Origin of the sequence: Levilactobacillus namurensis DSM 19117 (assembly GCF_001434785.1) — a bacterium.
GTDB lineage: Bacteria > Bacillota > Bacilli > Lactobacillales > Lactobacillaceae > Levilactobacillus > Levilactobacillus namurensis.
Map to the genome: position 1 here is coordinate 1 of NZ_AZDT01000036.1, position 41,860 is coordinate 41,860.

The 41,860-nt window shown below is 56.0% G+C and carries 13 protein-coding genes; 6 read left to right on the top strand and 7 right to left on the bottom strand.

The window, feature by feature from the left end; genetic code table 11:
- Nucleotides 1-127 precede the first annotated feature (127 nt).
- The 3 genes from FD30_RS06245 (at nt 128) to FD30_RS06255 (ending at nt 24,604) form a co-directional block, all read left to right on the top strand.
- Nucleotides 128-23,797 (top strand): DUF5776 domain-containing protein, encoded by a 23,670-nt coding sequence (locus FD30_RS06245; protein ID WP_056944319.1) that lies wholly within the window; start codon nt 128-130, stop codon nt 23,795-23,797.
- A gap of 208 nt (nt 23,798-24,005) precedes the next feature.
- Complete coding sequence (locus tag FD30_RS06250; protein WP_056944320.1) at nt 24,006-24,269, top strand: AbrB/MazE/SpoVT family DNA-binding domain-containing protein; 264 nt, start codon at nt 24,006-24,008, stop codon at nt 24,267-24,269.
- Nucleotides 24,263-24,604 carry a type II toxin-antitoxin system PemK/MazF family toxin gene (locus FD30_RS06255; RefSeq protein WP_056944321.1) on the top strand — a complete coding sequence of 114 codons (342 nt, stop codon included), beginning with the start codon at nt 24,263-24,265 and terminating at the stop codon, nt 24,602-24,604. The genes FD30_RS06250 and FD30_RS06255 overlap by 7 nt, the downstream gene beginning before the upstream one ends.
- 949 nt (nt 24,605-25,553) lie before the next feature.
- Here the strand turns inward: FD30_RS06255 and FD30_RS06260 are convergent.
- The 7 genes from FD30_RS06260 to secA2 are packed head-to-tail and all read right to left on the bottom strand — an operon-like array spanning nt 25,554 to nt 35,365.
- Complete coding sequence (locus FD30_RS06260) at nt 25,554-26,417, bottom strand: hypothetical protein (RefSeq protein ID WP_024747058.1); 864 nt, start codon at nt 26,415-26,417, stop codon at nt 25,554-25,556.
- Nucleotides 26,407-27,855 carry a glycosyltransferase gene (locus FD30_RS06265; RefSeq protein ID WP_056944322.1) on the bottom strand — a complete coding sequence of 483 codons (1,449 nt, stop codon included), beginning with the start codon at nt 27,853-27,855 and terminating at the stop codon, nt 26,407-26,409. Before FD30_RS06265 ends, FD30_RS06260 begins: the two co-directional genes overlap by 11 nt.
- Complete coding sequence (gene asp3, locus FD30_RS06270; RefSeq protein ID WP_056944323.1) at nt 27,852-28,604, bottom strand: accessory Sec system protein Asp3; 753 nt, start codon at nt 28,602-28,604, stop codon at nt 27,852-27,854. Before asp3 ends, FD30_RS06265 begins: the two co-directional genes overlap by 4 nt.
- Nucleotides 28,601-30,184 carry an accessory Sec system protein Asp2 gene (gene asp2, locus FD30_RS06275; RefSeq protein ID WP_056944324.1) on the bottom strand — a complete coding sequence of 528 codons (1,584 nt, stop codon included), beginning with the start codon at nt 30,182-30,184 and terminating at the stop codon, nt 28,601-28,603. The genes asp3 and asp2 overlap by 4 nt, the downstream gene beginning before the upstream one ends.
- Nucleotides 30,174-31,712, bottom strand: coding sequence for an accessory Sec system protein Asp1 (asp1, locus tag FD30_RS06280; RefSeq protein ID WP_056944325.1), 1,539 nt, complete (start codon nt 31,710-31,712; stop codon nt 30,174-30,176). Before asp1 ends, asp2 begins: the two co-directional genes overlap by 11 nt.
- A gap of 12 nt (nt 31,713-31,724) precedes the next feature.
- Nucleotides 31,725-32,960 (bottom strand): hypothetical protein, encoded by a 1,236-nt coding sequence (locus tag FD30_RS06285; RefSeq protein ID WP_056944326.1) that lies wholly within the window; start codon nt 32,958-32,960, stop codon nt 31,725-31,727.
- Between the two features lie 14 nt (nt 32,961-32,974).
- Complete coding sequence (gene secA2, locus FD30_RS06290; protein WP_056944327.1) at nt 32,975-35,365, bottom strand: accessory Sec system translocase SecA2; 2,391 nt, start codon at nt 35,363-35,365, stop codon at nt 32,975-32,977.
- A gap of 125 nt (nt 35,366-35,490) precedes the next feature.
- On the opposite strand from secA2, the gene FD30_RS11775 reads away from it, so the two are divergent.
- The 3 genes from FD30_RS11775 to FD30_RS06300 all read left to right on the top strand — a co-directional run.
- A complete protein-coding gene (locus FD30_RS11775; protein WP_158422972.1) occupies nt 35,491-35,631 on the top strand; it encodes a hypothetical protein in 141 nt (46 codons plus the stop codon).
- A gap of 393 nt (nt 35,632-36,024) precedes the next feature.
- Entirely contained in the window at nt 36,025-37,083 is a 1,059-nt protein-coding gene (locus FD30_RS06295; RefSeq protein WP_056944328.1) for a glycosyltransferase, read from the top strand.
- 239 nt (nt 37,084-37,322) lie between these two features.
- A partial coding sequence (locus tag FD30_RS06300) for a KxYKxGKxW signal peptide domain-containing protein (protein WP_170206915.1) occupies nt 37,323-41,860 on the top strand: 4,538 nt, incomplete at its 3' end.

The window sequence follows — 41,860 nt, forward strand, 5'->3', positions numbered from 1 at the left end:
AAATTGATAGATGAATTATAGTTTTTCATCTGTCAACCTTAAGGGGACTATAGCAAAGTTATCAGAGCTATTTACAGATTATGATGAAAATCAATCGCTACAAGAAAGTACAAGTGCAGCTGCCCCAGTGTGGACTGATTCGAACTATAAGTCTGACCAGAGTAAAGACTACAATCAGGGCTATTCCGATTACACACGAGATTTCACTTCTGGCGTTTATCAGTGGTTGGATGGTGTTGCTGATCAGGCTAAGAATGCCTCAACCGCTAATTCATTGTTAGATAATCAAAAATATGATTCATCAGCTTTATCCGGTGATGGGAATGCCAGTGCTGGTGCGGTAGCTGGGTCAACAGTATTAACGGTTTTGAATAATTTAGTCGGGACGACTTATGCTAGTGATGTTCTAAAATACAATAACATTTCGGATAATATTGCAAATTCCAGTATTAGTTCAGCTGCTAATGCTTTAAACATGTACATTGGGGTTATTGCCCCGAACTTAATTAATGGGATTGCTAAGCAGGCGTTATCTGATGTCCGGTCCATTGGCGGGACTATGGCGGATGACGACTATGCGCCAGCTACTTTGGTACAAGCCGTGGGACTAAATAGTGCCACGGAATCTTTGGTCAATACGTTAGGCATGACCAGTTTACTGAAGACTAGTTTGTTCCAGCACGTCTATGAAGCTTTGGTAGCTAACGCGACAGCGGCTATTGAAAACAGTTGGGCTATTGGAGAAGATCAGGCTTTGAAGGGTTTTCTTCAAAATGGTTATGTTTATGGTGACTCAGGTACGAATAAATCACCGTACAGTTCAATAAATGGCTACTCGGAAACTGACCCAGCTAGTATTTTAAATGCGACGCATACCACCAATAATGATGGTGATTCTGATAAATTATCATCACTTGCGGAAGCCGCTGGCTATGCCTGGACGCAAAAAGTTATTGGTAACGTGATGACGGTTGCCAACGTTGATGCGTTAGGTGGTCAAGAGAAAACTAATATTACGGAAATTGTGGATCAATTGGTCACCAATGGAAAATTATCTGAAGATGAAGCCGATGAAATTCTGAACCGGAGTTCTGCTACGGGAACTACCAATGAAGTTGAGAATGGTGTGGCACATACCTTTGATGCCAATAATTCCGCGTTGGACTATGTCCGGAGTGGAGAAGGCGCGCAAGCGGTTATTAAGCAACTTTACGACGTTGAATATTCTGCGGCCAAAGCGGCGCTGAATGACTATGTAAACTACCCGAATATGACCACGGACCAATTGGCAGAAAATCAAGCCAAGTACATGTACACGAACCCAGCGTACGAAGGTTTAGCAACTTCCCACGCTGCCATCGAAGTCGGGGTTTACTCCCAAATCATGCGTGCTCTTCGGCTAAACGATACGCCGTACCGGGCCATGGTATACGCCAATGATATCGTGCACGCGACAGCTATCGGGGATACGGAAGGTGTCGGTAACACCAACATTGTTGCGGCTGTTTCGTCTAGTACGGGACAAACGATTGATAAAGCTGACGCTGGCACCCTCACGGCAGAAAATTCAGAATTAAAGGATATTAATGGTAAGTACATTCGTGACCGGGTAGGGATTGGTGCTTCTACGGCCTATGATCAATTACCTGTGTTTGTGCGAGCATCAGATCCGCTATACGCGACAACACCTGCTAATATGCCTACTCAGGCCCAAGCCGATGCCATGGCGGATTACATGGATCAATTTGTTTACGAAGTCTTTGACAAGGCGTATGCACAAGAGCTGGCTGCAGCGACCCGAGCTTTTAACGCTGGCCAATCTTTGGCAGAGCAGAAATATGAAGAATCGACTAATGGTCAAATTCCTTCAGTTGAAGAAGCGGGTTCTTATAACGGCTTTAATTATCAAGATGATGGGAGTACTAGTGATTATGTCACGGCGTCGAAGGGACTATACAACGAAAAGGGACTGGCCGGTCGGCTGTTTACCGATGGTTATAACCAGAACTTAGTTACCATTACCGTTACAAATTCTTCAGGTTCAGCTCAACAATCTGCTAATTTCTTAAAGACCAGTATGGGTAAGAACCAAACAACAACGGTTAACACGTTAGCTGGTAAATCCGTAACAATCACGGCACAGACGCCTGATTCTGGGTGGAGTGTCGGTTCAACCAACCCAGTAACGTTAAACAATGTCACCGGTGATACGGCGACCATGTACAGTGCTGCTGAAGAATCTCCAGATGTTGCGTTAACTGGAAGTACCGCGACGACGGCCGTCAAATTTGCCTACGTCAGATCTGCTGGCTACAATTACGACTTCTTAAAGACCATTGAGGGTTATTACAATACCCAAAACGCCAGCACGATGCTTCCCGACACGCAGACCGTCTATCCTTCATGGAATAACGGTGTGAATGAGGAAGGTTCCGCGGGTGCCCAAGGGTATCAAATCAGTAAAGATGACTTAGTGGTCACGAATGATGGCGCTAAGGTCGGCGACTACGCCTACCACTTAACCGATGCTGGTGCCCAGAAGCTGTTGGATTACATCAATGGGACGGTTCTGGCCAGTCAGTCGGCAACGACTAAAGCCAGTGTGGCCGTACCAACCGCTGCGTCCCTAGCAGCTTACTCGGGGACTTTGACCATTCAAAAGGCCATCGATGAACAATACTTACCAACCATCATTGCCCATAACGTCACCAACGTCCTGGCGGATCCAACGCCTATCATTTCGTTCGTGGATAAGGCCACGTCGGCCGATGGTAAGACGGATCTGACGGGGAAGGCCGTTACCAACACACTAAACGTTGACTGGAATAAGGTTGGGTATTATCCGGTTACCATTACCGTAACGGACCCAACCAGTAACCAGACTGTTTCGAAAGTGGTTTACGCTATCGTGGTTTCGCAAGAAGCCTCGACTTCCGCGGCAACGTCCGAAGCCCAAGCCTCGACCAGTATGGTGACCAGTCAATCGGTCGCTACTTCGGTCAGCGCCATTGTCAGTCAATCACAATCGGCTTCTACCAGTACGGCCGATGCCAGCGATGCGTCTATTAGTGATGCTTCGTTGAGCCTCTCCGCCGAAGTTTCAGGCAGTGAAGCCTCCTTAAGCGACGTCGAAGCCAGCGTTTCGGCTAGTGACGCGAGTGTGAGTGCCCAGTCTGAAGCCGAAGCCAGCACCTTAGCTTCCGTTTCCGCGTCCGAAGCCAGCATGAGCCAGCGGACCAGTGCGGACCAGAGTCAGTTATCCGTACAGTCGCAGTCCATGGCCTCCATGTCTGAACAGAGTCAAAAATCATTAGATAGTGTTAATTCTGAAGTTTCCCAGTCCCTGAAGAGTGTCAACGAGGCCTCCACGTCGGATGCCAGCATCTCGGCCTCTCTGAAGAGTCTGAGTGAAGCCTCCAAGGAACTGGCCAGCGACAACTCCGAACGGAGTCAAAGTGACGCCTCGGCCAGCGCGGCAGCCTCTGCGTCCACCTCTGAAGCGGCTGAAAGCGCGGCTTCTCAGAGTGCGGTAGCGTCGACTTCAACCAAGACGTCGCAATCCGTTCAGGATTCTCAAGAGGCGTCTGCTAGCACGTCGATTCAAGAATCTAAATCGATTGCCTCTCAGAGTGAACGGAATTCCGTTCAGGAGTCGCAAACCAACGCCAGTCAAAGTCAGGCCATTGCGTCGACTTCGGCCGTGGTTTCGCAAGTGACCTCCCGGAACACCAGTCTGAGCTTGGCCTCCGCATCACAGGAGAGTGAAGTTTCGGACATTTCCGCTTCCATTACTAGTCAGAGTCTAGAATCAGAAGACTTCGATCAATCCGCAGCATCCGAAGCCATCAAGTCCGTCAGTGATCTGTCTACGTCGATTGCGAACGATAATTCAGTCATGTCCGCGTCGGTCGACAGCCTGATTAGTGCATCGAACTCGTTGGCCAGTCAGTCGTTAGCCAACTCACTGTCACAGATGTCCGCTTCAATGGCCAGTCAATCGCAAGCCATCTCCTTATCGGATGAAAGTGTCAGCGCGGCTTCCGTTTCGGCTTCCGTGGCCCAATCCGTCGCGCAAGCCTCCGAAGCCAGCGTGAGTGACCGGTTAGTCTCAGACCAAGCTTCTGAGTCGGCCATCATTTCCGTTGAGCAGAGTATGTCGGATGCCTCGGTATCCATGAGCCAAGCCATCGCTAGTCAATCGGTCAGTCAATCGGTTCGGCAATCAGTCAACCAGTCGATCAGTGAAGAGATTTCCGCCAGCCAAAAGGCCAGTGCCTCGACCTCTGCCTCGGCTTCCGCTGACGCCTCCGCCAGCGACAGTCGGTTCGCCAGTGCCCAAGCGTCCACTTCCGCTCAGACTTCCGCCCAAGTTTCACAATCGGCCGCTAGTCTGAGTCAGGTCGCTTCAGCCAACGCGTCGGCGAGTGCCACGGCTAGCGCCTCAGCTGCGCAATCCTTGAGCCAAGCTAGCGAAGCGCTGAACTCGTTGAGTACCATCTCCGCTTCCATGAGTGCCTCGGACCACAGCCTGAGTCAACGGTCTTTGGATGATCAGAGCCTGTCGCAAGCCTTATCCGAATCGCAAGCTAGCCTGGACAGCCGGGTCGCTTCCGACCGGAGTGAATTATCGCAAATCTCCAAGTCCGCAACGTCGCTGAGTCAACAAAGCTTAAGTGTCCAGACCAGCCAAGTCTCCGAGATGTCGAAGTCGCTGGCCAGCATGAGTGACACGGGGACCATCGACAGTGAGACCAGCCAGGCCATGGATAGCCTGAGCCAGTCCTCTGAATCCCAAGCCGTTCAATCTGGTGAACAGAGTGCGCAAGCTTCCGCGGCCGCTTCGCTTTCCGATAAGCAAGCCGCCAGTGCCTCCACCAGTCAAAAGGTTGCCGATAGCGTAGCGACGTCACAACACGACGCCAGCGTTTCGGCCAGCACCTCGTTACAAGACTCCGCCGACCTAGTGGCCAGCCAATTAGCTAGTCAGGCCTCCGCGAGTGCGTCTACTTCCGCGAACACCTCGGCACAAGACAGTCGGGTGACCGCTTCCGAGTCACGGGTCACTTCTGAGGTCCAAGCCTCGGACAACAGCCTGAGTCAAGGTTCCGCGTCTGAATCCGCGACTGCCAGTGTCCTGACCAGCGTCAGCCAGTCCGTCTCTGGGGATGCGTCTCAGATGGCCGAGTTCTCCGAATCCGCCGCTAGTCTCAGCACGGTTTCGTTGAGCCAGTCACAACAACTCTCCGAGATCGATGACTCCCGGACCAGCTTGAGCAACGCCTCGTTGTCCGACCTGAGTCAGTCGCAGTCGACGTCCGCCGCACACGAATCCTTGTCTGCTGGCAGTATCGCTTCCGCGACGTCCCAGTCATTAGCCAGTGTTAGTGAAGGTTCCGCTTCGGTTGCCAGTGAATTGTCCACCATCTCGGAATCCGAAGCCAGCTTCAGTGAAGTTTCGGCCTCCGCCGGTGCGTCAGTTTCCATGGTTTCCGCGTCTGAAGCCAGCATGAGTGACCAACTGTTAAGTGTTGCTTCAGCTGACGCCAGTCTGTCCGCGATGGCCTCTGCGGCTACTTCTCAGAGCGTCCACCAGAGTCAGCAGGCGAGTGCTTCTGCGGAAACTTCCGCTAAGACGTCCGCCGCGATCTCTGCTTCGCAATCCGCTAGCGCCAAAGCGAGTGTGAGTGCCGCAGCGTCCTTGAGCGAAGTCGTGGCCTCCATGTCGGCCAGTGACAACAGCCTGAGTCAACGGTCCGTTGACGATGCCAGCTTAGCGGCGTCCTTGTCGGATGTCACGGCCAGTCTGAGCGCCCGGGACAGCGCCAACGCCAGTGAGTTATCCGTTTACTCACAATCCTTAATGTCCTTATCGGATGCGAGTGTCAGTGAATACACCTCATCCGAAGCCAGTCAACTCTCTGAGATGTCGAAGTCCCTGGTTAGCCTGAGTCAGACTAACGGGAGCGACGATACGATCTCGGATGCCTTGACCAGTCTCAGTAATCAATCCACGACGGACTCGCAAACGCAGTCCGAGTGGTCTGAACAAAGTGTCAGTCTCTCTAAGGCCAACGAATCGGCCAGTGCCGCTTCCGCGACGACTCAAGAGAGTCAAACCGCGTCAATTAGTGCCGCTGCATCAGCCAGCGACCAGTCGGTTCACGCATCGCAAGTTCAATCTGGGGAGCAGAGTCAAAACATCGCGTCCGTCTCAACGGATCAATCCGTCTTGACCAGCGCGGCAACTAGCGTCAGTGACGCCATGACCAGCAACTCGCAAGCCATGTCACAGGCCCTGAGTTCGGGTAACGATTCCGCGATTCAGAGTGCCCACATTGAAGGGTCGACGATTGCCAGTGCTTCCGCCGTAGTTTCTCAAGCGGTCACCAGCATGAGTGAAGCCTCAGTCTCCGACTTCTCCCAGAGTGTCGCCAGTCTGAGCACCCAAGCCCAGTCGACTAAGAGCCTGATGTCCCAGATCTCGGATTCGGAAGCCAGCTTAGCGTCAGAGAACGCCTCGCAATCCGTTTCCGTCTCGGATACCTCCGCTTCTGAAGCGTCGATGAGTGACTTAGTGGCCAGCGCTTCGGCCTCCATGAAGTCCTTGGCTGACCGTTCCCAAAGCCTGGGTTCGGCTCACGAATCAGCTAGTGCCTCCGCCGAGGTCTCCGCGGCTCAGTCCGCTTCTACCTCGAAAGCGTTAGCGGATAGTCAATCGGCCAGCGCCTCCGCAGTGGTTTCCACGAGTGATTCCGCTGAAGTCTCTGCTAGCCAGTCGGCGAGTCAGTCGACGTCCTTGAATTCGGTTCTCAGTGAAGCTTCCGCCAGTGCCAACAGCCTGAGCCAAGTTTCTGAATCGGATGCCAGCACCTCGGCCGCCTTATCCGAATCCGTTGCGAGCCTGAGTGCCCGGAACAGTGCCGATGAGAGTTTGCGGTCCGTAGCGTCCATCTCCGAAGCCTCCGTTTCGCAGATGAGCTTAAGCAACCTGTCCGCTTCTGAAGCCAGTCAATCGGCCGAAATCAGTAAGTCGTTGGCTAGCCTGGCCAGTGCTTCCAAGGATGATCAGAGTATCTCCGACTCCTTGACCAGCCTGAGCGACCAATCCGTCAGCGAGCAGTCCTTGCAATCGCAATGGTCTGAAGCCAGTCAGAGTCTCTCCGTGGCCCAATCACAAGCTAGTGATGCCTCGACCAGTCTCCACGACGCCAGTGAAGCTTCGGCCAGTGCAGCCACGTCCGCTTCGACGGCTTCCGCGAATAATTCCGCTGATGCCTCGACCAGTCGGGCAACCGAAATGAGTAATGCCAGTGGCTCTGCGTCCGCCGATCAATCGACGTTGACCAGTAACGCCACCAGCGTCAGTGAGGCCTTGACCAGTCAGTCGATCGCCATGTCCGAGGCCGTTAGTGCCAGCGACAGCGAGGCTGTGGCCAGCGTCAGTCAAGCCGGGTCCGTTCTGACCAGTCAGTCAGTTGTGATTTCCGAATCCGCTGCTAGTCTGAGCGAAGCTTCCGTCTCCGACATGTCGACGTCCATCGCCAGTGTCAGTGAGATGAGCGAATCGGCCATCAGCACGTCAGCGCAAGTCTCCGCTTCACAAGCCAGCGCCGAATCCTTGTCCGCGTCCGAGTCGGTCTCCGTCTCGATCACGTCCCAAGCTGAGGCCAGCCAAGCCAGTGCTTCGGCTAGTGGGTCGCAAGCCGTGACGTCGTTGAGTGAAGCCTCCGCAATGGAATCGGCTTCCCACGCATCGGCCTCCGCGTCAGCAGAGACCTCCGCGAGTCAATCAGCCAGTCAATCGACCAGCTTAGTGGACTCGACGTCCTTAAGCATCGTGATGAGTGAAGCTTCGGCTAGTGCTAACAGCCTGAGCCAAGTCTCCGCTTCCGATGCCAGTCAATCGGCTATCTTGTCCGCCTCGACCGCGAGTCTGAGTGCCCGGAACAGTGCCAACGAGAGCCAAGCTTCCGTGGCGTCCATGTCCGAAGCCTCCGTTTCCCAGTTGAGCGTCAGCAACTTATCGGCTTCTGAGGCCAGCCAGTCGGCTGAAATCAGCAAGTCGTTAGCTAGCCTGGCCAGTGCTTCTAAAGACGACCAGAGTATCTCGAACTCCTTGAGCAGCCTGAGCGAGCAGTCGGTCAGTGAACAGTCCTTGCAATCGCAATGGTCTGAAGCTAGCCAGAGTCTGTCGGTTGCCCAGTCGCAAGCCAGTGATGCGTCGACCAGCTTACACGACGCCAGCGAAGCTTCGTTGAGCGCAGCCACGTCCACCTCGACGGCTTCCGCGAACGCCTCAGCTGAGGCGTCAACGAGTCGGGCGACCGAGATGAGCAACGCGAGTGAATCGGTTGCTTCTGAAGAGTCGACCTTGACCAGCGCTGCCGCCAGTGTCAGTGACGCGTTGACCAGCGAATCGGCTAACCAGTCGCAAGCCATCCAGCAAAGTGATAGCGAAGCAGCAGCGAGTGCCAGTGAGGCGGCTTCCACGATTGCCAGTCAATCGGCAGCCATCTCCACGTCCGTCGCCAGCTTGAGCGAAGCCTCAATGTCCGACTTGTCCAAGTCCATCGAGAGCCTGAGTGACCAGAGCGATTCCGCGATGAGCACCTCCGCACAAGTCTCCGCGTCTGAAGCCAGTGCGGCCTCCTTATCCGCGTCCGAATCGGTCTCCGTCTCCGTAACGTCCCAAGTTGAAGCCAGCTTGGCTAGCGGATCGGCCAGCGACTCACAAGCCGTGACGTCGTTGAGTGAAGCTAGTGCGGCCGAATCCGTCGCTCACGCTTCGGCTTCCGCGTCAGCAGAGACTTCCGCAAGCCAGTCGGCAAGTACCTCGACTAGCTTAGTGGACTCTGCTTCCTTAAGCGCCGTCAACAGTGAGTTGTCCGTAAGTGCGGCCAGCTTGAGTCAACGCTCCGAAAGTGATGCCGCAGCGTCCGTCTCGACCGCCAGTGCTGAAGCCAGCCTGAGCGTTCGGAACAGCGCTGATCAGAGTATCGCTTCGGCTCAATCCGAATCCTTAAATTCTATTTCTACCACTAGTTTGAGTAACTTATCGGCTTCTGAAGCCAGTCAATCGGCTGAAATCAGCAAGTCCTTAGCTAGTCTGGCCAGTGCTTCCAAAGACGACCAGAGCATCTCGAACTCCCTGGATAGCTTGAGTCAACAATCTGTCAGTGAACAGTCCTTGCAATCGCAATGGTCACAAGCTAGCCAGAGTCAATCCGTGGCCCAGTCGCAAGCCAGCGCGGCATCGACCAGCCTGCATGACGCCAGTGAAGCGTCATTGAGTGCGGTCACGTCCGCTTCCACGGCATCCGCGAAGACTTCGGCTTCCATCTCCACTGAGCAAGCCGCCTCCGCTAGCGATGCCTCGGCTTCCGTCTCGGCTGATCAATCCGTTTCACAAAGTGTTCAGAGTAGCTTGAGCACCGCCATCACTAGCAACTCGGCGGTTATGTCACAAGCGCAGAGCCAAGATGACAGTCAAGCCATTCAAAGTGCCAGTGAAGTGGCTTCCGCATTGGCAAGCGCTTCTACCGCTGCATCCGTTTCGGATGCCAGCCTGAGTGCCGCTTCCATGTCGGATCTGTCCACGGCTATCGAGAGTCAAAGTGACGCGTCCAAGTCGATGAACAGTTTGACGTCGGCCATCACCAGTGCCGAGACCAGCATGAGTCACCAATCCTTGGCAAACTCCGAATCGATCTCCGCCACGTCCACGGTTGAATCGCAATTGAGCGAAGCTTCCGCGAGTGCCTCGACGGCCGACCGGTCCCTGAGTGAACAATCTGCCAGCGAGTCCGTGGCCCACGCCTCAGCCTCCGCTTCTGCGGAAACGTCCGCGAGTCAGTCCGCTAGCACCTCGACCAGTCTGGTTGATTCCACGTCGTTGAGCGTGGTCAACAGTCAGATTTCGGTAAGTGAAGCCAGTCTCAGTCAAGCCTCACAGGCCATCGCCAGTGAAGCCTCTGAGCTGTCCCAGTCCGAAGCCAGTCTGAGTGCCACTACCAGCTTAGCGGAAAGCCAGACCTCGACGAACTCCATCAGTTTGGCCTCCGTTTCCCAGATGAGCTTAAGCAACTTATCGGCTTCTGAAGCCAGTCAATCAGCTGAAATCAGCAAGTCCTTGACCAGCCTGGCCAGTGCTTCCAAAGACGACCAAGCCATCTCAGATTCCCTGACCAGCTTGAGTGACCAGTCGACTAGCGAGCAGTCCTTGCAGTCGCAATGGTCCGAAGCCAGCCAGAGTCAATCCGTGGCCCAGTCGCAAGCTAGTGCAGCGTCAACCAGTCTGCACGATGCCAGTGAAGCCTCGCAGAGTGCCGCAACCTCTGAAGCCCACGTTTCGGCGGAAGCTTCTACGAGTGTTGCCACTAGTCAATCGATCGCCAATAGCGATGCCTGGGCTTCTGAGTCCGCTGCGCAATCTGGCTTGACCAGTACGCAAGATAGTCTGAGTGAAGCCTTGAATAGCAACTCCGCAGCCACTTCAGCGGCCGCCAGTGCCAATGACAGTCGGGCCATCGTCAGCGCCAGCCAAGTCGGCTCCGCACTGACCAGTGCATCGGCCGTGCTGTCCGCTTCTGAAGCCAGCATGAGTGCCAACTCGATCTCCGAGTTGTCCAAGTCAATCATGAGTTTGAGTGATGCCTCGGCTTCCACGGATAGTCAAAGCATCGTTGCGTCCGAGTCCGTCGCCAGCTTATCGACGCGGTCCGAGTCCGATGATGCCTCGGCTTCGATGACTTCCGAGTTAGTTGCCAGCTTGAGTGGGGCTTCCGTCAGTGCTTCGAGCTCGATGGTCTCCTTAAGTGAACAATCCGCCAGTGAGTCTGTGGCTCACGCGTCGGCTTCTGCTTCGGCAGAGACCTCGGCGAGCCAGTCCGCGAGTCAATCGACCAGCTTAGTTGATTCGACGTCGTTGAGCATCGTGATGAGTGAAGCCTCAGCCAGTGCCAACAGCCTGAGCCAAGTCTCCGCTTCCGATGCCAGCCAATCGGCGATCTTATCCGCTTCGACGGCTAGTCTGAGTGCGCGGAACAGCGCGAATGAAAGTCTGAACTCCGTGTTCTCACAATCCTTAGCCTCCGTTTCCCAGATGAGCTTGAGCAACTTGTCGGCTTCTGAAGCCAGTCAATCGGCTGAAATCAGTAAGTCCTTGGCAAGTCTGGCCAGTGCTTCTAAAGACGACCAGAGTATCTCGAACTCCCTGAACAGTCTGAGCGAACAGTCGGTCAGCGAGCAGTCCTTGCAATCGCAATGGTCTGAAGCCAGCCAGAGTCTCTCCGTGGCCCAGTCACAAGCCAGTGATGCCTCGACCAGCTTGAATGAAGCCAGCGTCGCATCGCAAAGTGCCGTGACGTCCACGTCAACGGCGTCCGCCGCTAACTCCGCCGACGCCTCGACCAGTCGGGCGACTGAGTTGAGCACCGCCAGTGCTTCAGTTGCCTCTGAAGAGTCAACGTTGACCAGTACCGCGGCTAGCGTCAGTGATGCCTTGGCCAGCGAATCCGCCAACTTATCGCAAGCTATCCAGCAAAGCGATAGTGAAGCGGTCGCGAGTGCCAGTGAGGCAGCTTCCACGATGGCTAGTCAGTCAGCCATGGTCTCCGCTTCCGTCGCGAGCCTGAGTCAGGCTTCGCAATCCGACTTGTCACAAGCTATCGAGAGTCTGAGTGACTTGAGTCGTTCCGCAATCAGCACGTCCGCGCAAGTCTCCGCTTCCGAAGCCAGTGTGGCATCGATGTCGGCGTCCGAATCAGTCTCCGTCTCGATCACGTCACAGGTTGAAGCCAGTCAGAGCGTGGTTTCGGCTAGTGCTTCGGCTTCGCTGCAATCGCTGAGCGCCCAATCTGCTAGTGAATCGGTCGCTCATGAATCGGCTTCTGCTTCGGCAGAAACCTCGGCGAGTCAATCGGCCAGTCAGTCGACGAGCCTAGTTGATTCGACCTCCTTGAGCATCGTGAACAGCGAGATGTCGGTCAGCGCAGCCAGTCTGAGCCAGCAGTCCTTAGCTGACGCCAGTCAAGCTTCCGAATTATCTAAGTCGGAAGTCAGTCTGAGTGCTCGGACCAGTGCCGATGAGAGCGTCCTTTCTCAGAATTCAATTTCCTTAGATTCCATTTCTAATAACAGTTTAAGTAACCAAGAAGCTTCGACCGCAAGTGAGTTCTCTGAGATCTCCAAGTCCCTGACCAGCATGGCCAGTGGGTCACAAGAGGACCAGAGCGTTTCCGACTCCTTAGCCAGTCTGAGTGAGCAGTCGCAGAGTCAATCCGCGGCCCAGTCGCAATGGTCCGAAACCAGCAAGAGCATCTCCGTAGCGCGGTCACAAGCCAGTGTCGCTTCGGCCTCTGACGCCACTGCCAACAGCGTCTCCGTCAGCGTGGCCACCAGCCAAGCCAACTCGCAAGCCGCGGCTTCGGCTGAAGCGTCCTCTTCAACGGCTCAGCTCCAGAGTACGGCGTCCGCTTCGATGGCGGCCGACCAGTCGACCTTGACCAGTGCTGAAACCAGCCTCAGTCAAGCCTTGACCAGTACCTCTGCTGCGATGTCCACGGCACAGAGTCAAGATGACAGTCAAGCTATCGCCAGTGTCAGCACGACGGCCTCCGCACTTGCTAGTGCGTCCGGCATCGTTTCCGCTTCCGCGGCCAGCCTGAGTGCCAACTCGATCTCCGAGTTGTCCAAGTCTATCACTAGTCTGAGTGGGGCTTCCAAGTCCATGACCAGTCTGATTGACCAGGCCTCCGCAAGTGAGGGGAGCTTAGCTGATCGGTCCGCGTTCGATTCCCAGTCGGTTTCCGCAACGTCTGAGTTGGAGAACAGCCTGAGCGTCTTGTCCGCGAGTGCGTCCGCTTCGCTGAACTCCTTGAGTGATCAGTCCGTCAGCGAGTCGCTGGCTCACGAATCCGCGAGTGATTCCGCAGCCACGTCGGCCAGTCAATCGGCGAGCCAGTCGACCAGCTTGGTTGATTCGGCCTCGTTGAGTCAGGTTACGGCCAGCATCTCGGCCAGTGACAATAGTCTGAGTGCTCGTTCTACGGCGGATGCGTCGATCTCGACCATCATGTCAGAATCTGAACAGAGCTTGAGTGCCCGGACCAGTGCCGATGAGAGTCAATTCTCGACCAACTCGTTGAGCTTGGCTTCCACTTCACAACAAAGCTTGAGTAACTTGTCAGCCTCTGAGGCCAGTCAATCAGCTGAAATCAGTAAGTCGGTCACTAGCCTGGCTGAATCCTCGAACCAAGATCAGAGCGCGTCGAACTCCTTGACCAGCTTGAGTGCCCAGTCCGTCAGCGAGCAGTCCTTGCAGTCGCAGTGGTCTGAAGCTAGCCAGAGTCAGTCCGTCGCCCAGTCGCAAGCTAGCGCAGCATCGACTAGCCTGCATGACGCCAGTGTCGCCTCACAAAGCGCAGTCACTTCCGCATCGACGGCCTCGGCGAACGATTCCGCCACGGCTTCGACCAGTCGAGCGGCTGAGTTGAGTGCGGCCAGTGAATCGGCTTCAACCGCCCAGTCCGTTCTGACCAGTACCATGGCCAGCGTCAGTGATGCCTTGACTAGCAACTCGATCGCCATGTCCGTGGCTCAGAGTCAAAGCGATGATCAAGCCATCCAGAGCGCCAGTGAAGTCGGCTCCACGATTGCCAGTCAATCGGCAGTGATCTCCGCTTCCGCAACCAGCCTAAGCCAGAGTTCACAATCCGACTTATCACAATCTATCGAGAGCTTGAGTGACTTATCGCAGTCGACCATCAGTCTGGTTTCCCAGATTTCTGATTCTGAAGCCAGCATGAGTGACCGGTCTGCTTCTGATTCCCGCTCCGTCTCCGCGACCTCCGAACTCGAAGCCAGCTTGAGTGCCGCCTCCGTCAGTGCGTCCGGGTCGATGGCCTCGTTGAGTGAACAGTCGGCCAGTGAGTCGGCAGCCCACGAATCCGCGAGCGCTTCGGCAGATGCCAGTGCTTCCGCTTCAGCGGTTGCGTCACAGCATCAATCCGCGAGTGCGGACACTTCGACCAGCATTTCCGCTAGTCAATCCGCGAGTCAGTCGACCAGCGTGGTTCAGTCGCAATCCTTGAGTCAAATCACCGATAGTATCTCGGCTAGTGACAACAGCTTGAGTGCTCGTTCCACTGCTGATGCCAGCGTTTCCGCTGTGATGTCGGCCTCCGAACAGAGTCTGAGCACCCGGACCAGTGCCGATGAGAGTCAGTTATCGACCGCTTCCATCAGCTTGGCATCCGTCTCCCAGATGAGCTTGAGCAACTTGTCGGCTTCGCAAGCCAGTCAATCGGCTGAAATCAGTAAGTCGTTGACCAGCTTAGCCAGTGCTTCCAAGGATGATCAGAGTATCTCGAACTCCTTGACCAGCCTGAGCGACCAATCCGTCAGTGAGCAGTCCTTGCAGTCGCAATGGTCTGAAGCCAGTCAAAGTACTTCCGTGGCCCAGTCACAAGCTAGTGACGCCTCGCTGAGCGAGGACCAAGCTAGTGCTGAGTCCCAGAGTGCCCAGATCTCCGCATCGACGGCTTCGGCAAACGATTCCGCCACGGCCTCGACCAGTCGGGCCACTGAATTGAGTACCGCCAGCCAGTCGGCTAGTGAAGCGCAATCCGTGGTCACCTCCGCTGAGACCAGCGTCAGTCAGGCCTTGGCAAGCAACTCGATGATGATGTCGCAAGCACGGAGTGAATCCGATTCACAAGCCATTCAAAGTGCGAGTGAGGTCGGTTCCGTGATTGCCAGCGTTTCGGCTAGCGTCTCCATGTCGGCTACCAGCCTGAGTGAGAGTTCGCAATCCGACTTGTCGCAATCCATCGAGAGCTTGAGTACCTTATCCAAGTCGACCACCAGCCTGATCTCCCAGATTTCCGAATCTGAGGGCAGCATGAGTGATCGGTCGGCTTCCGATTCCCGGTCCGTCTCTGCCACCTCCGAACTCGAAGCGAGTCTGAGTGACTTAGCGGCTAGCGCATCGGATGCCGTCGCCTCCCTGAGCGAACGTTCCCAGAGCGAAGCTTCCGCTCACGAATCCGCGAGTGGTTCGGCAGCAACTTCCGCCAGTCAGTCGGCTAGTCAATCGACCAGCTTAGTTGACTCGCAGTCGTTGAGTCAGGTCACCAGTGCCTTGGCTTCCGGTAATGACAGCTTGAGTCAACGGTCCACCGCTGATGCGAGCGTCTCTGCCGGGATGGCCGAATCCGAAGCGAGCCTGAGTGCCCGGAACAGTGCGGATGAGAGCTTACAATCCAATCAATCACAATCCTTGGCCTCCGTTTCGACCACCAGCCTAAGCAACTTATCGGCTTCTGAAGCCAGTCAATCGGCTGAGATCAGTAAGTCGTTGACCAGCTTGGCGAGTGCCTCGAAGGACGACCAGAGTATCTCGAACTCCTTGAGTAGTCTGAGTGAACAGTCCGTCAGTGAGCAGTCCTTGCAATCGCAATGGTCTGAGGCGAGCCAGAGTACCTCCAGGGCCCAGTCGCAAGCCAGCGCAGCTTCGACCAGCTTACACGAAGCCAGTGCGGCTTCACAAAGCGCGGACACCTCGGCTTCTGAAGCCTCAATGAATGCCTCGATGAGCACCTCCGCAAGTCAAGCCAGTGCCACTAGTGAAGCTGTTGCGTCAACTTCAGCGGCTGCTTCCGCGTTGGCTAGCGTGCAAGAGAGTGTCACGTCGGCTTCCTTGAGCAATTCAATCATCACATCATTAGTTCAGAGCTTAAGTACCGTTGCGTCGACGTCGACCACGGTGGTTACCAGCGTCTTGAACAGTTTAAGTACCGATTCACAGGCCTTGGCCAGTGAGTCCGCGGCAGTGTCCATGTCGACCGCGAGTCTGAGTGAAGCCTCGCAATCCGACTTGTCACAAGCCATCGAGAGTCTGAGTGACGCCTCACGGTCCGCAGACAGTGCGGGTTCAGCTTACGACCAATCCGAGACTAGCATGAGTGCCCAATCGGCTTCCGATTCCGCCTCAGTCTCCGTCACGTCGCAGATCGAAGCCAGCATGAGTGCCGCTTCGACGAGTGGGTCGCAAGCCATGACCTCGTTGAGTGCCGCTTCCGCGATGGAATCCGCCGCCCACGCTTCGGCGTCCGCTTCGGCAGAGACCTCCGCGAGTCAGTCAGCAAGTACCTCGACCAGCTTGATTGATTCTGCATCCTTGAGTCAGGTCACGAGTGCCATGTCGGCCAGTGACAATAGTCTGAGTCAACGGTCTGTAGATGACGCCAGCATCTCGGCAACAATGTCCGTTTCCGAGACCAGCTTGAGCGCGCGGACCAGCGCTGATATCAGCGTCTTATCCGCTGAATCCACGTCGTTAACTTCGATCTCTGACACCAGCTTGAGTAACCAATCCGCTTCGATGGCCAGTGAAGTTTCCGAAATGTCGAAGTCCTTGACCAGTCTGAACGAAGCTTCGCTCAGTGATCAGACTGTTTCGGATGCCTTGACCAGTCTGAGTCAGCAGTCGCAGAGTGCTTCGGTTGCCCAGTCGCAATGGTCACAGGCTAGTGATAGTCGGGCCACTTCAGCGTCTGAGGCTAGTGAATCCGCTGCTTCGATGGCCCAAGCTTCGCAGGTCAGTCAGAGTCAACGGGCCTCACAATCCACGGTTTCGGCCAGTGCCTTGACTTCGGCCCAGGCCAGCCAAGCCTCTGTAACCAGTGAAGCCTTTGCCTCGACGTCAGTGGTCGACAGTCAGTTGACCAGTGCCCAGGCTAGCGTCAGTGAGGCCTTGACCAGCACCTCGGCAGCGATGTCGACCGCGCAGAGTCAACAGGACTCCGACGCCATGACTAGTGCCAGTGCGGTTGCGTCCGCTGTGGCCAGTCAATCGGCCGTCATCTCGACCGCTGAAGGCAGCCTGAGTGCCACCTCGTTATCGAACTTGTCTGAATCTATCACCAGCTTGAGTACCTTATCTAAGTCGACCACTAGTCTGATCTCCGAAGTTTCCCAGTCAGAGGCCAGCATGAGTGACCGGTCGGCATCCGATTCTCGGTCCGTCTCCGCGACCTCCGAGCTGGAAAATAGCTTGAGTGAACGTTCCGCGAGTGTTTCGGCATCGATGAATTCCTTGAGCGACCAGTCGGTCAGTGAGTCCCAAGCCCACGAATCGGCGAGTGGTTCGGCTGAAACTTCCGCGAGTCAGTCAGCAAGTACCTCGACCAGCTTGGTTGATTCCGCATCCTTAAGTCAGCTCTTCAGTGCCATGTCGGCCAGTGAGAACAGCTTGAGCGCGGCTTCTGAATCCAATGCTAGTCAATCAGCAATCGTTTCCGCCTCAACGTCCAGTCTAAGTGCCCGGAACAGTGCCGATGAAAGTCTGAACTCTCAGGCATCGCAATCCTTAGCGTCCGTCTCCCAGATGAGCTTGAGTGACTTGTCGGCTTCTGAAGCCAGTCAATCGGCTGAGATCAGTAAGTCCTTGGCAAGCTTGGCCAGCGGGTCGCAAGATGATCAGAGTGTGTCGAACTCCCTGGCCAGCTTGAGTGCCCAATCGGTCAGCGAGCAGTCCTTGCAATCACAATGGTCTGAGGCTAGTCAGAGCCAGTCTGTGGCCCAGTCGCAAGCCAGTGATGCCTCGACCAGCTTGACTGAAGCCAGTGAAGCTTCACAAAGTGCTGTGACGTCCGCTTCGACGGCGTCCGCCGCTAACTCCGCGGATGCCTCGACTAGCCGGGCCACCGAATTGAGCACGGCCAGTGAGTCCATCTCCGCCGTTCAATCCGCGGTCACCAGCAACGCCGCCAGCGTCAGTGATGCCTTGACCAGTGAGTCCATCGCGATGTCCGAAGCTGTGAGTGCCAGTGACAGTGAAACGGTCGCTAGTGTCAGTGCCGCAGGTTCCGCTCTGGCCAGTCAATCCGCCGTCATTTCTGAATCGGCTGCTAGCTTAAGTGCCGCTTCCGTTTCCGATATGTCGACATCGATCGCCAGTGTCAGTGAGATGAGTGAGTCGGTCATCAGTGCTTCGACTCAGGTCTCGGCTTCCATGGCTAGCGCCGCTTCGTTGAGCGCTTCCGAATCCGTCTCCGCCTCGATCACGTCGTTGAGTGAGGCCAGCATGAGTGCCGCTTCGGCCAGTGCTTCGGCATCACTAAACTCCTTGAGTGACCAGTCGGCCAGCGAGTCGGCGGCCCACGAATCGGCCAGTGCCTCGGCTGAATTGTCCGCGAGTCAATCGGCCAGCACCTCGACCAGCTTCGTGGATTCCACGTCGCTGAGTCAGGTCGTCAGTGCCATCTCGGTTTCCGAGACCAGCATGAGCGACCAGTCGCAAGCGGATGCTAGTGCTTCCGCCGATGCATCGACTTCCGAAGCTAGCCTGAGCGCCCGGACCAGTACCGCTGCGAGTGTGGCGGCCAGTGCCTCGGCCTCAATGAACTCCTTGTCGACCATCAGCTTGAGCAACTTATCGGCTTCCGAAGCCAGTCAATCGGCTGAGATCAGTAAGTCGTTGACCAGCTTAGCCAGTGCTTCCAAGGATGATCAGAGCATCTCGGACTCCTTGACCAGCCTGAGCGAGCAGTCGGTCAGTGAAGCGTCCCTGCAATCGCAATGGTCTGAGACCAGCACGAGTGTATCAATCGCTGAATCACAGGCCAGTCAAGCTTCCGCTTCGACGGTGGCTTCGACCAGCGCCAGTGCCAGTGCGGTAGCTAGTGAAACGCGTCAGTCTGAGAGTGTCAGTGCTTCCGTCGCGGCCAGCGTCTCCGCAGTCGCCAGTGAAGCCTCCGCCTCAACTTCGGCGGAACAATCCGCGGTCAACAGTGCCCAGACCAGCTTGGCTTCGGCCTCGGCAAGTCTGGCCAGTGAGGCTTCCGCAGTCGCTTCCGTCAGTGCTAGCGTCACCACTAGTGATTCGGCCTTGACCAGCGCAATGACCAGTCTGAGCGAATCTTCACAAGCCTTGGCGAGTGAATCCGCTGTGGCTTCGGCCTCAACGGCTAGCCTGAGTGCCGCCTCGTTATCCGAGTTCTCGACGTCCATCGACAGCTTGAGTACCTTGTCGACCTCCACGGCCAGTGAACTCTCGAACGCGGTCGCTTCTGAGACCAGCATGAGTGAGCATTCGGCTTCCGACTCGGCCTCCGTCTCCTTGACCTCCGAACTTGAGGCCAGCTTGAGTGGGGTCTCCGTCAGTGCTTCGACGTCCATGGTTTCTCTGAGTGAACAATCTGCCAGTGAATCTGTGGCTCACGAATCGGCTAGCGCCTCGGCTGAATTGTCCGCGAGTCAATCGGCCAGCACCTCGACTAGCCTGGTGGACTCGGCATCCTTGAGTCAAGTAGTCAGCGCCATGTCGGCGAGTGACAACAGCTTGAGTCAACGGTCCTTAGACGACGCCAGCGTGTCGACAGCGATGTCCGAATCTGAGACCAGCCTGAGTGCTCGGACCAGTACCGACCTGAGTGTTCTGGGTTCAGTTTCCGCATCCATTAATTCAATTTCCAACCTGAGTTTGAGCAACTTATCGGCTTCGCAAGCCAGTCAATCGGCTGAAATCAGTAAGTCCTTGACCAGCTTGGCCAGTGCATCCAAGGATGATCAAAGCGTCTCGGATTCCTTGACCAGTCTGAGCGAGCAATCGATCAGCGAGCAGTCCTTGCAATCGCAATGGTCCGAAGCCAGCGCCAGTGCCCTCACTTCCGCCAACCAGGCTAGTGAGACTTCGACCGACGCCAGTGTTCAAACCAGTCAACAAACCAGCCTGATCACCTCACAAGCCACGGAATCGGCCAGCGTGGCGGCCTCAGTTGCCGCTAGCCAGTCGGCCGTTGCCAGTGAAGCTTCCGCATCAGACGCCGCTGAGCAATCCACGTTGACCAGCGTTGAGAACAGTCTGAGCGGGGCAGTGGCCAGTGCGTCAGCGATGGCCTCGGCAGTGGCTTCTCTGAGTCAAAGCCTCAGTCAAGCGGCTAACTCCGAGAGTGCCATCACGTCGGCCACGACCAGTGCGATGACCAGCATGAGTACCGTTTCACAGAACTTAGCGAGTCAGTCGGCGGCAGTCTCCGCTTCGGCGGCTAGCCTGAGTGCCAACTCGATGTCCGAGTTGTCGCAATCTATTAGCAGCTTGAGCGACCTGTCGACCTCCACGACCAGCCTGATCTCCGAGATTTCCGAATCTGAGACCAGCATGGCCAGTCAATCGGCCTTCGATTCCGTTTCGGTCTCCGCAACGTCACAACTTGAATCACAAATGAGCGCTGTTTCGGCTAGCGTCTCCGCTTCCCTGAATTCGTTAAGTGCCCAGTCGGCTAGTGAGTCGGCGGCCCACGAATCGGCCAGCGCCTCGGCTGAATTGTCCGCGAGTCAATCGGCCAGCACCTCGACCAGCTTCGTAGATTCTACGTCGCTGAGTCAGGTTGGCAGTGCCATCTCCGCGAGTGAAGCCAGTCAGAGTGACGCCTTAGTCAGTGACGCCAGTGCTTCGGCTGAAGTTTCCGCTTCCGAAGCCAGCTTGAGTGTTCAAGTCAGCGTCGCCACCAGCCAAGAATCTGCGGCTTCTGTCTCGTTAGCTTCCATCTCGAACATGAGCTTAAGTGAGTTGTCCGCTTCGCAAGCCAGTCAATCGGCTGAAATCAGTAAGTCGTTGGCTAGCCTGACCAGCGCATCGCAGAGTGATCAGAGCGTTTCGAACTTCCTGACCAGTCTGAGTGAACAGTCAGTCAGCGAGCAGTCCTTGCAATCGCAATGGTCCGAGACCAGCGCCAGCGTTTCTACGGCTCAGTCGCAAGCCAGTCAAGCTTCGGCTTCCACGGTGGCTTCGACTAGCGCGAGTCAGAGTGCCGCGGCCAGTGAGGCGCTCCAGTCTGAAAGCGTGAGTGCTTCCGTCGCTGCCAGCGTTTCGGCAGTCAACAGTGAGGCTTCAGCGTCCGTCTCCGCAGAACAATCCGCGGTCACTAGCGCAGAAACCAGCTTGGCTTCGGCCTCGACCAGTGCGGCCAGTGAAGCGTCCATCGTGGCTTCCGTCAGTGCCAGTGTCACCACCAGTGATTCGGCCCTGACCAGCGCGATAACCAGCTTGAGTGACACGTCACAGGCCTTAGCCAGTGAATCCGCTGTGGTTTCGGCTTCGACGGCCAGCCTGAGTGCTGACTCGTTGTCCGACCTGTCCACGTCGATCAACAGTCTGAGTGTGGCTTCGCAGTCTGAACAAAGTGAGTTGTCCGCTGCGTCTGAATCCACGACCAGCTTGAGCGAACGGGTAGCTTCCGATTCCACGTCGGCTTCCATGGCGTCCGAATCAGCGGCTAGTCAGAGTGAGGCTTCGGCCAGTGCTTCGGCTTCGATGAACTCCTTGAGTGCGTTATCCGCGAGTGAGGCTTCGGCCCACACCTCCGCAAGCACGTCATCGTCGCAATCGGCCAACGCTTCGCTGAGCGTGGTCACCAGCACGATCTCCGCGAGTGAGACCAGCATGAGTGACCGGTCCGCCTCGGATGCCAGTGCGTTGACATCGACGTCGGAAGCTGAAGCGAGCCTGAGTGCTCGGACCAGCGCCGCCATCAGTCAACAATCCGTCACGTCCGAATCGTTAGCCTCCGTCTCGAACATGAGTCTGAGTGCTCAATCGATCTCCGAGGCCAGCTTATCAGCCATGGTTTCCGAATCCTTGGATAGCATGGCCAGTGCCTCTAAGAGCGACCAGAGCGTCTCGAATTCGTTGACCAGCTTGAGTGAGCGGTCCGCGAGTGAGTCGGCTGATCAGTCGACTTGGTCCGAGACCAGCACCAGCATCTCGATCGCCAACTCGCAAGCCAGTGACGCTTCGACGTCCATGGTGGCTTCGCAAAGTGCTTCGCAGAGTGCGGCGACTAGCGCATCGACGGCTTCCGCAAGTCAAGCGGCGTCCGTATCAGCCAGTCGTTCGGCCGTGGCCAGTGCCACGTCCGCTTCGGACTCCGCGGCCCAATCCGCGTTGACCAGTGCGCAGAATAGTCTGAGTTCGGTCTCCGAAAGCGCGGCTAGTGAAACCTCCGTATGGCAATCGGTCAGCCAGAGTCTGAGTGAGGCGGCAACGTCGAACTCCTTGATTGACTCCGTCACGACCAGTGTCATCACCAGCTTGAGTACGGCTTCGCAGAGTTTGGCTAGTGAAACGTCGTTAGTTTCCGCTTCGGCAGGGAGCTTAAGCGCCGCTTCGCAATCCGAATTCTCAACGTCAATCGCCAGCTTGAGTGACTTGTCCGTATCCACTGAGAGCTTGGCTTCCGCGGTCTCCGCTTCCGAAGCCAGCGCCAGTGACCGGTTAGTCTCCGATGCAGCGTCCGCTTCAGCGACGTCTGAACTGGAACAAAGTCAGAGCGCAGATTCCATCAGCGCTTCGGCTTCCACGGCTTCGTTGAGCGCAATGTCGCAGAGTGAAGCCTCCGCAAGTACGTCGGCAGTTGATTCCGCCACGGCTTCGGCTTCGGCCGTCGCCTCCGCTGAAGATTCGGCAGTAGCTTCCGCCGTTGCTTCGGCTGAGACCTCCGCTTCCATCAGTACCAGCATTGACCAATCGATCACGGACGCTAACCGGCCGATCCCAGGTGGTAACGGGGATCACGGCAACAGCGGCCAAGGTAACTCTGGTCAAGGCACCGAAACGATTGTGAACGACGGTGCGGCAGACCAAGCCGTCGTCACGCCAACGGCAACGCCAGTGCTCCAGAATGGCTCCTCTGCTGATAAGATCAGCAAGTCGCCAATCAAGAGTGTTTCGGCAATCAAGAAGATTGGCTTGTACAAGACGCCAAACTTCTCGAAGAAGACCCGGATCACCTGGTACGCTAAGCAGCCACGGACCAAGCAACCACAATTCGTCGTGCTGGGAACGGCTCGTTCGAAGAGTGGGAAGTTACGGTACAAGGTTCGGGACGTCAACCACGGGTCGAAGACCTATGGGTTGGTCGGTTACATTACCGCCAACAAGAAGTACGTCCGGAACACTTACTACCAGACGTTGACCACGGCTAAGCACCAGAAGACCAAGACGATTACGATCCTGAATCCAAAGGGTGTCAACGCCTACAAGACGGCCGCTCGGAAGGGGAAGGTCGGTCATTACCGTCAAGGTCAACAGTTGAAGGTCAAGCGCATCGTGCACTACCACTTGACGACCCGGATCCAGTTGGCTAACGGCCGGTACATCACGGCCAACCGTCAATGGATCAAGACCGGCAAGGTAGCCATTCACCAGAAGCACGTTCGGGTACAACGGGGCGTCAACTACCGCCACGCTGGGACGCAACGGGCAGTGCAAAATACCACGACTTACGCGGCAACGCCAAGTCGGTTGTCTGGTAACTTGGCTTGGACCCAGTACAGTGCGCAGGCCTTACAACGGATCGCCCCAACCACGACCGTTGGCCAACCGGCCGGTCAAGGCCCCGCTCAAGTTGCGCGGTTATTGATCGATGGTCGGCAACGTGTGGGCCTGTACAGTTCCACGACCTTCACGTCAGCTCACCGGTTAGCTTGGTTGAACTTCCAAGGACCACTAGCTGAACGGCCAGAGTTGATGGTCATCGGGACGGCCTTATCGCCAGATGGGACGTTACGTCTGAAAGTCCGCGACATTAACCCGCAATCGCCAACCTTTGGCCTCGAGGGTTACATCACGGCTGATCAGGACTACGTCAAAGTCTACGCGGCCTCTGCAGATAGTCAGGCACCGTTGGTCAATGTACCGTTGACCTTAGATGCGACGACTTGGACTTACGCGGAAAATGGTGACGTGATCTACCAGATCGCTGGGACCTACGTCACGGTTTACCGGCCAGTCTAAACAGAGTTGTGCGTTAGAATCATAGAATTTAAAAACGTGTTCAGTGCTTCCCGGTGGGGCGGCGCTGAGCACGTTTTTTAGGTATTGGAGGATATTTTGGGGGAGAAATGCGGATTTAGTTCTGATAGGGTGATGCGGAAATAGAATCATTGCGGAATGGCTCTACAGCGTATATACTCAAATTAATCTAAAAGTGGAGGTAGCGCTCATGCAGGAAATTCACTCAAAATCGCATTTAGCTAAGTGGGGAAACTCCCAGGCAGTTCGGATTCCCCAAGCGATTGTTCAAGAGCTTAATCTAACGGGTCATGAGGAACTTACCATCTCCGTTAAGGATGGCTCGATTGTCTTAACACCCACGAACAAGACACCGAACACGATTCAAGACCTATTTGCTGACTGGCACGACGACGGTAACCGGGACAGTGAGTATGATTGGGGAGAGCCTGTGGGGCGGGAATTAAAATGGTAGGTCAAGGTGATATTTTCTTTGTTGATTTAACGCCTAGTCAAGGCCATGAACAGATGAGTCGTAGGCCGGCGCTAGCGCTAAGTAACAATTTAGTTGCGAAGACAAGTGGCATGACAGTCGTGGCCCCCATTAGCTCAACACGACGGCGTTTTCCGATGTATTACCCTTTAGGTCTTGCGAATAAGGTGCATGGTCAGGTTCTGTTAGATCAGACGCGAGCTTTAGATTTGCGGGCCCGCAAGATTCGCGATTCAGACATTGTAGACCATCTTTCAAAAGACGAGTTAGAAGCTATCGTTAAGCTTTACCAGTTATTGTTTAGCCTCGATGATTAGTCACTGTTGAGCGCCTGAAAATGTAAATGTCAAAACGTGTTCAGTACTTCCCGGTGGGGCGGCGCTGAACACGTTTTTGCGTTGGGGCTGTTTGCGGGCGGCTGGTGGCCAGATGAGCTGCTAACTGAGCAATCCAGGACACCATGACCCCTATGTTGAGGTAAGCGACTGTTGGTTTAGTGAACGACCAAACACCACGGAACACAGTGGTGAGCGTCTAACGGAGTGGGCGTTCTCCGTATAATGGTCGCAAGTTTTAGCCGGGGAGGGGATGGCGATGCGGGGAAGATGCGGGAAGCCGCTTAGGGCGTAGTGGCGTGCGGGAATCAAGGGGTACTTAGTGGGTGCCCCGCTTTATCTGGGCTAAACTCGCGCTTTATTTGGGGGACGTTCATCTTTAATTGGGATGGGGGTTCGTGGTACTTTTCGGGCTGCTACCTTCTGTTTCCTTGGGTGCGCATCCTTTGGGCGGACTTGGCGCGATGGCAATCTCCGGACCATCAGCCACCCAGACAGCATTCACGAGATTACAGCCAACTGCGGCGACCGTTGCACGCGGATCCGGCGGACTATGCCGGGGTTCAGTTAGCTGTTGCGGGGGTGAAGTTCGTATTTGCACCGCTGATTTTGGTGGTGCTACTGATTTTCAGGAGATATCATGAATGACGGCACCGTTGATGTTCTGCTAAATGCCGATTGTCGTGTTCTGTAAGGGGGTACGGTAGGGGGAACGTCACCATGGTTGTCGGACTCAAACGGGGGCTCATTGGTCTCACAGGCTTACTGATTGCAACGGCGCTATCGACAACGACGCCATTAGTCAAAAAGCAGGCTTCCCAAGAATCGATTAGGTTCTTGGGAAGCCTGCTTTTTATTGGTATCGTGATTTTAAATCGGGTGCGGACGTTAGTGTGCATGTCAGCTGAGAGGGTGACTGGCACAGCCAGAGTTAGTCGTCCGCAATCACGGTTGCTTTGGATAGGTTGATGTTGCGGAGGGCCAGGGCGTTGTAGGCCGCCTGGTCCATCTGAACCTCTTGAATGTAGGCGATGTCGTCATTGAGAATGCCTAAGAGGTTCCCCCGGACTTCACCTTGTTGGTCGATGGGGTCTTCGGAGAGCCGCAAGATGTTGTGCGATGGCGCGTACCGCAAGGCCATCATTTCGACCCCTAAGTAGCAGACCGTGACCTGGTCTTGGACCGTCAGGAATTGGGCGACTTGACGTGAGACGAATTCGCCCAGGTTGTCGTAGTGTTCCAAAACGTCTTGCGTCTCCGGATCTTCGATGGTCACGTAGTTCAGGACGTTTTCGTAATAGTAGTACCGAATCACGGGTTGCTTCTTCAAGTTGAGGAACTGGAACTCTTGCGGCTTGCCTTCGTCGTAGAGTAACTGGGTGTATTGCCGGCCGTCAGTCGCGTATTCTTCGATCAGGTCGTTGGTCCCGTCCGGGTTGAAGTAGTCGATTTCCTTGACCGCCCGGTTGGTGCCCGGGTACAGGTGCATCCGACCGATGGGGGCACCGTCGTATTCCAGGGCCAAGAAGCCATCGGCGTTCATCAGAATGTTAGTGCCGGTGGGAACGGGTGCCCGGTTGAAGAAGAGGTAATCGTCCGGGTCGTAGGTGGTTCGCTTGGTGATCACGTCGTAGAGGTTTACGGCGTGTTTGATGCCCTGTTGCCGCATGGTCCCGGCAAAGTTCGGGGCGGACGCGATGGAGAGCAGGTGGAGGTTATCGGCCTCCAGGACCTTCTTTTCTTGTTGCCAAATATCCGTATTGGTGTGCACACCGTTTACAAGTTCATAGCGCATCGACTAATTTCCTCCAATCTGCTGCAATCACGTGGTCTTGGTAGCGTTTGACCATCTCCTGGGTGTTGACCCGTAACGTGTGGTAGTCGGCCGCCATGAAGCGCTGAAGCGCCTGGTGCAGCTGTTCCACACTGTAGTCGGGGTCGGTCCGGCTGAAGTCCGCCAGAAAGCCGTTTTGGCCTTCCGTGACCAGTTCCTGCGCCCCGAACCGGGCGTTAAAGGTCACGATGGGCAGGCCGGCGTTCAAAGCTTCAATGTAGGTCAGCCCGAACCCTTCGGAGTAGGACCCGGAGAGGTAGGCGTCGTATTGCGGGTATTGTTGGTCGAGTTCGGCGGATTGGCCCTTTAAGGTGATGTAATCACCGGCATTGCCGTCTTCGATGGCCTTCTTAATGCGGCCCTGTTCCTCACCAGCCCCGTAGATGTCTAGCGTCAGGTTGACACCATCTTCGTCGTGGAGCTTGACCAGGGCCTTAACGATGAAGTCCACGTGCTTTTCAATCGCCAACCGCGATGCCGTGATGAACTTGATGGGGTCGCCCGGCTTTCGGTCGAGGTCGATCTGCGGGTTGTCCCGCACGCCTCCTACGGGGATCGTGACGATCTGGTCGCCGCGGTCCGGGAAGTCGATCAGCATGTCTTGGCGTTGCCGTTCGGTAGCGACCACGACTTTGGCGACCTGGTCCAGGTGGGTCAACAGGTACTCGTTGTAGTTGTTGAACAGCGGGTAACGGGGGTCCTTGCGGTTGTTCAACTGGTCGGCGTGAATCACGTCGATTACCTTGAGCTTGTCGGACGCCATGTTGAACAGGGCGACTTCGGGGTCGATCCCCCGGTCAATCATGTAGATGTTCTTCTGGTTGTAGGCCAGGTTCAACCGCTCGAAGAAGTAGCGAATCAGTTGCATCCCGTTCGAGAAGAAGAGGTGTTCACCGCCAGCCTGGTGGTAGAGGTGGATGTTACGGATGATGACCTTGCGGTGCGGGTCATCGTAGAATTGAAAGTTCGCCATGCGTTGGTGGGTGTTCATGTTAAAGATTTCGACGTGGTTGGAGCCCACCAATAAGAGCTTAGACTTCTTGTGGATGTCGGGGTGCTTGATCATGTGGTCGACCACGTGCAGGCCGCTTTCCGTGTAGGTATCGCGTTTCCGGTGGGTGTTGGTCGAGTCGATGACCAGCTTGGTGCTATGTTTGTGGAACGTCTGGACACCGTGTTTTAAGTAGTCTTCCCCTAGGGTAAAGTACTCCCACATGTTGATGACTTGGTCATTGCCTAAGCCCCAACGCCGCATGGGGGCTTGGAGGTCCCGGTTAAGGCGATAGAACAAGAAGCGGTAGTCGATGCCGGCTTGCTTGAGGACCTTGCCCCGGTAGAATTCGGCGTGTTCCACACCGGAGTTTCCCATGCCAATCGTTCCGTTTACAAAAAATATCATTTTTCATCCTCCTGAAACGTTAATGATTGCCAATGTGCTAACTTGGCCTGCCAGTCGGCCAGTCCCGAATCACTCCGGGATGTGGTGGGGTGGGCAGCTAAGAAGTCATCGAGCTCTTGGTTGAGCTTATCGACCCAGTGGACATCGCTGAGTTGATGGGGTGATGCGTAACAGATAAAGTTCGTGTGGTCGGCCATTAGCGGCAGCGGCTTGGTCCCGCCTTGGCGGATCACCAAGGCCACGTGGGGCGCGGTCGCGTCGACCGTGGTGGCCAGCACAGTACCTGCGAATTGGTTGACGGTGAAAGTGTAGGCCTCCGCCGTCAGGTCATCCATCAACAACAGGTACCGAAAGACGATTTGTTGGTGGTGGGTGTTGACCAGTTCGATGGTGTAGTCGGTCGCCGTTAGGGGCATCTCGAAGTGCCCCTGGATGCCATCTAGGATGGCGTCGGTCAGGTGAGCGCCCGTGTCATCGAAGAAGCGAATCCGCAGGTAGACCCCACCGTCGTCCACGGCGACGTTCCCGGTCAGGTAGTAGGACTGTCCCGGTTGGAGAATCGGGAGGTCCGCCGTGTTGTGGGTCGCGGCGAAGTTGCGGCGGGATTCCCACTGGTGGATCACTTCACCGGGCGGCATCAACGGTGCGCGGTAGGTGATGACCCGGTCGGGCGTGGCCGTGACCTGGCACCCGTATTCGTAGGTGTTGCGCAGGTTGGTCGGCCAGAGTAAGAGGTAGGCGAGACTCATTGGGCCACCCCCTCTTCGGTAAAGTGCCGTTGGAATTCGGACGCGAGGATCATCCGGTACTGCTTGATGAACCAGGCGTTGATGGCCGGCGTATTATCGTTATGCCGACCCTGGATGCCCTTATGCAGGAACCGGACGTGCGGGAAACTGGTGGTGACCCAGTCGAAGAGTTGCGAGAAGCTGGTATTGTCGAAGTCGTCTTGGTACATGTGGGCGATGGCAAAGGTGGTCTGACTGAAGTCCCCCTGATGAATGACCTTCCAGATCCGGTCGTTCAAGGCCTGCGCCGTTTCAGGCGTGACGTCGCCGGTATGCGAGAGCAACAGGTCGAAGGATGGCTGGAAGTCTTGGGTCCGCTTGATTCGACCGTTGGTGGCGGTGGTCCCCAGGTTGATCAGGGGCTTGCCGGCCACGATGGCCCGGGGCGCGAGTTGGGCGCCGTAGTACATGGCGGCGGTGGTCCCTTCGGAGATTCCCGAAAGAATCAGCTCGTCGTCCGCAAAGCCCAGCCGGTGTAAGGTCGCTTGAATCACGTGCAAAAGGTTGGTCTCGAAGGCTTCCGAACCGATGTAGAAGCCCCCACCGTTGAGCCGCGGGTCGCTGATCAAGAGGAAGGGCGCGCCTAAGCTTTCCATCATGAAGTTCCCTTCGAAGTGGTCGGCCATGTTGAACCCGCTGAAGTAGACGTTCAGGGGTGGGCGCATGTCGCCAGCATCGAAATAGTAGTAGAAGTTGTCGTTGAAGCTGTCAGGGACGTGGGCCAGGTGACCGCCCGGGAAGAGTTGGCCGAACCGCTCGCGGGCCTTGGCGACGTGCACCAGTCCGATATCGAGTTGGCCCTGTCCCTTGACCAGGACGCTAAGGGTGTAATAAAAGTCAGTTTCGTCCATGTGCAGGGTCTTACCTAACGGATACTCGGCGGGGTCGAAGGTCACCGTGCGAATCGGGCGGGCAGACTGCTGGTTGATCAGGGTCAGCTGGTAGCGCACGGTGAGGTCCGGACTGGCTTGACATTCGGCCTGAAAGGTCAGGTCGCAGTTCCGAGGAGCGTACCCCTGAGTCTCCCAGATGGCGACCGGCTGAAGGTCGGGGCCGAAGTTGCCGCTGAGACGCAGGTGGTAACGACCGAAACGGGTCACGTCCCCGTCGAAGCTCCCCAGGACCCGGAGACTCCCGTGGTCCAACTTGAAGGCATCTTGTCCGGGGAACCAGTCCCGATTGATCAGGGCTGCCAGACCAGCGGGGTCGGTCAAGTCGGCGGGGAAAGCACCCTTTAACGCGAACAGGGCTTGAAGGTCGGCGTCGAGCGTGACCTGCTGGTCGTAGAGAATGTGGTTCGCGGGTAACGCCGAGAGGGTGGCGAAGTCGCCCCAGGTGGGGTCGTCGCTGGGTAACAGAAAGAGGGCGTTGCGCCAAGCCGGAGTGATCTGGCCGTTGGCGGTCAAGGTTAGTTTCGGACTGGTGGGATCGTCCGCGTGGTCGGGACGGTAGACCCATTGAAATGCGTCATCGAGACTGTCAGCGGACAGGACGGGTTGGCCGCCCAGTTGAACCACTGGCATCTGTCGTCTATTTGCCATGCATCATGACCCCTTTCCAATAAGCGAGTAGCTTGGGTTCGGCCAGTTGTTCCAGGAACCCAATGCTTTTGACCAGGCTCTGATTCCAGTGAATCAGGGTGGCTAAGTAATAGTCCAATGCTTGAGGCAGTTCATCCAGGTGGGCGACAATCCGGCCGTTTTGTTGGTCGGCCACGTACCCGGTCGCGACCCGGTTGATCTGCGGGATGCCCGCGCTGATGGCGGCAATCTGTAGTTGCAGGTCGGGGATGTCGCCCAGGTCAATCAAGAGCCGGGCACTACTGAGGATGGCTTCCCGGTCGTGGTCGGAGACCCGGTAACGGACCTGGACCCGCTGAATCTGGCCGATGACGGTCTGGAGTTCCTTAGGAATCTGGGTACCCAGTCCCGTCAAGGGTTGGTGGTGGGCCAGTTGGTAGAGCACCAGGTCGATCAAGCGGCCATCGGCGGAGTCCGCATCGATGGTGGCGGCACTTAGAATCTGTTGCTTGAATTGCTGGGCCAAGCGGTCCGCCGAGACCTTGGACGTCGCAATCACGCTGATGACGTGTTGGTCGTCTTGGACCAACCAGTTGACCAGCTGGCGCCCTACCAGAACCTGCGCGCTAGCCGATAAGTGGTTGACCGCCCAAGCAATGGTGGTCTCCGGTAGTTCGGTACTGTTTCCCAGCGCCAACTTAGTCGCATAAGGCGAGACCACGTCGACCGGCGTGTCCAGGTTGGCGTTGACCTGCTGGAACTTGGCCGCCATTTGTTCAGTGGGGGCCACCACCCGCTCGACGGCGCCGAAGAGGTCGTCGGGTAAGGTTGGCGCGACCCGGGTGTCTAAGAGGTAGGCCAGACGGTGCTGACGGGCGATAACGGTCAGGATCTCGGCCGTCACGGGGTTCGCCGCACTGATGATCAGGTCGTGCCGGTCCTTGAGGTGCGCCATCACCCGTTCGGTCAGCAGGGCCTCGAGCGAGTCGTAGGTGTTGGTGACCTGGCCGGAAGCGTCTAAGAGCTGCACTTCGGGGGTGTCTTTACGACGCATCACCACGGCGCCGTTGGGGTCGAACCAGAGGGTTTCAATCCGGTGGTTACGCAGACTATAGGTGGTCTGGGTGGAGCAAAAGCCGCGGTCGTCGTAGACCTTAAGGACCCGTTGGCCCAGATCGTTGAGCAGGTCAACGCGGCTGACGAACCCGGCCGGGTGGAAGTGAACGGTACCGCGGACTCGGCCTTCCCGGTAGAGCAGGACGGTGGCGCCCACGTAAGCGAATTCAGTTCCTTGCGGCAGGTTAAGGTCCTCGAGACCTAGCGGCAGGCCACTGGGCCGGTGAACGTGTTGGATGTCATCGTAGACGTTCCACCAGTCAAGGGCGCTCAGGTGGTTCTGCTGCAGCTGGTACCGCAACCAAGGGAGGGGCTGCAGGAGTAGCAGTTCCGTGTCGAGTTGGTGGTGGCTGAATAACTGGGCTAATTTCACGATAGGATTATCGGCGAGTTTGAGGGCATCGCGGGACCACGCTGGAATAATGACGGTCATCGGGATACCTCCTTAGTCAAAGATCCGGTAACGGTTCTTGGTGAGCAATCCGTGAATCTGGTCGGTGACCCCGATGGACATCCCCGCAAGGATCATCATCGAGCCCAAGAAGAGCGAGTAGTTGGTGGCGGCGGGGTAGAAGAGACCGACCAGGAGTGGGCCGACACCGATGAAGAGCATCACAAAGTTCGATAAAAAGGTGAGCCGGTTAAAGTGTTGCATGATCTTGGCTTCGGTGGCGTCCCCGGGGTAGACCCCTAAGAGGTAGTCGTCACTTTCCTTTAAGGTCTTGGCCTGTTGGGTCGGCTGTAAGTTGATGTACCCAAAGGCGTAGTTCAAGACCAGAAGGACCACGGCGTACATGATAATGCCTTGAACGGTCCGGTAGGAGAACCAGGTCGCGATGAAGTGCTGCAGTGGTGTCTTGGGACCGGTGGCCTGATTAATGAAGTAGCGTGGCAACATGAACAGGGAGCTGGAGAACATGAACGGCATCCCCGCCGAGGTCAGGAACTTGATCGGCAGGTAGGAGTTCGAGTGCTCGCGGTCCAGCATGGGCCGTTCGACTGGCAACCGAAGTTCGGCCGCGTTGGTCACGACACTGAAGACCAGGAAGATGGCCGCCAAGATCACGGCGATGGTGATCGAGGTCGGGGTCAGCTTGATGGTGACGGTCTCGGCGTCCCCGAAACCGTGCATCAGGTTGTTGGGAATCCCCCGGACGATGCCGGGGATGATCAACGCGACACTACTCCCGATACCGATGGCGGCGTTGAGGTTGGCCAGCCAGGCCACGAACATGGCGCCAGCGATCAGGATGACCATACTACCGACGAAGGTCAGGTCGTAGGTGGTTCCGGGTAAATAGAAGTGCTTGAGCGAATCACGGACCAAGTAGACCAGCTGGAAGGATTGGGCGATCGCCAAGAGTAAGGTGATGCCGTACTTACCGATGCTGACTTGGTGGGGGCTGAGGTGGCCGATGAATTCGTCCCCGACGGCTTGAATGGCCTGCCAGATGATCATGGCACTCATGAAGGGCCCCATCCCCACGGAGAAGAGCGTTTGGTTCGAGAAGTCACTCCCGGTCACGTTGGCGAAGAGGCGCAGAAAAGTGACGTGGTCGACGGCTTTTTTGGCCGACGACAGGTCGATATTCGGGAGCGGAATGGTCTGTCCGATGACAAAGACCGCGAGGATCAGAGCGGTCCACCCGAGGCTGGTTAAGAATTCACGATAACGATGCACAAGGAATCACCTTTCTAGGGATAGGTCACGTCAATGCTCCCGTCCGCTTTAAATTGAAGTTCTGATAATAAGAGGTTCTGAACGGCCCGGCGCGCAAAGGTCTCCTTCATTTCGGCGAAGGACTTGCGGCCGTCCTTGAGGTATTCCAGCAACGGATCGTGTTGGGCGGTGCTGCGGTTGGTCGCGATTTGGCGTAACTGTTGCAACATGTCAACTTGGTCGATCCAGGCGTTGTCGAGGGACTTTAAGAGGCACATCCGTTCAAAGTACAGTTGTTGGTCTTCTTTAATATTTTCGAGTTTTTTAGTTAATTGGTCAACCATTAGCTGTTGTAAAAACGGCGCCGTTTCCTTGGGCCTATCCGGGTGCCAGTTCTGGTCGATGCTATCGGCCACGACCAAGTGATTGTCGATGGTGTTGAGCACGTAATCGGCCAGTTCACTGCGGGTCGGTTGGGGATGGGCGGTCACGAAGGCCCTGGTGGCCATTTTAAAGACGCTGTTCAGCATGTCCGTCAGGTCCGGGGCCGTCATGATCTGCTTACGGGTCTGGTAGATGGTGTCTCGTTGAACCCGCATGATCTCGGCGTATTGCAACGTCTGGGTCCGGGATTGCCGGTCGTCGCGTTCGGCATTATGTTGGGCCTTAGTGATTAAGTGCTTGAACCGGTAGTGCCCCGTAATCGGGTAGCGGACCTTGGGGATGGGCTGATGCTTGGCCTTGGCCTTAGCCACCCGGCGCCGGTAACGCCGAAGCCACTTGGGACCGTGTTCTTGTAAGATGGCGTCTTCGATGGAGACCATGAAGATGGTCTCGCCGGGCGCCCCTTGCCGGCCGGCCCGGCCCCGCAGTTGGTTGTCGACCCGGGCACTGTTCATCCGTTCGGTCCCCACCACCAGCAGGCCGCCGAGTTCCTTGACGCCCTTGCCTAGCTTGATGTCGGTCCCCCGACCGGCCATGGAGGTGGCCACGGTAATCGCGCCGGGTTGCCCGGCTTCCTTGACAATCAAGGCTTCCTTGGCGGCACTCCGCGCGTTTAAGAGGTTGTGGGGGACTTCTTCGCGGAGCAGGATCCGGGAGAAGAGGTTCGATAAGGACACAGACCCGGTCTCGACTAGGACTGGCCGCCCCTTGGTATAGGCGTCCTTGACTAGGGCCACGGCGTGTTCCAGCTTAGCTTGGGTGCTGAAGAAGAGCCGGTCGGGTAAGTCGACCCGTTGGTTGGGCTTGTTCGTAGGTACGGCGATGACGGACAGCCGGTAGGTCTCTTGAAGCTCCGCGGCGTCGGTCATGGCCGTCCCCGTCATTCCGCTAAGGTGGCTGAACATCCGAAAGAGGTTCTGGAACGTGATGGAGGCCATGGTCCGGGTCTGGTTGCTGACGGGGACCAGTTCCTTGGCTTCCAAAGCCTGGTGAAGACCAGCTTCCAGCTTCATCCCGGCCAGCTTCCGGCCGTTCGAGAGATCCAACAAGGAGACCCCGTCTTCATCGACCACGTAATCTCGGTCGCGGGTCAAGGTCTGGTGAGCCTTGAGGGCCAAGACCAGGTGACGGTAGAGGGTCCGGTGTTTCTGGGTCAACAGGCCGTCTAAGCCCAGATACTCTTCCATGTGGTCAATGCCACTAGGCGTGAACCAGACCTTCTTGTGGTCGTTGCTGCGCTTGAAGTCGATATCTTCGCGTAGGAGGCAGATGACCTGGTCGGCGATGCCAAAGAGGTTGGAACGGACCCGCGGTGCCCCGGAGATGACTAGGGGCATCTGAGCGGAGTCTAGGAGGACCGCGTCGATCTCGTCGAGCAGGGCGAAATGAAAGCCCTGTAGGAACTGCTCGTCGGCGGTCCCGGATAAGTTATCCATTAAGTAGTCGAAACCCAGGGTGGAGTTGGTGGTGTAGACGATATCGGCCTGATAGATCTTCTTGAGGTCCCGGTCGTGGGGGTCACCCCCGGCTGGTGCGACCCCGGCAACAGCGGTCAGTCCCAGCCATCGGTAGACTTTACCCATCTCCTGGGCGTCCCGGTAAGCTAAGTATTCGTTGGCGGTAACCAGAAAGTTCCCGCTGCCGCTTAAGCCGTTGAGGTACATCGGCAGGGTGGCGGTCAGGGTCTTCCCTTCCCCGGTCTTCATCTCGGCAACGTTGCCGTCCTGCATGACCAGTGCGCCCAAGACTTGGACGTCGAAGGGGAACATGCCCAGCACCCGGCGGTCGGCTTCCCGAATCACGGCGAAGGCGGGGATCTTGATGGCGTCTAGGGACTTGCCGGCGGCTAACTGTTCCCGAAAAAGGGTGGTTTGGGCCTTAAGGTCCTCATCGGACATTTTACGGTATTTATCAGTTAACGCATTGACGGCACGCATCTGACGCACGTATCGTTTTGGCGTGTGATGGTGAACGAACGGCATACGTATCAGTTCTTTCCTTGGATATTGAACCCAATTCATTGATTTTAAAACTCATCGATGGTTATAATTATAGCATGATGAGTGATAGAAATAAGGGAATGTTGAAAAACGACATTTCTTCCAGAATGAAGCAGGAGGAACACTACGTTGAGGTGCCCAAGGAAGATAAAAAATCTTCGGGGAAAGCCTTGAACGTGGTGATTTCAGTGACCATTGCCATTATCGTATTAGCGGGGATCCTATACCCGATGGCAAATATGTTTTAGGGGGAGTCAGGGGTCAACACGTCACGTTATAGGGCCGTCTGTAAATGATTTCTGTAAGATTTTGTGAGTTGTTAATTGTGAAGTCCCCGCACGCGTGTAACCGGAAACCGGTGGATGGTCTGAAAGGGTTATCACTTCTACTATACGCGTTGTGGGCCGGAAAGTGAAAAAACATGTGCCGTCAGTTCCTCCAGAGAGCTAGCGGTGTGTAAGTGGTCAGCTGGCCGGGAAATGATCGGGCATTAGCTGGCTTTTTTCGTCAAGTTAGTGATTGATTTTAAGGGTGGCGGGTCGCTATAATTAAGCTAATAAACGGTGGCCCGATGTGGTTGATGATGGTGCCTCGAACCGGGAGACACTAACCAGGTCTCGGAATGGATGGGAGAACTCTTTATGCAAAAGTGGATAACGGATATTGTGCAGGGGCGGACCTTTGATGCCACGCGCCAGGCAAAACAAGATATCGCTAACATTGGTGAGGCGATGGGCTATAAAGTTGCGAATATTTTTCGGTATAACGACGTCGGGGAATCCGATGACGCGATGCTGGCCCGTATCGACGGAATCACCGCGGCGTTCGAACGCGGCGACTTCGTGGTGTACCAGTTTCCTTCTTTAAATAGTGGACGGTTCGACACGTTCTTCGTGGAACAGATGCACCGCCGTGGCGTCCAGTTGATCTGCCTGGTACACGACGTGGCCACCATGCGTGACCAGCAGGCACCGACCTGGATCGACGAGATCGGCTACTTTAACGAATGCGACGTCTTGATCGTCCACAACCGGCGGATGGCCGATAAGTTGAAAGAACTGGGGGTGACCACGCCCATGGTCTGCCAGTACTTACTGGACTACCTGGACACCAACCACGACGACGACCGCTACGAGACCAAGTTCGAAGACTTCCACCGCGGCGTGGTGCTGGCGGGCAACATCCTGAAGTCGCGCTACTTAGCGGACTGGGACCACGAGACCCCCATCACGGTCTTTGGGGTGACCGATGACGAGTTGGATAAGAAGCTGGACGCCAACCCCAAGATCGACTTCCGGGGCCAACGCTGGCGTTGGGACCTGATCCAGGAGATGCCGCGGATGTTCGGCTTGGCTTGGGACAGTGATACGGAGTCTTACAAGTACAACGATTACACGCGGTATAACCATCCGCATAAGGTCGCGATGTACCTGTCGCACGGCTTACCAATCATCGTTTGGCGACAAGCGGCCGTGGCCGATATTATCGTGAAGAACGGTTTAGGCATCGCCATCGACAGCCTGGACCAGATTGATGATGTGATTCAAAACATCAGCGATGACGAGTTGAAGCAGATGCTGAATAACGTCAACCGTTTCGGCCGGTTGATTCGGGATGGCTGGTTCACCCGCCAAGGTCTGCAAGCTGCAGAAATGAAATTACTGGCGCCGGATTTTGAGATTCCGGCGGATTTGAAATAGTTCTTTCAGGGGTCGCTCAAGCGTTGAGCGGCCCCTTTTGCGGCCACTTTTTATTATTAGATTAATATTTTAGTAGACTTTCACTTGATAAAATAAGTATGGCCGCTGGGATACGGTCGTGGCGTAGGACGATTGGCGGTTTTAATAATTATTGTAATAACCGATTTTTCCCAGAACGGTGCGAATTCTGCCAGACATGCTACGATGACGTTAGCAATTAGGAGCAGGAATTTGCGGGGGTGATCTTATTGAAAGGATTGAAGTCGAAGCAGGCGACACAGTTGGTGCGGGCAAATCAACAGGTTCATTATAAGATGTATAAGGCAGGCATTCATTGGGTCACGGCAGGACTCTCAACGATTGGCGGTCTTTTTGGTCTAGGAATGGTGGCGCCGGCTACGGCGGCTAAGGCGGCGACCCAAGCGGGAGTGGCCCAACAAGTCGCAGATGATGCGGTCACGGCGACCCAGAAGCAGGGGACGATTCCGGCGACGTCGCTGGCGAGTCAGCGTGATCTGGAAAGTGCCAGTCTCACGGGGAGTACCACGGATCAACATTCGACGGCGACCACGTCGGTGACCACATCGGTGACCACATCGTCGGAATCGGTGACGGTAACCGAACAGGAATCGGCTTCCGGAAAGCCAACGCCGACCGGGTCAACGGCTCAGGCGACGTCAGTCACGTCAACGACGATTTCGACAGCGGCGACCTCAACGAAGCCAGCTCCGGCAGATGCACCGTCCGATTCGACGACCGCCGTGGCGGATGGGGCAACACCGACCACAGCGGCTAGCTCGACCCTGACGACCACCGGAAGTGAAGTACCGTCCCAGACGACTCAGGTAGTGACCCCAACGACGGCAGCCCCGGCGACGCACCAGCCAGTGCTGCAGCCAGACGTCTGGGATCTTAAGTTACCGACGGCCATGCTGAGTAGCTGGTTGCCTGGTTTTTTGAATACGACCAATAAGACCCCGAACCAAGTAGGGGCGGATGATGCGACGAAAGACCTAGGCGACGTTTTGGGTGGCGCTTACGATAATACATTTCACATGGTGACCAACGCGGTGGGCAATACCACCAACCAAATGGTCAACGTGATTACCGGGGGCCTTTTGGCTTCTAAGACACCGGAGCCCAAGATTATCCGCAACATTCAAAAAGTCTCGACGATTTATCAAAGCTATCGGGACGGCAAGTTAGTCGACAATAGTCAGGCCACGCCGCTCTGGCATGATGACAACTACAATAGTTTGAAATTAACGGGGGAAGACTTAGCGGCCTACAACCAAGGCTACACCCACTACCTGTTCAACTTCGCCAAAGGGCTGAGTCAGTGGATCGATTCGATTCAAGATAAAGCCACGAATCCGACGACGGCCAATCAGCTGATCGATGACGTCACCTATAATCCCAACAGTATGACCGGGGTCACCTCTAGTGGTCAACTGGGAGTCGCCGTAACCTGGGCGACGGGAGAAAATCAAGGCTATGCTAAAGACGTTTTGGGGTACCAGTCGGATGGCAATGTGGCCGCTGGCAAAATCGCTCAGGCGGTCGAGACCGTCACCGACTACGTTAAGATTATTGCGCCCAACATCATTAATGGGATTGCCCACCAGGCGATGACCGATATTCGGTCGTTGGGTGGAGCCATCAACGGCGACGATTACGCGCCGCAAACCTTGAGTCAGGCGATTCAGTTGAACCAAAACATTGCCACCATGGTCGGAAACATGGGTCTGACGGGCTTAGTCAGCACGTCGTTGTTTGAGGACATCTACCAAGGAATCCGGGCCAACGCGGTTACGGCCTTGGAAAACAACTGGACGATCGGTGAAAACGATGCGTTGCAGCAGATGTTAGCGGAAGGTGATTTGACCGGAGCGCAGAATGACGATGACCCGTTGTATGTTAATTTCGTTAAGGACAAAGGCGCACAGACCGCAGGTGACATCACGAATAATCTGTTCAACACTGCGGGCAAATTATCGACCATGTCTCAGCAAGCGGGGTTCACTTGGGCCTATAAAGTGTTGGGACAAGTCATCAGCATTGCGAATACGGATGCGCTAGGTGGGACGGGTAAGCCAGACTTAGCCGCCATTGTGACGCAACTACAGGCTAGTGGAACGATTAGCGCCGCGGAGGCCAACCAGATTCTTCAGGGGACGCAAGCCTCGCACACGATTACGTCCGGGGGACGGACCACAACTTATACGCGGAATTCGGTAGGGGTTCAACGGGTCATTAATGAAGTGTACCTAGCTGAATATAACGCGGCGACAGCGGCAGTTCAGGACTTGACCACGAATCAGACTGCCCCGGAACAATGGGTCAGCCAGCAACAACAGAACTTAACGTATCAAAGCCCCATTACGAAGCAATGGATGCCGGGAATGACCACGACCTTAGGAATCTATGAGCAATTGTGGGGGACCATGTGGTCGTTTGCGCCGGGGTATCTAGGGATGGCCGCAGCGGATCAAGCAGTCCATCAGCAGCAGGGCCCGGTCAGTGCCCCTAGTCAACCTTGGAAAGTGAGCTCGTCAATTACGCATGCTTGGGCGGATATGTTGATGTTTAGCGGGGCCATGATGACGTCTCCAAATGTCTCACAAGTTCAGCAAGCCCTTTTGGATCTGGGCCAACGCTTAGCGGGCCAAGCCTACCAACGGGAATTAACCCTTGCCAATCAAGCGTTTAATGACGGGATGGCGTTAGCCCACCAACAGGATGCGCAGAGTTTAGATGGGAGTTTACCACCGGTTACCCAAGCCGGCGCTTATCATGGGCATGACGCCAGCAATGATGGGACGGGCCAAGTCTTCTTACCACAGCAATCGACTGTGTTAGACGAATGGCGCGGTGTCGTGAGTGTCCCCGTCCCTGGTCAGATTTTTCAAGACGGGTACCAGTCTCAGCTGGAGACAGTGACCATTTACACGAAAGCCACCGGAACCAGCCTTTTTGGACCGCGGTTTAGCAATACGTCCATGAGCAAGCTAAATAATACTAAGGTCAACGTCCTTAAAGGCCATGCTGACCGCTTGACCCGTCCATCTACGGATGCTAAGTGGCGATTAGTGTCCGCTCAGGCGGCTCCCGCAACGGTCACGTTTGAGTATGCGCCGGTGCCCCAAGAAACGGCGGTGTCGTCAGTCAACTTACAAGCCGTTGAGGGAACCTATGACGGACAACCGGCTAGTCAGCACTTGGCTGGCGCACAACTTCAGCTCCAGTGGGCGGATCAATCGACTAAAACCATCGCGCTCCAGTCCGATTGGGTTACGGTCGACCAGGACCAGGCTCGGGTGGGGGATTACCAGTATCAGCTGTCAGCCAAAGGCATCCAAGTCCTGTTGCAACAGCTTCAACAGGGACTGCCGAAAACGGCGGCTGCACCGACGTTAGCTCAATTGACGACTGCTAAAGGGACGGTAACCCTGAAGCCGTCGGCGACCTTGATTCCGCGCTTGACCACCCATGCGGTTCAAGTCCTGGCTGGTCAGTCGGTTCAACCGGCGGACATGGTCACGAGTGTCGCGGACGCCCTGGGGAACCCCCAGGACCCGGCATTGGTCACGGGGCCCGTCGACCAAGTATCCCAGTTAGCACCGGGGACGCACCAAGTTGAACTGATCTTTACGGATCCTACTAGTGGCGAAACAGCCCACCAGTCGGCCACGGTGACAGTCATTAGCCAAGAAGCGTCGACCAGTATGGCAAACGTGGTGGCGTCAACGGCCTCGGCTTCGTTAGCGACCAACTTGTCGGCCTTTGACTCCCAGTCTGTTCAGTTAGCCCACCAGAGTGAGCAATCCTTGAGTGGGTGGGCTTCGGAAATGGCGGCAGATTCTACGAGTCGTTTCCAGGACCAATCTGTGAGCGCCGCCCTTCAGTCGACGGTTGATGCCAACAATCAGACTTTCACGGTAGCCTCAGTCAGCAACGCCCAGGCGGATGACCAGTCGTTGAGTGCGTTGGGTTCAGCCTTAAGTTCGGCCTCGACCTCGACGTCGATTTCCACGGCGATATCGTTAGCCGACGCGTCGGTCCAGCAAGCGGTCCAGTCCGCCGACCAAGTCTTCAACCAGGCTTCGGCCAGCAACGCGCAGATGGATGACCAATCGTTGAGTACGTTGGGGTCAACTTTGACCTCGATTGCGAATTCTTTGGCGGATGCATCGGTTCAGCAAGCGGTTCAATCGGCCAATCAAGCTTTCAACCAGGCCTCAGCCAGCAACGCGCAAGCGGATGACCAATCGTTAAGTGCGTTGGGTTCGGCTTTAAATTCGGCCTCAACCTCAACGTCAATTTCGACGGCAATGTCGTTAGCGGATGCGTCGGTCCAACAAGCGGTTCAATCCGCCAATCAGGTCTTCAACCTTGCGTCAACTAGCAATGAACAGGCGGACGACCAATCGCTGAGCGCGTTAGGATCAGCATTGAGCTCGGCCTCTACGTCTCAATCCATTTCGATAGCGATGTCGTTAGCGGACGCATCAGTTCAGAAGGCAGTCCAGTCTGCTAATCAGGTCTTCAACATCGCCTCGACTAGTAACGCCCAAGCAGATGATCAGTCATTGAGTGCGCTAGGTTCGGTCCTAAGCTCGGCCTCAACTTCCACGTCAATTTCGACGGCAATGTCGTTAGCGAATGCGTCGGTCCAACAAGCGGTTCAATCTGCTAATCAGGTCTTCAACCTTGCCTCAACAAGTAATGAACGGGCCGACAATCAATCGTTGAGTGCATTGGGTTCAGCTTTGACTTC

Coding starts and splice junctions, on each gene's coding strand:
- FD30_RS06250 (WP_056944320.1), top strand. CDS start 24,006: ATGCAGGAAATTCACTCAAAATCGCATTTAGCTAAGTGGGGAAACTCC.
- FD30_RS06255 (WP_056944321.1), top strand. CDS start 24,263: ATGGTAGGTCAAGGTGATATTTTCTTTGTTGATTTAACGCCTAGTCAA.
- FD30_RS06260 (WP_024747058.1), bottom strand. CDS start 26,417: ATGCGCTATGAACTTGTAAACGGTGTGCACACCAATACGGATATTTGG.
- FD30_RS06265 (WP_056944322.1), bottom strand. CDS start 27,855: ATGATATTTTTTGTAAACGGAACGATTGGCATGGGAAACTCCGGTGTG.
- asp3 (WP_056944323.1), bottom strand. CDS start 28,604: ATGAGTCTCGCCTACCTCTTACTCTGGCCGACCAACCTGCGCAACACC.
- asp2 (WP_056944324.1), bottom strand. CDS start 30,184: ATGGCAAATAGACGACAGATGCCAGTGGTTCAACTGGGCGGCCAACCC.
- asp1 (WP_056944325.1), bottom strand. CDS start 31,712: ATGACCGTCATTATTCCAGCGTGGTCCCGCGATGCCCTCAAACTCGCC.
- secA2 (WP_056944327.1), bottom strand. CDS start 35,365: ATGCCGTTCGTTCACCATCACACGCCAAAACGATACGTGCGTCAGATG.
- FD30_RS11775 (WP_158422972.1), top strand. CDS start 35,491: ATGAAGCAGGAGGAACACTACGTTGAGGTGCCCAAGGAAGATAAAAAA.
- FD30_RS06295 (WP_056944328.1), top strand. CDS start 36,025: ATGCAAAAGTGGATAACGGATATTGTGCAGGGGCGGACCTTTGATGCC.